The following is a 55,358-nucleotide window of genomic DNA, read 5'->3' on the forward strand; positions in this document are numbered from 1 at the left end:
GGCCACGAACAGCAGCGCCGCCCAGTGGTGCATCTGGCGCACGAGGAGGCCACCGCGGATATCGAACGAGATGTTCAGCGTCGAGTTCATCGCCGCGGACATCTGGATGCCCTTCAGCGGGACCCAGGAGCCGTGATAGATCACGTCGGCCTGCGAGGCCTGGAAGAAGAACGTCAGGAACGTTCCGGTGATGAGGATGACGATGAAGCTGTAGAGCGCGATCTCACCGAGCAGGAACGACCAGTGATCGGGGAAGATCTTGCGGCCGAACTCCTTGACGACGGCCGAGATGCTCGTGCGCTCGTCGATGTAGTTCGATGCGGCGGCGGTGAAGCTCTGCTTCTTCGCCGTTGTCTCGGTGGCAGTCGTGGCGGTCAATGACGCTCCCAGAAACTCGGGCCCACAGGCTCATGGAAATCACTCTGCGCGACGAGGTAGCCGTCGGCATCAACCTCGATGGGCAGCTGCGGCAGCGGGCGGCTCGCGGGCCCGAAGATGACGCGCGCTTCGTGAGTGATGTCGAACTGCGACTGGTGGCAGGGGCAGAGAAGGTGGTGGGTCTGTTGCTCGTAGAGCGCCACCGGGCAACCGACGTGGGTGCAGATCTTCGAATACGCGACGATTCCGTCGTATGCCCAGTCCTTCTTGGCGGGGGAAGGGTGCAGGTCCTTCGGGTCGAGACGCATGAGGAGCACCGCGGCCTTGGCCTTCTGGTTCAGAGCGTCTTCCTTGTCGTTCAGACCCTCCGGGATCACGTGGAACACGGAGCCGATGGTGACATCGGATGCCTTGATCGGAGTTCCAGACGGATCGCGCGTCAACCGCATCCCCTTGCGCCACATGGTGTGCGAAAGGAGCTTGACCGGGTCTTCGTTCATCGGGCCGAGACCACGGAACAGCACGATGGCGGGGAGCGGGAATGCGACCAGCGCACCGATCAGCGAGTTGCGGATCAGAGTGCGGCGGCCGAAGCCGGATTCCTGGTCGGCCTGTTGGAAGATCTCGACCGAACGCTCGCGGGTCTCTTCGGAACCCTGGACGGGGTGACGGAGATCGATGCCCTCCTTGTCGTGCATGAGCGCCTTGGCCCAGTGCACCGCACCGAATCCGATCGCGAGGAGTGCGAGAGCCATCCCGAGGCCGATCGCAAGTGTGCTGACGCGCACATCGGAGATCTTGCCGGACTCGATCGGGAACGCGATGTACGCGGCGATCGCCCAGATGCTTCCGACGATGGACACGTAGAAGAGCGTGTAGACCGTGCGCTCAGCGCGGCGTTCCTTGCGGGGGTCTTTGTCGGTGATCCTCGGCCGGTGCGGCGGGAAACCGGGGTTCTCCGGGGCATTCTGAACCATCACCGCCGTTCCCGGGTCGCCGGGACGGTGGTCGACGGCCGACGAGGCGGCGGGCGTGATCTCCGTGCCGCCGTTATCGTCCTGTGCCATTGCTCTCCTTCTTGCTGCGCTCGTCTTCGATTCGCACGTCGCGCATCAGTTCGATTTGGCCGTGATCCAGACCGTCAGAGCGACGATCGAACCCAGTCCGAAGATCCAGATGAAAAGGCCCTCAGCCACCGGGCCGAGCGAACCGAGCTCAAAGCCGCCGGGGGACGGATTCTTCTGGATGTATTGCAAGTACGTGATGATGTCGCGCTTGCCCTCGGGCGTGATGTTCCTGTCGTTGAACACCGGCATGTTCTGCGGACCCGTGATCATGGCCTCGTAGATGTGTCGCGCGGTGACGCCGTGGAGCGACGGGGCGAACTTGCCCTGCGTGAGGGCACCGCCCGCGCCGGCCACGTTGTGGCACATGGCGCAGTTCACGCGGAACAGCTCAGCACCCTTGGCGGCGTCACCGTTCCCGTCGAGGTACCTTTCGTCGGGGATAGCCGCTCCAGGTGCGAGCGACGCGACGTACGCGGCGAGCTGGTCGATCTCTTTCTGGGTGAACTGGACCGGCTTCTGCTCGGCCTGCGGACCCTGCATGGCCATCGGCATGCGGCCGGTGCCCACCTGGAAGTCCACGGCCGCAGCGCCGACACCGATGAGGCTCGGTGCCTCGTCGGTGCCCTGGGCCTCCAGGCCGTGGCACGTGGCGCAGTTCGCCTGGAAAAGCTTCTTGCCCGACGCCACATCGCTGGAACTGGATGTGGCGGCATCCGCGCTCGAGCCCGTCGCGTTGAACGCGGCGTACGCTCCGCCGGTCAAGCCGAGTCCGATCGCGATGAGTGCGACGGTGGCCAGCGGATGCCGGCGTCCTGTCTTGCGCTTGCGAGCGTTCTTGTGCGTTGTCTCCCGCATTGAGGTAGCCCTGCTCCTGATTTATCTATTTGAGGACGTAGATGACCAGGAAAAGCCCGATCCACACGACGTCGACGAAGTGCCAGTAGTACGAGACGACGATGGCTGTCGTCGCCTCCTTGTCGCCGAACCTGCGCACGGCGAAAGCGCGACCGATGACAAAAAGCATCGCGATGAGTCCGCCGGTGACGTGGAGCGCGTGGAACCCGGTGGTGAGGTAGAAGACGGAGCCGTACGCGTTCGAGTTGATCGCGACGCCCTCTCCGACGAGGGTGGCGTACTCGACTACCTGGCCCGCCACGAAGATGGCGCCCAGTGCGTAACTCAAGGTGAACCACTCGACCATGCCCCACTGACGTGGGCTCCAGCCGGTGGATCGCGATTGGAATCGTTCGGCGGCGAACACGCCGAACTGGCACGTGAAGGAGCTGGCGACCAGGATGAGCGTGTTCGTCAGCGCGTAGGGAACGTTGAGATGAGCCGTCTCGGATGCCCAGAGCTGGGGTGAGGTGGAACGGATGGTGAAGTAGATCGCGAAGAGGCCCGCGAAGAACATCACCTCACTGCCCAGCCACACGATGGTGCCGACCGCCACCACGTTGGGGCGGTTGATCGCCGGCGCCGAAGCCGATGGAGATATCGAGGTGCTCGTCACGTGTCCCATTATGGCCGATTTCGGCCCTTCGTTTTCGCATTCGGGCCCCGATCGGGCCCGATCAGGCGTTTGTCCGACCACAGACAGGGCGGTGCGCTGCACATGGGCCCGGGGCAGACACCCGACCTCTAAGATCGCAGACATGGCGGAATCCCGAACCTGGCCGACGATCATCTCCACCGTGCTCGAAGGAGAGCACCTCAGCGTGGCCGAAGCGGCCTGGGCGATGGAGCACGTCATGACGGGGCAGGCGAGCGACGCGCAGTTGGCGGGCTTCCTGGTGGCCTTGCGCTCGAAGGGGGAGACGGTCGACGAGATCGTCGGATTCCGGGACGCGATCCTCGAGCATGCGGTGCCGCTGCCGCTCGACCCCATGGCGCTCGACATCGTGGGGACAGGCGGTGACCGTTTCGGGACGGTGAACGTGTCGACCACGGCGTCTATCGTCATCGCCGCGGCGGGAGTTCCCGTGATCAAGCATGGAAATAGGGCGGCGAGCTCGAAGTCCGGCTCCTCGGATGTGCTGGGGGCTCTCGGCCTGGACCTCACGATGTCCGCGGATCGCGTCGCAGAGGTGTTCGGCCAGGTCGGCATCACGTTCGCCTTCGCTTCGATGTTCCATCCGGGATACGCGAACGCGGCGGCCGTGCGCCGGGAACTGGGCATACCGACCGTGTTCAACATTCTCGGTCCGCTGATCAATCCAGCGCGGCCCGAGGCATCGGCCGTCGGTGTGGCCCAACTGGACAGAGTTCCCCTGATCGTCGGAGTGTTCCAGACGCGCGGAGCGACGGCACTGGTGTTCCGTGGTGACGACGGGCTCGACGAATTGTCGACGACGGGCCACAGCCACGTCTGGGAGGTCTCACGCGGCCTGGTGACCGAGCACGACATCGACCCGCGCGATCTCGGCCTGCCGCGTGCCGACATCAATGACTTGCGCGGAGGCGACGCCGCCCACAATGCGCAGGTGCTGCGCAGCGTTTTGGCGGGAGAGAAGGGACCGGTGCGCGACATCGTTCTGCTGAACGCCGCCGCGGGTCTCGTGTCGTACGAATTGGCGACCGATCCTGCCAGCGGGCAGCGCAGCATCCTGGAGAGATTCTCAGACAAGTTGGGTGTGGCAGCGCAGGCCATCGACGCTGGTGCGGCCGCGTCCAAGCTCGATGAATGGATCGCCGCAGCCGGGTGAGCCGACCCGAGGAAGCGGGAGAGGGTTGAAGAAGCTTCTGAACGATCCGCGACGGTTCGTCGCGGACGCCCTGGCGGGATTCGCGGAGGCGCACGCCGACATCGTGCGCGTGCAGTCGTCGCCGGTATTCGTGACCCGCCTGCGGATGAGCGCCGGAAAGGTGGGGGTCGTCTCCGGCGGTGGCAGCGGCCACGAGCCGTTGCACGTCGGCTTCGTCGGCCACGGGATGCTGGATGCCGCGGCACCCGGCGAGATCTTCACCTCGCCCACGCCGGATCCGATTCTGGCCGCCACGCGCGAAGCCCACCAGGGTGCCGGCGTGTTGTATCTCGTGAAGAACTACACCGGCGACGTGCTGAACTTCGAGACGGCCGCGGAACTGGCCGCCATGGAGGGGATCGCGGTGCGCACCGTGGTCATCGACGACGACGTCGCCGTGCAGAATTCGGAGTTCACGGCCGGTCGCCGAGGGGTGGCGGGCACGGTGCTGATCGAGAAGATCGTGGGCGCGGCCGCGGAGCGCGGCGACGGTCTGGATGCTCTGGCCGACCTCGCGACGCGGCTGACGGCATCCGTGCGATCGATCGGCGTGGCGATCGGTGCGCCGACCGTGCCGCACTCCGGGAAGCAGAGCTTCGAACTCGCGCCGGACGAGATCGAGTTCGGCATCGGAATCCACGGTGAGCGCGGACGAGCCCGGGTCGGCATGGCGCCGGCTGACGAGCTCGCGGACCGGGCTCTCGAGGCGGTGCTGGACGACATTCCTCGGGAGGGCGAGCGGACGATCGTGCTCGTCAACGGCATGGGCGCGACACCGCCCGCCGAACTGTACGTGGTGTATCGACGGATCGCGGAACGGCTACGTGGAATCGGAGCGCACATCGAGCGCTCGCTCGTGGGCTCCTACGTGACCTCGCTCGACATGGCGGGGTTCTCGGTTTCGCTGCTGTCGGTGGACGACGAACTGCTGTCGCTGTGGGATGCCCCGGTGCGCACGGCCGCGCTGCGCTGGGGAATGTGAACGGCTCCGCCGAGGGAGACGACGTGGAGGAGAAGAGGACGAGATGATACTGGACACCGCCTGGGCTGTGGCCTGGATGACGCGCGCCGCCTCCGACATCGCCGAGCAGGCAGGCGAACTCGGTGAGCTGGATCGCGCGATCGGCGACGGGGACCATGGCGAGAACATGAACCGCGGGTTCACCGCGGTGCGGGCCTCGCTCACGGACGTCGCCGAGGACGCGCTGCCCGCCGATGTGCTCAAGACCACCGCCATGCGCCTGATCTCGTCCGTCGGGGGAGCGGCCGGCCCGCTCTACGGCACGGCGTTCCTGAGAGCGGCCGACGCGGTCTCCGGTCGTGCCCATCTCGACGGCGATGACGTTCTCGCCTTGCTCGACGCGGGCTTGGGTGGCATCGAGGAACGAGGCAAGGCATCGCCCGGAGACAAGACGATGGTGGATGCCTGGGCCGCCGCCGTCGATGCTGCTCGCGGCGCCGCCGAACGCGATGCGGACGCGCTCGAGGTGCTCCGTGCGGCGGCGCGTGGCGCACAGCACGGAGCCGAGTCAACGGATCGGCTGTTGGCGCACAAGGGCCGGGCGAGCTATCTCGGCGAGCGCGCGGTGGGACATCGCGATCCCGGCGCGGCCTCGACGGCGATACTGCTGCGCGCCGCGGCCCAGGCGGCGGAAGCATGACCGGAACGGTGCCCGGAGGCGACCGCGTGGGCCTGGTGATCGTCTCGCACAGCGACTTGCTCGCGCGCGGCGTCGTGGAGCTGGTCACGCCGATGGCAGCGGATGTCGCCGTGATCGCGGCGGGCGGAGACGGCTCGGGCGGGCTGGGGACGGACGTGGAACGCGTGATGCGCGCGGTCGAGGGAGCGGATGCAGGTGCCGGCGTGCTCGTGCTGGCCGACCTCGGCTCCGCGGTGATGAGCGCGGAGACCGCGATCGAGCTGCTCGGCCCGACCTGGTCGGGGCGAGCGGTGGTGTCCGACGGCGCCCTGGCCGAGGGCGCCGTCGCCGCGAGCGTGCGCGCGCAGACCGGCGGAACGCTCGCGCAGGTGGCCGAGGCGGCTCACTCGACTAGTCCGGGGGCGGTCGCGGCGCAGGCGGAGGCATCCGCGGGGGAGAGCGGCACCGGCTACTCGCGTCGGGCAACTCTCGTGAACCCGGACGGGCTGCATGCACGGCCGGCGGCCGAGTTCGTGAAACTGGCGACGGGTCTCGGAGTCAAGGTCACGGTGAACGGCAAAGACGCGCGCAGTCTGCTGAGCATCCTGTCGCTAGGACTCACGCAGGGTTCCGAAGTCGAGATCGCGAGCGTGGATGCAAGTGGCGCGGATGCCGTCGATCGCCTGATCGCGCTCGTCGAGTCGGGCTTCACCGCGGGGGAGTGAGGCGTCGCCGGCCCACGCGCGACGGGTGGTCACTCGTCGCGGCCGAAGAGTCGGACAATCTCCTCGACGCGTTCCTCGTGAAGCACGGCCGGCAGCCGTCCGGAGCGCATGAGTTCGCTCGCGCCGTGCAGCAGGCTCCAGAGGAGCTCGGCTCGCAGGTCGGAACGGTGGGGATCATCCACGGCGACTGCACGCCGGATGGCAGCGAACCCTCTCAGCAACTCCGGCGGCGTCTCTGAGGATGCGAAGCGCAAGTTGGTCAGACCGGTGAACATCGCCTCGACCACAGCGGGATGCGCGTTCGCGTAGTCGAAGTATGCGGTCACGACGTGGCGCAGGATGCCGTCGTCTTGCGCATTGGCGCTCAGGGCGGCGGCGATCTCGGCGGATCCGTCGAGCACAACCTGTTCGACCACCTGTTCTCGTCCGCCGGGGAAGTGCTTGTAGAGGATCGGCTGGCTGACGCCGACCGACTCGGCTAGACGGCGGACGGTGACAGCGCTCCACCCGTCGCTCTCGGCAATCGCTCGAGCGGCGGCGACGATGGCGACGCCGCGAGCGGAGAAACGCTCCGCTGCTTGCGTTGATCGTGGCATGGCGCTACGTTAGCATCACTAACCGTTAGCAGTGCTAACCAAACGGAGGGCAAGAGTTGGACATCATCATCGGCATCAGCGCCACGATCGCGATTCTCAGTGTCGCGGTCATCTTCGGCACCGACGTGCTCGCCGCCGTCGTGCTCCGATCTGTCTACGCCACAGTGGATGACCGCACGCTCGTTCAGGCGGTGGGGAGGGGGCACCATTTCGGTGACCGACGGTTGCCGGTCGTCGGTGTGCTCGGAGTCGTCTTCACGGTGATCACAGCGGGGCTGGGATTCATCGGGGGAGTGCCGGTGGCCGGTGCCCTCGCGTCCGCTGCTCTTCTGCTGCTCGTGGTCTGGCTCGTGCTGTTCGCGCGGATCGCTAAGCCGATCAATGCTCGCCTGAGCGCTGCGGCGCTGGCCGATGAGGTGCCGACGGATGCTCGGCGACTACAGGACCGTTGGGAATCCATCATCACGGTGAGAGCGGTTCTGCAGGGTGTCGCCGTGCTGCTGCTCTGCCTCGCGCTCGTCTTGGGATGAGCAGGTGCGCAGCGGGCTGTACGGGCGCGTCGAGACGATCAGGAGACGAATCACCGCCCTCGGGATTCGTTCGCGCGATCGTCACCTCGATCTCTTGCCGGCTCGACGCCGGGCAGCGCGGTTCGGCAAGGCGCTCGTGAATACCCATTCCGGACTCAGGTGAAAGAACAGGGTGTGGTACACGGGTGCCAGCGAATTGTTCGGCGCGAGGCGGCGCGCAGTGACGATCGTCGCGTCGGCCGCACTCGAAAGACCGCGCGCCCACTGCGTCCAGGCGAGAGCACACAGGAGCCACGACCGTTCGGGAAGCGGACAGTGCGCGATGGCGTGCGCGAGAACGACTGAACCGGCGCGCAGCCGTGCGGCCGAGGGCATCCTGTGCGTCTGCCCTGACAAGAGGTTCGACAGTTGCTCGTTCTGCCTGCTGACACCATCGCGCTCGACCTGATCCATCAGCAGGTCGCTCGGTTCGCGGCCGGAAGCCGCCGCAGCCGCACGCAGCGCCAGCGTGGCGGACCAGGACCGGGCGCCCATGGCTCGGCCGAACGCGATCTGCAGCACGGTCCGATCGACGGCGCCCTCGGAATCGATTTGAGCGATGAGCCGCGCCACGGTGAGCGCAGAGGCTTTCGACGGATCGCCCTGGAGCGTCGTCTCGAGGAATTCCACTGGATCATGTGGAGCAAGCGGTTGCGGGGGACCGGACGAATCACGTCCTCTGCCGGCGGTGGGCCGGCCCCGCAGAAGATCGAGCACCTGCCGAGCGACGACCGGATCGGTCTCGGGCGACCTGACTTCTTCGTCGGCGCGCAAATCGGCCGGAATCTGCTCTTTCGCCGCCTCGATCTCCGATATCGGACGCGGGGCCGCGAGGCCTCCCTCGAAATAGGGCATCCAACCGTCGATGGCGACGATGGCGGCATCTTTGATGTGGTAGCCGGATTGGTGCAGTCGCTCGAGGAGGACGCCGAAGGCGCCGTGCCAACGCGGGACGACATCGCGGAAGGGTTCATCCCGGTATATGACGACAGACACGCTGTCGCAGTCCTTGAGCTTCGAGAGGGTTGCGAGCACCGACGAGGCGAGCGTGCGTGCGGCGGCGGGTGACGGCGATGGCTCCGTGTCGATACGCATGGCCCGTGAGGCTTGCTTCCCCACGAACGGCGCGACGACGAGACTGTTTCTGACGGAGACGCCGGTCAGAGTGGGCAGAAACGCGAGCAGGGCGGCGGTGGATGAGAGCTTGACGACGGGAACCGTGCGGGTTGACATGCGTTCATCGTGCTGGTGACCGTCACACCGTGGAGCGCGGGACGACGATCTGGGGATAACTCGTCGGCTTGTGGGGAGAGCGTGCGCTGGGGACCGGGGAGTCGGAACTCACGTACGGCCGCCATGGCGGATCCCCTTGATTTGACATAATGTGCATTATCAGTCATTAAGTAGCGGGCGTTCGTGCGCTTCGTGATCAAGACCCGACAGGTCAACCGCGATCTCACCATGGCCAGACGGCACTGCACCCCGAATGAGCTACGGCGACCAAGACCATGCCACCCGCGGCATCACCGCTTCTGACAGTTCGAGCGCCACATCCGGGGTGGCTCGATCGGCTAGTTCTCGCTCATTCGAGCGGGTATAGTGCGCGGCCGCGTCTTCCGTTGACAGGCACCCCATCATGGATGTAAACCATCGTCTAGGACGGGAGTCATCCCAACCCGAGTCCTTACCAAGTGAAGGATCTCAAGGATATGAAGCGTCGAACAGTCACACTCCTGGCAACCGTGGTGGGTACTCTCGCTCTGACATTTGCTGGCACGGCCGGGGCTAATGCCGCGACGACGCCGAGCGCTCCGACGCCATCGGCCACCGGCGGAATCATTACTATCTGCCCCGGCACGACTCTGAACCTGGACGATGCGCACGGCGTTCCGTTGTCAATGGCCGCTCAACGGCAGCTGATCAATTCTTTGGTCTTCAAATGCGAGAACCCTGATGCACCCGCTTCCGGAGAGGTGACTTCCTCCGGAGTTCACTCCTTCGCGGTGACTCCGGACGCAACGACCATCCCCGGTGTCGGATATCTCGCAGCGCGCCTGTCGATCGCCCCGGGTTCGTACAAGGCACGGGCAGATGCTAGTTCCCTGGCCGCGGGGTCCAAGACGCTGACGTGTGATTATGAGATCGGCGGTGGAGCGTGGCAGATCTGTGGTGGACCGATCCTGATCCTAGGAAGCTCTGGTCAGACGTCACAGGTCGAGTTCTGCCCGGTGCCTGGCCAGCCGACGGAGGTGATGGCCTGGCTCGATTACAAGGGTGCCCAGTACTACGACTCGGTGTACGGAACGACCAAGTAGCGTGAAAACATGCAGCTCTACCGAGGGATTCTGACTTCCGCAACGGACCCCTCCGCGGATGTCGTGTTCGCGGACTCCACAGACGATCTTCTAGTCCTTCGGCTGAGAGGTGGTTCCCGAGAGACAGCTCTCGGGAACCACCACGTCTTCGCCAGCAGCACCTTGGCCCGCCCGGACTACGTCCTCACCGACGAGCACGGAACTACCCTTCACGCGCGCCAAACCAACGACTTCGGCTCCATCCTTCCGGGAACGGTTGATGTGGTCATTCCCATTTCGGACGCACTCGTCCTGACCGACGTCCTCACGCTCAGTGCAGAGGCAGAGCCCATCACGATTAAATTCTCGCTACAGCCCCTCTGAGGGCCTGATTGACCCCCGCTCTGCCGAATCCCGTTCTTGCCAGTTAATCATCCGTGGGACGAGGCCACGGCCGGGTGTTCTGCCGTGAGCAGAACGCCCGCTGCGACGGTCTTTCGCCGTCTTAACATGAGGCATGGCCGAGTCGAAGTCGCTGATGTACCTGGTGTCCGCTGAGACGTCACGTTCGCTTTCGAACGAACGCGCCGATCCGAAGGAACGCGCAGAACGTGAACCGCTCTGGCGCCACATGGTCGGCGCCCGTCTTCGCAGCCTCCGTCACGAGCGCGATGAGACCCTGACGGAGACGGCGAAACGGGCCGGCGTCTCGTGGCAATACCTTTCCGAGATCGAACGCGGAACGAAGGAGCCGTCCAGCGAAGTGATCGCCGCAGTGGCGAACGCGCTGGACCTCACGCTGCTGGACCTCACCCAGGCCGTCGCGGACGATCTGCGTGCCGTGCGTCCCGCTTCGACGACGGCGGTGTGTTCCGCCGCCTTCGCACTCGCGGCGTGATTCGAACTCATCTTTGTTCGATGACGTTGTCGATCAGCCCGTAGTCCTTCGCGCCGCGCGCCGTGAAGATCCTGTCGTGGTCGGTGTCGGCACGCAGCGTCTCGACGGTCTGGCCCGTGTGCCGACTGAGGATGTCCTCGAGGTCGGAGCGGATGCGAACCACCTCATCCGCCTGGAGAATCAGATCGGGAATGGCACCTCTCCCCTGCGCCGCCGGCTGATGGAGAATGACGCGGGTGTGCGGCAACGCCGCACGTTTTCCGGGGGTGCCCGCGGCGAGCAGCACGGCGCCGACAGCAACGGCCTGTCCGACGCAGGTCGTCGCCACCGGTGGGCGGATGTAGCGCAGGGTGTCGTACACCGCGAGCATCGCGCTCGGATCGCCGCCCTCGCAGTTGATGTAGAACTGGATGTCGCGCTCGGGATTGTCCGCTTCGAGATAGAGGAATTGGGCGATCAGCGCGTTCGCGACGCCGGAGTCGATCGCCGTGCCGAGGTAGACGATACGTTCGGCGAGAAGGTGCGAATACACATCCATGATCCGTTCCCCGCGCGAGTCCCGCGCGATGACGTTCGGGATCGTGTAGCCGCTCATCGTGCCTCTCCCCCGTTCTGCGCCCGGAACCCGGCGCGGTCGCGTGCGCGCGGAAGCAGCTCGTTGTAGCTCTGGACGATCGAGTCGATGAAGCCGTAGGCTCTGGCCTCCTCGGCCGTGTACCAGCGGTCGTGGAGAGAGTCCTCGAAGACCCGCTCGGCGCTCTGGCCCGTGTCCTCCGCGATGAGCCCGAGCACCGTGTCGCGTGTGTAACGCAGATCGTCGGCCTGCAGCTCGATGTCGACGGCCGTGCCGCCGATTCCCGCTGATCCCTGATGCATGAGGATGCGGGCGTGTGGCAGCGCGCGCCGTTTGCCCGGCGTTCCGGACGAGAGCAGGAACTGCCCGGCGCTGCATGCCAGGCCGAGGGCAAGCGTGGAGACGTCGCAGGGAACCAGCCGCATGACGTCGCGAATGGCGAGCATCGACGGAACGGAGCCGCCCGGAGAGTGGATCCACAGAGCGATGTCGGTGCCCGGGTCGATCGCGGCAAGACTCAGGATGGATGTCGTCAGAAGTGCGCCATTGTCGTCGTCCAGTGGGCCGTCGAGTACGAGAACGCGCTGTTCGTACAGTTCGCGTCTGGCGCGGCGGTCGAACGACGGTGGCGTCGGAGAATCGGTCATGACTGACACGATCGTCCGCTCGTGCGTGCTGCGCGGCCGATTCTGCTCACGGCAGCGCGGCCCTCAGCAGAATGGCCTCCTCTCCCCCGCATCGGATTGTTCGACGCCGGACGCGACGACCTCGCGACACGATCGGGGTGATTCCGGCCCAATCAACCGGGAGAACGTGCGTCGCGGCGATAGTCTGCCGCCAGTACCGTTCACAGGCACCACTCAGGAAAGGCTGGCCTTCATGTCCGCTGAAACATCCGCACGCTCCACCGCGGTCAATGGCATCCGCACGGCGCTCGGCGTCGGCGGCGTGATCGCGCTCATCGTCGGGATCATCATCCTCGTCTGGCCGGGGCACGCTGCCGTGGCGCTGACGGCCGTGATCGCCGCCTACGCGATCGTCGCCGGTCTCGTCTACGCCGGCCTCGGGATCTTCTCGAAGACGATGGGCGGATGGTCGCGGGTGGGCCACATCATCCTCGGCATCGTGTTCGTGATCGCGGGCATCATCGCGTTCACGGAACTGGCGATCGCGGCCGCGTGGCTTGCACTCTTCATCGGGGTCCTGGTCGGCATCATGTGGATCGTCGAGGGTGTCGTGGCGCTGACGACGCTTGGGTCGGCGACCTCGAAGGGATGGTCGCTGTTCTTCGCGATCCTCAGCATCATCGCCGGCATCATCCTGCTGTTCTCGCCGCTGTGGGGTGCAATCGTGCTCTGGTGGCTGATGGGCATCTCGCTGGTCGTGCTCGGCATCATCCAGATCGTGCGCGCCTTCACCTTCAAGACCGCGTAATCACCACACCCGACAAAGGCGCCGTCCGCAGGGCCGGCGCCTTTGTCGCGCTCATCGACGACAGCGCGTTGTCGAGGATGTCGTCACGCGCTACGCCGACGCGGCGTTGCGTTCGCTGGGCAGGTGCCGTGCCCACCAGTCGAGGATGATCTCGAACCTCTGCACCCGGTGCCGAGGGCGGCCCGCTCTGCTCAGCTCGTGGTCTTCGCCCGGAAAGACGACCAGCTCCGTCTCGACGCCGGCGCGCTTCAGCGACGCATAGTACCGCTCAGCCTGTCCGAGAGGACAGCGAAGATCCTGCTCCGAGTGCATGACGAGCGTCGGCGTGCGCACGTCGTTCACGTGCGCCTGCGGACTCTGCGCGGCGATCAGCTGCGGATCGGTGCCGTTGTACTCCTCACCGAAGAACGAGCCGATGTCGCTCGTGCCGAAGAAGTACTCGGGGTCGAGGAAGCCTCGCTCCACGATGGCGCCTGCGAAGCGGTGGTCGTGCGCGATCGTCCACGCCGTCAGATAGCCGCCGTACGACCCGCCCAGGATTCCGAGGCGGTGCGCATCGAGCTGTGGATGCGCGGCGATCGCGGCATCCAAGAAGTCGAGCACGTCGTTCAGGTCGACGGTGCCCATGCGCCCTTTGATCGCGCGCCCGTGCTCCTGGCCGTAGCCGGCCGATCCGCGTGGGTTGCAGTAGACGACCGCGTATCCCGCGTTCGCGTAGACCTGGGACTCGTCGAACAGGTGCACCGAGTACTGGGCGAACGGGCCGCCGTGGATGTTGAGCAGCACCGGATGCGGGCCTTCACCCTCGGGCAGTACGACCCAGCCGTGCACCGGATAGCCGTCACGGCCGGCCGTTTCCAACTCGACAGGGACGCGGATGCTGCACTCCCCTATCTCGGCGGAGAAGTCGGTGAGCACGTGCACGGCCTCGGCGCCGGCCTCCGCCGGCGCATCAGAGCCCTCCGCCGTCGACGAGGCGTCGACCACGCCGATGTCACCGAAGGAGGTCGGCGACTGGAACGCGATCACCACGCGATCTCCGGCGGCCGCTGTTCCGGTGACCTCGCGATCGGCGACGAGCACGGTGGCCTCGCCGTCGTCGGTCACGGACAGCAGAGTCACGCGGCCGCGGGTCGTGTTCTGTACGAGTGCACCCGAGGCGGTGAGCACCACGGTGCTGCCGGTGAGGTCGATGGACTCGGCGTCGGTCAGACGCCGCGGCTCCTCGCCGGGCGCGTCGATGCGGAACAGGCCGGAGTTGCGTGCGACGAAGTCGCGGCCGGACTCCCCCACCTCCTGCGCGATGAAGTAGATCGCGCCGTCGTGCCCGAACGCGACCGATCCGCTGCTGCTCAGCGACAGGTTGCGCTCCGGCGCGACCGCGATCGTCCGTTCACCGCCGTCGACCGGGACCAACGTGAGGATTTCGCGCAGGTCCTCGTCCGAGCCGAGATGTCCGTCGGAGACGACCGCGATCAACCTGCCGTCGGGCGAGAACTCGATGGCGCCGTGTTCCGCGTCGTCGCTCGTCAGCTGCCGCGCTTCGGGAGTCGCGGGCAACGGCTCTGCGGGGCCGCTGGAGCTCGCGGCCGGCTGGACCACCGGTTCTGCGCCGGGAGCGGGCACGTCGACGAGGTACACCTGGCTGCGGCGGTCACGCATCCAGCCGAGCCCATTCGCCGAGTAGCGGTACGTGGTGAAGCGACGTGGCGGCTCAGCGGAGGCGTCCACTCCCTCGACGGTTCCGTAGCGGCCCTGCTCGGGGTCGCGGGAGACGAACGCCACCTTCGATCCGTCGGGCGCCCAGGCGAACTCGGTGACGCCGAGGGTGCGGTCGGTGAGGCGCACGGGTTCGCCGCCCGTGGCCGCCATGATGTGCAGCTGCGCGGGCTTGCCGGGCTCGGCGCGGAGGAAGGCGATCGCGGATCCGTCAGGCGAGAACTGCGGGGCGCTGTCGCGGAACCCTCGCGTGAGGCGCCGCGGCGTTCCGTCGCGCGTCACCTCCACCGACCAGAGCTGCCCGACGTAGGCGTCAGCACCCAGGTCGGGGCGCGAAGTCGCGAAGACGGCCGTGACGCCGTCGGGGCTCAGCGTGGGACGGGAGACGGAGACGAGCCGAGTGATGTCTGCGGGCTTCATGCGATCACTCCGCTGCGCCGAAGTCGCTGACGTCGCCGATGAGATGCGTGTGATCGGCCGGAATCGGCTCGACCGCGGCGCGCGCCACCTCTGCCGCGAATTCTCCGACATTGTAGAGCCTGCCCGCCGATTCCCGGCGTTCGGCGATGGCGCCCGGGTTCGCACGCTCGAGCAGCGTGGCGGTGATGGTGCCCTCGATCATGTCGCCGGAGACGACGACGAAACCGATGCCACGGGCATCCAGTTCGGGGATGATCTCGCGAAGGGCGTCTTCGCCGGCGCGTTTGCTGAGTGCCACCGGCTCGTACTCGGGCATGGTCGGTGTGGTGCGGATGAAGTGCGCCTGGTGGCTCGTGACGAAGACGACGCGGGCGCCGTCGGCCAGCACCGGCAGCGCGCTGCGGAGCACGTTGACCTGTGCGTCGCGGTTGAGCTTCATGGCGTAGTCGGCCTCCATGCCCGACTCCATGCCGCCGGAGGCGTTCAGCACCAGGATGTCCAGACCGCCGAACTCGTTCCTCACGGTCTCGAACATGGCCGAGATCGACTCCGGGTCGGTCAGGTCCGCTCCGACGACGAGCGCTGTGCCCCCGGATGCCTCGATCGAGCTCGCGAGCTTGCGCGCCCTGGCCTCCTTGTTGCGGTAATTGATGACCACGCTTGCACCGGCCTCGGCGAAATAGCCGACGGTGTCGGCGCCGATGCCGCGGGACGAGCCGGTGACCAGGGCACGCTTGCCGGTCAGCGACGAGGGGGCGAGAGGGTTGCTCACGATGGGGACTCCTAGCATTCGGTGGGCACATTCGACAGCGCCCGGAAGGCACCAGGACAGTATCTCAGGCGCCACGTCGTCAGCGCGGCTCGCGTGGCAGGTGCCCTTCGCGGTGCAGACACGGCATGCTGGTAGCGTCGGAGCCGATCCGAGGGGAGCCAGCGATGGACGTCGTGTCGTCATACGCGTGGATCGCGTGGCTGGTGCTGATCCTCGTGTTCGTGATCGTCGAGATGCTCTCGCTCGACTTCGTTTTCCTGATGCTCGCCTTCGGGTCGCTCGGCGGTCTGATCAGCGGCCTGTTCGGCCTCCCGTGGTGGGGCCAGCTCGCCGTCGCGGCGGTGCTTTCGATCCTGCTGCTGTTCCTGTTGCGGCCACCGCTGCTGCGTGCGCTGCATCGCGGTGGTGATCCTGCACGGAGCAACGTGGCCGCGCTGATCGGCCAGGCGGGCCAGGTGGTGCAGACATTCGGCGCCGACGGCAAGGGACTGGTGAAGCTCGCCAACGGCGAAGTGTGGACGTCGCGGCTGGCGCCGGTCGACGTGACAGGGACATCCGTACCCATCGAACCGGGCGAGCGCGTGCTCGTCACCGCGATCGAGGGGGCGACGGCGATCGTCGTTCCCACAGGAAGGACCGCGGCATGAACTCCACAGAAGGGCTCGTCGTGCAGATCGTCGTCGGGATCATCGTTCTGATCGTTGTGATCTTCGTGCTCGTCACGCTGTTCCGCGCGATCCGCATCGTGCCACAGGCCACCGCGGGCGTCGTGGAACGCCTCGGCAGATATCACAAGACGCTCTCCCCCGGACTCAACCTCCTGGTGCCGTTCGTCGACCGGCTTCGCCCGCTTCTGGACATGCGCGAACAGGTCGTGAGCTTTCCGCCGCAGCCGGTGATCACCGAGGACAACCTCGTGGTCTCGATCGATACCGTCGTCTACTTCCAGGTGACGGATGCCCGCGCCGCCACCTATGAGATCGCCAACTATCTCGGCGCGGTCGAGCAGCTCACGACGACCACGCTGCGCAACGTGGTCGGCGGCATGAACCTCGAGGAAGCGCTGACAAGCCGCGACAACATCAACAACCAGCTGCGCAGCGTTCTCGACGAGGCGACGGGCAAGTGGGGCATCCGGGTCAGCCGTGTGGAGCTCAAGGCGATCGATCCGCCGGTGTCGATCCAGGACTCGATGGAGAAGCAGATGCGCGCCGAGCGTGACCGCCGCGCGCTGATCCTCACCGCCGAGGGCACCAAGCAGTCCGCGATCCTCACGGCCGAGGGCACCAAGCAAGCCGCGATCCTGAACGCGGAGGGATCCGCCCGTGCCGCGGTGCTCGAAGCCGAGGGGCAGGCGAAGGCGATCGACACGGTCTTCACCGCGATCCACCGCGGGCAACCGGACAATCTGCTGCTGGCGTACCAGTATCTGCAGACGCTGCCGAAGATCGCCGACGGCGCCTCGAACAAGCTGTGGTTCATTCCGAGCGAGTTCACCGAAGCTCTTCGCGGCATCGGCGAAGGGTTCGCGACACGCGGGAGCGGAAATCCCTTCGCGGCGTTCTCCTCGCCGTCCGAAGCGGAGGACGCTGGTGGGTCGTCCCACGCGCCGGACCCCTCGATCGACGCCGTGCTCTCGGACGACTCCGCCGAGCAGGCTGTGCGCGAGGCGGAGAACGAGGCGCGCAAGGCCGAGGCGGGACGCGTCGGTGACCTGACTGCGGCGGCCGCGCCGGTCATCCCCGACCCGCCGAGTGCCGACCCGCCGAGTGCCGACCTGCCGAGTGCCGACCTGCCGAGTGCGACGGCACCGAACGACGGCGCCGAACCTTCCCACGACGCGGAGTCCCCGGACGACACAAGGACGGACGACGCGACACCGCGGTCGGATGCCTGAGCCGGTCCGCTTCTTCGACGGCACTCCTCCGCGCGTCATCGCGCACCGTGGCCTCGCCCGCGGTGCGGCCGAGAACACGATCGGTGCGTTCCGGGCGGCGCTCGACGCGGGCGCGGACATCCTGGAAACGGATGTGCACGGCAGCGCCGATGGCGTGGCCGTGATCTGTCACGACGACGACCTGAGCCGCATTGCGGGTGTGGCCGACCCGGTCGAGGCGTTGCCGATGCGTGAGCTTCTCGCCCTGGAGCTGGTGCACGGTGGACGCCTCGCCACGCTCGCCGAGGCGCTGAGCGAATTCCCGGATGCGCGCTTCAACATCGACATCAAGACCGATGCGGCACTGTCGCCGACGATCGACGCGATCCGGGATGCCGGTGCCGAGCCGCGCGTGCTCGTCACCTCGTTCGGTCAGCGTCGTCGGCGCCGGGCCCTGCGGGCACTGACGGGTGCGGCCACCTCGGCGTCGACGCCCGGTGCGTTCCTTGCCGTGATCGGCACGAGACTGCGTCTGCCCGCGCTCGTACGACTGGGGCTGCGCGCGGTGGACGCCGTTCAGATTCCTCGCCGCCATCGCGGTGTGACGGTGCTCACCCCCTCGTTCGTCCGTGCCGTGCACGACGCAGGACGCGAAGTGCACGTGTGGACTGTCAACGACCCCGACGAGATGCGCGAGGTGCTGTCGATGGGCGTCGACGGCATCGTCTCGGATCGGTGCGATCTGCTGGCTGCGGTGCTCGCCGAGAGTTCGCGGCGGGACGCCCCCGCGACCGACGGGCGAGAAAATCACCTGAAAGGAGACTGAATCTCTGCGCGGGGCGGGCAGAGAATGCCCAGCTTGACGGTTTATAAGTGTGGATGCGACGCGAGAAGGAGACCACACAATGGCAGACCGCAGCTTGCGCGGCATGAGGCTAGGCGCCCAGAGCTTACAGAGCGAAGAGGGCGTCACGTTTTCGGCCCGCACCACCTACACCTACAAGTGCCCGAACTGCGACCGCGAGACGGATGTCGTGTTCGCCGCTGACGCTGAGGCCCCCGAAGCCTGGGAGTGCAAATACTGCGGCCACGAGGCGACGCTCCTCGTGAACGACGCGCCGGTCGAGATCGACCGTTCCGACGTGAAGGCGCCCCGCAGCCACTGGGACATGCTGCTCGAACGCCGCACCCGCGACGAGCTCGAGGAGCTTCTCGAAGAGCGACTCGCCTACCTGAGGGCCCGCCGAGGCGAGCACAAGATCGGCGCCTGAGCTCTCATCACCTGACGCAGCCTGCCGCGAGGCGGGCTGCGTTTTTGTGTGACTCAGCTGGTGGCACGGCGTGGGTCGCGACGAGCCGTGACGCCGGCGATCACGAGGCCGCCGAGTCCGAGACCGGCGACCAGCACTTCGAACGCCCGGCTGAGCAGGGTGGCGGGAGTCGTGGAGGTGCCGAGCGGGACATCCGCCACCATGGCGCCCGCCTTGTAGGCACGTAATCCGACGATCGTGCGACCGTCGGGATCGATGATCTGGCTGGTGCCGACCGTGGAGATGTTCACCAGGCTGCGAGCGGTTTCGATGGCGCGCAGCCGCGCGATGGCGAGTTGCTGCACGTTCTCTTTCGTGGTGCCGAAGTCGGCGTTGTTCGTCTGCGCGATGATGATCTGGGCACCGCCGGTCATCATGTCGGTCGTCAACTGGTCGTCGACGATGTCGAAGCAGATCGAGATGCCGGCTTTGACTCCGTTCACGTCGAACACGTTCGGACGTGTTCCCGGCGTGTAGTCGCGCTGGATGAGGCCCAGCAGGTCGGGCGCGAACGGCGTCCAGAACGCACGGTCGGGCACGTACTCCCCGAACGGCACCGGATGCCTCTTGTCGTAGTAGGCGACGGCGCCCTTGCCCGCCTTCCACAGCAGCGACGTATTGAAGTACTTGCCGTGCCGGTGCGTGATGGTACCGACGATCATGGGCGAGCCGAGCCGCTCGCTGAGGTTATCCAGCACCTGCGCTGAGGTGCGGTCGCGCGTCGGATCGATGTCGGCGCTGCCCTCGGGCCAGACGACGACGTCGGGCTTCTCGTCGAGGATGGGCAGAGTCGCCTTGATCTGCGCGTTCATCACGTCACCGACCTGATGAGGCTCGAAGTAGCCTGCCGGTCCGTTCCCCTGCACGGCGCCCACTCGCCACGTGCCGGCGGTCGTGGCCGGCCACACCGGCACCGCGAGCACGAGGGCGATCGCGATCAGAGCGATGGCCGCGCGGATCTCGGGGCGGCGCGCAGCGGCATCCAGGCGGCCCGTCGACGGCCGGATCGTGCTGCCCGAGAACGACTCCTCCGAGAACGGCGTCGTCGTCGACGTCGACGTCTTCATGAAGAACGCGCCCACCGCTGTCTTCCACGTGCGCGACGGCGAATTCAGCACGGCGGAGCGTCGTCGGTATCGCACGCACTCGAGAGCGAGCGCGACCAGCCACACCATGAGAAAAGTGACGCCCGCGATTCCGAACCAGGCGACCAGATGCGCGAGCGGACTCTCGGACTGCGAGAGCGCAGCGCGTCCCCAGGCGAAACCGCCGTAGGGCCAGTTGCCGGTCAGCCACTCGCGGCCGGTCCACAGGCCGGCGACCACGACCGGGAGGACGCCAAGGCGGCCGAGTGCGGTGGGGAACGACCGCGGGAGCCATCGGTAGGCGAGCGCGATCGCCACCGCGCACAGCGCGAAGAACAACGACTCGAAGACCGACAGCGCGAGCCAGGGAATCGGGCCGAGGTAGAGCGCCGTCCACGACACCTGCGTGAGATAGAACGCGAGGCCCGAGCAGAACCCGACGAGTACGGCACCGCCGACAGAGCGTCCGATCACGGCGATGAGCATCAGGGCGAGGCCGAGGAACGCGAGCGGCCAGAGGCCGAGTGCGGGGAACGCGCCGTCGTAGACCACTCCCCCTCCGGCACCCAGGATCACCGCCAGCCACGACGGGATCGGCGGTCGGGCGGGCGGGGTCACGATGCGAGCATAGGGGACGTCACCCTGGTGCTCGCCGAAGAACCGTACTCAGCCGACGGCCGAGTACGCGACGATGCCGCGCCGCACCCCGTTCAGGGCGTCCCGTGCCGTCGCGGACAGCGCACGGTCGCCGACGCCGACCAGCTGGTCGAGCAGATCGATCACCTGCTTCGCCCAGCGTACGAAGTCTCCGGCCGGCAGGTCGGCTTCGGTGAGGACCGCTGCCAGCGATCGCCCGGATGCCCACTGATGCATCGCGATGCACAGCGCCGTGGACAACGGCTCGCTTCCGGCGAGCCGATGCTCACGCTCCAGGTCGTCGAGCCGCGCCCACATCGTCTCGGTCTTGCGCAGCGCGTCGACGAACTCGCCACGTGGGAGGAAGCGCTCGGCGGGGTTCTGCTCGTCGCGGCGAGGCTCGAAGACGATGGCGCAGGCCATCGCCGCGAGTCCGGGCGCATCGAGCTTCGACCACACGTTGCGGCGTACGCACTCCGACACGAGCAGGTCGCGCTCACCGTAGATGCGGGCGAGGATCCTGCCGTGCACGGTCGGCGCCAGCGTGCCGTCGCGTTCGCCGAGGTAGCCGAGTTCGACCAGCACGTCGCTCACGCGATCGAACACGACGGCGACGGCGCCGGTGCGCGAGCGGATCTGGCGAGTGAGGGCATCCGTCTCCCGCTTCAGGCGCCACCATCGCTCCGCCCAGCGGGCGTGCTTCTCGCGCTCCGCGCAGCCGTGACACGGATGCTGCTTCATGCGCCGGCGCAGATCGGCCAGCTCGCGGGCGCGTGCCTCGCGGGCGGCGGCGCTCTGCGGGCCGGACTTCGCGCCCTTGCGCTCGAGGTCGCTGAGCTCACGTCGCAGCGCCGAGTACTCGGCGAAGTCGCCGAGGTGGCACTGCATCGCGCGGGCGTATCCGGCGAGGGACTCCTCCTGCTTGCGCACGGTGCGCGCGAGATCGACCACGGCACGGTCCGCCTGGAACTGCGCGAACGACGACTCGAGGATCTCGCGGGTGCGTTCACGTCCGAACTGCGTGACAAGGTTGACAGCCATGTTGTACGTGGGTCGGAAGCTCGAGTTGAGCGGGTAACTGCGCCGGGACGCGAGGGCTGCGACCGCCTGCGGGTCGAGCCCGTCGCGCCACTGAATGACGCAGTGCCCCTCCACGTCGATGCCGCGACGGCCAGCACGGCCGGTGAGCTGCGTGTACTCCCCCGGGGTGATCGGCACGCGCGCTTCGCCGTTGAACTTCTCCAGGCGTTCCAGCACCACGGTGCGGGCCGGCATGTTGATGCCGAGCGCGAGCGTTTCGGTGGCGAAGACGACCTTGACGAGCTTGCGCCGGAACAGCTCTTCGACGACCTCCTTGAAGGCGGGAAGAAGGCCGGCGTGGTGGGCGGCGACGCCGCGCTGCAGTCCTTCGAGCCAGTCCCAGTAGCCGAGCACGGCGAGGTCGTCATCGGCGATCGTGCGGCAGCGCTCTTCCGCGACGCGCCTGATCTCCTCGCGCTCGTGCGCCTCTGTGAGCCGGATTCCCGACCGCAGCACCTGCGAAACGGCCTGGTCGCAACCCGCGCGGCTGAACACGAAGAAGATGGCGGGCAACAGCCCCCGATTGCCGAGCAGTCGCACCACGTCGGGGCGGTCGACGCGTTCCGTGTCGCCTCTCCCGTACGAGCGACGGCGGCCTCGGTCGGACCTACCGCGAGAGCCGGAGGGGCGTCCGCCGACGCGCGCCAGCTGCACGAGTTCCGGATTGACCCGGTTCGCCGCGCCGCGCGCCCCGGATTCGAACAGGTCGACCATGCGCTGCCGCACGAGAACGTGCTGTTCCAGCGGTACCGGCCGGTTCTCGGAGACGATGACGTCGGTGTCGCCGCGAACGGTCTGCAGCCAGTCGCCGAATTCCTCGGCGTTGGATACCGTCGCCGACAACGACACGAGCCGCACGTGCGCCGGAAGGTGGATGATGACCTCTTCCCAGACGGCACCGCGGAATCGGTCGGCGAGGTAATGCACCTCGTCCATGACGACGTACGCGAGGTCGGTCAGCAGATCCGATTCGGCGTACAGCATGTTGCGCAGCACCTCGGTGGTCATGACGACGACACGCGCGCCGGCGTTCACGTTGGTGTCCCCGGTGAGCAGGCCGACGGCATCCGAGCCGTACTCTTCGACGAACTCCTGATACTTCTGGTTCGACAGCGCCTTCATCGGGGTGGTGTAGAACACCTTCGCGGAGCGCTCGCGCATGGCCAGAGCAACGGCGAATGCGGCGACGATCGTCTTGCCCGCACCGGTGGGCGCGGCGACGAGCACGCTGCGCCCGTCTTCCAGTGAGGCGCACGCCTCGCGCTGGAACGGGTCGGGGTCGAAGCGCTGCCGCAGCTGGAACTCCTGGAGCCGGGGATGCCCGGCCCTGCCCCGCGACGCCGCGTAACGCTCCGAGGGCGACAGCTGGTCGGTCATCCGATCAGCCTACGCACCGTGTGCACGCGCCGGATTCAGGACGCGAGTTCGGCCTCGATGTCGAGCTCGCGCTTCGCCAGCCGGCGATCGTGCAGCGTGGCGATCAGCCATGACAGCAGGTAGAGGACCACGAGCGGCAGGGCGAGAAGGAACATCGAGATGACGTCGGCCGACGGCGTGGCGATCGCGGTGAACACCATGATCGTCAGGATCGCCCAGCGCCACGCCTTGATGATCGCCTTCGCGCTGATCACCCGCATGAAGTTGAGCAGCACGACGAACACCGGCAGGACGAACGCGATGCCGATGACGATGATGAGCTTCAACACGAAGTTGAAGTAGTCGGATGCCACCAGCAGCGTCGTTTCGCCGCTCGGCACGAAGCTCGTCAAGACGCCCACGATGTGCGGAACGACCCACCAGCCGGCCGCGCAACCGGCGAGGAAAAGCGGAACTGCCGTGAAGAAGAACCCGAACGTGTAGCCCTTCTCTTTGCGGGTGAGCCCGGGCGTGAGAAACGCGAAGATCTCGTACAGCCACAGCGGTGACGAGGCGATGATGCCGATGTACACGCTCAGCTGCAGCTTCAGGTCGAACGCGGCGGTGACGTTCGGCCAGTTGATGCTCGCGTTCTGAGACTTCGCTATCTCATGCACGGGCAGGCTGATCGCGTCCCAGACGAACGGCTCGAGGAACCATCCCGCGATGGCGCCGGCGGCGATGCCGGCGGCCACCCAGAAGAAGCGGTTCTTGAGTTCCCTGAGGTGGGACCCCAGGGACATCCGGCCTTCGGGATTCCTGCCGCGCTTGGTTCGAGCGGCGGTGCTCACGACAGGCTAGATCTTGTCGGCGGGCTTGTCGGCCGCGGCAGACTCGGACTTGATCTCGGCTTCGGTCTTCGCCGACTTGGCCGCCTCGGCGGCCTCGTCCTCTTCTTGGCTCTCACGGATCTCCTTCTTGAAGATACGCGTGGACTGGCCGATGCTGCGAGCGAGCGCGGGAAGACGCGTCGCGCCGAACAGGAGCACGATGATGAGCAGGATGATCCAGATGTGCCATCCGCTGAAGAGATCGCCAAGCATTTTCAGTGTCGCTTTCGGAGTAGGTGGGAGAACCGACTCGGGTCGGCTCTCACTAGGAGTTTACCGCGTCGGATCCGGGCTTCCCGCCGAGTATGCCTGATCGTTGCATTGCGCGCACGCCGTTCCTCCCGAACCGCAGCGTATTCACGGGCTGGACCGAGTGCGGCGGGGTGGAAGGGCGGTTCGGGCTCGGCGTCGGTGAGATCGGAGAGCCTCTCGGTCTTCTCCATAAGCTCGCCGAGAGCGTGCATCGTCGCCATGCCCTTGCGGAAGAGTCGATAGCCGAGCGCGACGAGCATCGCGAGCAGGCCGAGCACGAGCACGGCCCAGATCACCATCCACGACCACCACGGCATCGCGTTACCCCTCTGTCTCGTATCGAGCTGCGCCGGCACTCGCCCATTCGGCGACGGCGTCGCGCGCCTCCTGCGGTGCGGTGACGGTCACCTGGCCGGCGAAACGCGCCACCATGCGCTTGAGGCCGTGATAGTGAGCGACTCGCACCTTCGTGTGCACGACGTCGCCCTCGGCGATTCGCTCGGCGTCGTCGGGGATGAAATCGGCGATGAGCGGCAGCGTGCCCGCCTGAACATCGACCGACACCGTCAGGTCGTCGTCGGCGCCCTGGAACAAGCGTTCGGGCAATACCACGCTCGCGGCGTGCTCACTGATCGGCTCCCCCGTCGAGGCCAGGTGGTCGATGCGGTCGAGCCGAAAGGTGCGCACGGCCTCGCGAAGATGGCACCATCCGCGCACGTACCAGTCGTCGTTGACCGACTCGATGCGCAGCGGATCGACAGTGCGCCGTTCGGTCTCTCCGCGGGCGTTCACGTAGTCGAAGTCGAGCTGTGTACGGCGAGTGACGGCATCCTGGATCAACGCGACGGTGTTCCGCAGCGCGGCTGGTGCAACGGCGACCTGCGCGGCCCCGGAGGCGGTGCCCCGTTCGAGCTTCGCCATGAGCGACGCCATCGCGTCACGATCGGCGTGCTCGGGAAGCGAGCTCAGGTACTGCAGGCCTGCGATGAGTGCCGCGGCCTCGCGGGCGGACAGGCGCGGGGTGTCGTCGATCGCCACGGTGTGGGTGAGCGAGATGCGGTCCTGCGTCTCGAGCTCGTCCCAGTCGATGTCGAACAGATCGCCCGGCAGGTAGGCGTGCGACTCGCCGGGCAGCCCGGAGACGGCGATGAGCATCACGGCGTCGCGGATCTGCTTCGAGCCGACCTCGAACGCGGCAGCGACCTCCGCGACCGGCACGCTGGAGTGATCGAGCAGGTACGGAATGAGAGAGAGCAGCAGGGCGAGCTTGTCGCGGGCGTCTCGGGGCGTGGCGGACTCAGGCACGGGCATCCGTCCCTTCGTGTTCGGAACGAGGGCCCGTGTGCGTACTCAACGTGAGTCCCAGACGGTCGCGCACGGCCTGCACCAGTCGCGGCGGTGACACGACGCGCACCTCTGGGCCGTACGCGGCGAGCTCGTCGGCGAGGAGAGCGGTGTCGGAGTAGTGGATCAGCAGGTTGCCGTCGGACGTGCGCGAGGTGTCTTCGCGCTTGCCGAGCCGCACCCAGGCATCCGTCGCCGGCAGGACGTCGAGCTCGGCGCGGTTGCGTTCCCAGATCTTCTGCAGCTCGTCGAGCGCGTGCGAGGCGAAGTCGGAACCGCGTGGCACGAACGTGGTCGCCGTCACGCGAGGCGTGCCGATGACGCGGGAGAGCAGGAAGGTGCGCGGGGCATCCGCACCCCTGTCGTGCGCGTGCAGCAGCCACCTGCCGTGGAACTGCACGAGCGCGAGCGGCTCCGCCACGCGCTTCGTCGGAGCGGACTCCCCCGGCTTGAGGTACTCGAAGTTCACGACCGCGTTGCGCTCCAGCGCCACCTCGAACGGTTCGAACGCGGACTCGCGGGTGCGCACTCGCGGCGCCAGGCCGACCACGGGATCGTCCGCCTCGAGGCCGAGCGCCCGGAGCTTCATGATCGCCCGGCGGGACTCCGCCGACAGCGACCCCTCGCGCCAGACGGTCGCCGCGAGCAGCAGGAGCGCCATCTCTTCCGGGGAGAACGTGATGTCGGCCGGCAGGTCGTAGGCGGCCTTCGGGATGCGATAGCGCATGCTCTGGTTGTTGCCCGGGTCTCCCGGGTCGTCCACTGTCTCCAGCGGGATGCCGAGCTCGCGGATGTCGTCTTTGTCGCGCTCGAACTGACGTTCCAGTGCACTGTTGTCGCCCCGCTCACGGTAGCGCGAGCTGTAGCCCTGCACGCTGGAGAGTATCTCCGCCTTGGTCAGGCCGGCCTCGGTCGCGACGAGCGTGAGCACGAGCGAGAAGAGTCGCTCCTCGACCGGAACCTTCTGTGGAGACACGCAGGCAATCCTAGGGTGTGACTGACGAATCGGCGGCCGAGAAGGATGCCCGTGGCGCGGCGAGCGGAGAACCGCGCGACCCGACGCCCGACGGTTACTTCCAGATGCCGAGGATGTCGATCACGTACGCCGTCGCGTTGCTGCCGGGCGTGACGACGATGATCTGGCTGCCGACCTTGTGTCCGATGAGCTGCTTGACCACGTCGGCGGGGACGGAGGAGCCGCTGGTGCTCGACCACACGACGGGCGAACCGTCGCTCCAGCTGGACGCCGCGACCGTGTCGGGGTCGTTCCAGGCCACCGAGGTGAAGTTGACAAGCACGCCGTGCGAGCCCGTCACCTTCGTGATCGTGGCGCCCGAGCCCTGCTTGAGCACGGCGGTGCGCAGCTTCGTCGGGGCGTCGTTCGAGGGGATCTTGATGCCCGGCCGGCCGTTCGGCGCCAGCACGACGGTCGGCATGCCCGGCTGAGACGGACGGGGCTCGCCGGTGGCCCGCGACGGATAGACCTTCTTCAGGTCGAGCACGAAGACGGCCGTCGTCGAGTTCTTCAGGCCGGTGTTGGACCCGGCTCCGAACAGCTCTTTCACGGTTCCCGTGACTGCCACCCGCGACCCCGCCGTGCTGCAGGCGAGCGCTTTGCCGAGCCCGGTCGCCGACGATCCGCCGATGACGAGGTTGAACGTGCCGGAGGCGCCGAGGGCCCTACCAGTCTTGCCGTTCGAGTACGCGAGTTTGCCGACGACGACGTCGCCGTCCGAAATCGTCGCGCCGCTGCCCTTCTTGAGCGTGCTCTTCTGCACCGTCGCCGACTCGAGCGGAGTCGGAAACGACACCGACGGGGACCCGAAGTCGCCGGATGCCCGTACCAGGTGCGACGCATCACCGGGCTGGACGCACGAGGCGCCGCTACCGGACGCCGAGCATCCGGTCAGGCCGAGCGTGACCAGTGCTGCTGCGGCGAGCAGTGCGGGTGCCGTGCGCGCGACGGTGCGTCGCGCGTGCGTGGATGCGAGGGCTCTGCGCACGATTCCTCTTTCGGTGGCGAGATGTCGGTGTTCGCCGATGGTCGGCGCTCCGGCATCCCATGCTAGTGGACGCTCTGATGGCCCTCCGCCTCGCCCCCACCGCTCTGATCGCCATCCGTCTGCGCACCGCCGCTCTGATCGGCGGCCGTCTCGCCGTGCAGGGCGTCGCGCTCGCGGGCGAGGTGCGCGGATTCGGACGCCTCGCGCACCCGCTTGCGCAGGCTCTTCGGACTGACCACGCGTTCGCCGAGGGCGCCGGGTGTCCACGCCTCGACGTCGTCGTCGCTGTATTCGCTCTTGGAAGCGCGGCGCTTGAGCTCGGGCAGGACGGTGCCGGGAGCGAGCCGGCGGGCGGTGATGAGGAAGCCGGTGTGCGCGATCATGCGGTGGTCGGGGCGCACCGCCAGGCCCTCCACGTGCCAGCCGCGCACCATCGTCTCGCTCGAGAGCGGGTGCGTGAACGCTGCGCTGTCGCGGATGGCTTCGGCCACACGGGACAGCTGTGTGACGGTGGCGACGTAGCACAGCAGCACGCCACCGGGCTTGAGGGCGGTGGCAGCGGCATCCACGCACTCCCACGGTGCCAGCATGTCGAGCACGATGCGGTCGACCGTTCCGGCGGCGAACGTCTTCGGGAGTTCCTCGGCGAGGTCGCCCACCGTCAGCGACCACGTCTCGGGCAGCACGCCGTAGAACGTCTCGACGTTGCCGCGGGCGACGTCGGCGAACTCGTCGCGGCGTTCGAACGAGGCCAGGCGGCCCGACTGGCCGATCGCACGCAGCAGCCACAGGGAGAGTGCCCCTGAACCGACGCCCGCTTCCACCACGGTGGCTCCGGGGAACACGTCGGCCTGCGCGAGGATCTGCGCGGAGTCCTTGGGGTAGACGATGGCGGCGCCTCGGGGCATGGACATCACGAAGTCGGTGAGCAGGGGTCGCAGCGCGAGGTGCTCGACGCCCGCCTCGTTCACGACGACGGAGCCGTCGGGCCGACCGATGATCGCGTCGTGCGCCAGCGGGCCCTTGTGCGAGTGGAAGACCTTGCCGGGCACCAGGGTGATGGTGTGCAGATGGCCGCGCGGTCCGGTCAGCTGCACGCGGTCGCCCGCACGGAACGGGCCGGAGGCGGCGGGGAGTTCGTGCGTCATGCGGTGCGCTCCTGGAACACCGACACGAGGTCGGCGAAATGGATGCCGTCGAGCGTCGGCCACAGGGTGTGCTCGTCGCTGGTGGGCAGCGGGATCATGTGCGGAACGCCGATGGCGACGGTACCGGCGGCGACGGCAGAGGCGAGACCGTTCATCGAGTCCTCGATGGCGATGCAGCGCGTTGCGGGCACCTCGAGACGTTGCGCCGCCTCGAGGTAGGGCTCCGGGTACGGCTTCGGTCGCGCGACCTCGTCTCCCGTGACCAGCGTGTCGAACGCCTGGAACGGGATGTGCGAGACGACCTGCTCGGCCATGCCGCGAACCGACATGGTCACCAGCGCCGTCTTCAGGCCGTGCTCACGGATGTCGAGCAGCAGCTCCTTCGCGCCCGGTCGCCACGGCACGCCGTCGGTCTCCAGCTGCTCTCTCACCCGTGTGGTGAGGGTGTCGACGATCGTGTCGGCGTCGAGGTCGACGCCGTGCTGCTGGAACACCTTGGCAGACTCCCAGAGACCGGAGCCGACGAGCACGAGAGCGTCGTCATGCGTCCACGTGCCCCCGAACCGCCGCACCAGCTCGCCCTCGGCCTTCATCCAGTACGGCTCGGTGTCGACGAGGGTGCCGTCCATGTCGAACAGGACGGCGGAGGGGATGGCGGTCACGGGCATCCAGTCTATGGGCCGCAGCCGGAGCGGCGCCGCGCCGAGAAGCCGTGCAGGTTCGGGCGGCGACGCCGCGCCCTATCCTGGAAGGACGTGCCGGAACCGGCACGCACCCGAACGAAAGCGGCTGCACAGCGTGACGAACGAAAGCGGGATCTTCGACGGGCACATCCTCGTCGTGGCGTTCGAGGGCTGGAACGATGCCGGCGAGGCCGCCAGCGGCGCCGTACGCACCCTCAAAGACGCCCTCGACGTCGTTCCCGTGGCGGGCGTCGACCCCGAGCTGTACTACGACTTCCAGTTCAACCGGCCGACCATCGCCTCCGACGACGAGGGGCAGCGGCGTCTGGAGTGGCCGGGAGCGGTCCTGTATGCACCGGTCTCCCCCGGAATCCAGGTCGACCCGCTCGAAGAGGATGCCGAATTCCACGCGAGCGGCGCCGGCGTCGGCAATCTCCACCTGCTCCTGGGCACGGAGCCGTCGCGCAGCTGGAAGGCGTTCACGACCGAGCTCATCGACGCCGCGCTGTCGGCGGGCATCGACGGCGTCGTGCTTCTCGGCTCGATGCTGGCCGACGTGCCGCACACCCGACCGATCTCCGTGTTCACCTCGAGCGAGAACCCGCAGGTGAGGACGGACCTCGGAGTCGAGAGGCCGACGTACGAGGGTCCCGTGGGCATCCTCAGCGTGTTCGCGGACGCGGCCGAGACCGTAGGGATTCCGACGCTGACACTGTGGGCGTCGGTGCCGCACTACGTGCACAACTCCCCCAGCCCGAAGGCGATGCTCGCCCTCATCGAGAAGCTCGAGCAGATGCTCGACGTGACCATCCCCCGCGGTGACCTCGTGGCCGACTCCGCAGCCTGGGAGAGCGGGATCGATGCGCTCGCCGCCGACGACGAAGACATGGCGGCGTACATCGAACAGCTCGAGCAGGCCCGCGACACGGTGGACTCGCCGGAAGCGAGCGGCGAGGCTATCGCGCAGGAGTTCGAGCGCTACCTGCGTCGTCGCGGCGACGGCCGAGGAGACAAGGGCGACGGCCGTGGCGACTCTCGGGGGCCCGACGAGCCCTGGCGACGCGACTGACTCACCGGTTGTGCCGTCGCCTGTCTGGTGGGCGGCGGCGAGAACCGTGCGCTACTCGACGAGGTTGTCGCTGATCGCATCGAGCGCGAGCGCTTTGGCGCGCTCGGCGCGCTCCCCCAGGGCGCTCGTGAGTGCCGCGACGATGCCCTGCACGAGGATGGCCTGTGGCAGCCGGGAGGTCAACGTGATCTCCTCGCGGAACGTGAGGTCGGGCATCGTGACGACGAGCGCGATGTCGGCGCTCTGAGTGAGCGGGCTGCGCGCGAACGACGTGACCAGGATCACGCTCGCACCAGCGGTGGAGGCCGCCATGGCGACTCGCTGCGTGCTCGCGTTCGCGCCGCTTCCGCTGAACAGCAGTACAGCGTCACCCGGACCGAGGAGCCGTGCGCTGATCTGCTGGCCGATCACGTCGGTGGGCGCCTCGGCAGGGCGGCCGATGCTGGTGAAGCGCGCCGCGGCATCCACTGCCGTCGGCGCCGACAGGCCGTTGCCGACTACGAGCACCCTGTTCGCCGAGGCGAGGGTGTCGACCGCGCGAGCGACCTCGTCGTCGTCGAGGAGGGCGAGCATGCCCGGGACGCTCGCGGCGACGTGCCGGAATGTCTCGGTGACGATGCCGACGGCGTCGTCCGGCGCGGATGCCGGGGGTGCGGGTTCGGGGTCCTGGTACCCGGCGTCGCGCGCGAGCAGGACGCGCAGCTGCTGGTAGCCGCTGAAGCCCAGGCTCTGGCAGGTGCGCACGACGGTGGCCCGCGAGGCGCCGGCGAGATCGGCGATCTGCTGCGAGCTGAGCTCGACGATGTCGTTCGATCTGCTGAGCAGCACCTGGGCGACGGTCTGTTCCGTGGGCAGCAGCGAGGGCAGCAGCGATCGGATCGTCGCCAGGACCTCTCCCGGCTTCGACGGCGTCATCGTGCAGGCCCCGCGATCTCGGCGATGCGGTCGACCTCGTCGGGCGAGAGGTCGAAGAGCTCGGCTCCGTCCGCGGGGGCGCCGTCGCCTCCCGCCGATGGAGCGGTGACAAAGGCAACCCGGGGCATCCCGTGCTCCGGCACGTCGACGACGGCGAACCCGGAGCCGGTCACGGCGCGCTCACGGCCGGCGGGGACGAGCGGATCGGTCGTGTTGGCGATGCCGGGAGCCACGATCACCGGGATGCCTTGCTCGATGGCGACGAACGCGTGGTGGTAGTGGCCGGCGAGGATCGCGCGCACATCCCCGGCGGCGCAGACCTCGAGCAGGCGCTCGGGGTGCTGCAGCTCGAGCGCGCGCAGCAGTGCGCTCGATGCCGGCGTCGGCGGGTGGTGCAGCACGACGACGGTGCCGCGCGGAGCGCGCTGCGCGAGGATGCCGCGGAGCCGCTCGAGCTGGACATCGCCGAGCTCTCCGTGCCCATGCCCCGGCACCGAGGAGTCGAGCACCACGATGCGCGTGCCGTTCGCCTCCAGCACGCGCCACGGGTCGCCGAGCACCGCACGGTAGCCGTGCGCTCCGTCGTGATTTCCCATCGCATAGACGACCCGGGCGCCTCGCGCGGCGGCCCAGGGCTCCAGAAGCTCACGCAGGGTGCGGTACGACGCCTCGCTCCCGTCGTCGGAGAGATCGCCGGAGGCGACCACCAGGTCGACCGCCTGCAGCTCCCCCGCCACCCGCAGCACGCGGCGCAGCGCGGCGGTCGTGTCGACGACGCCGTAGTGCACGGTGCGATCGCCGAACAGGTGGGTGTCGGAGAGGTGAAGGATGCGCAGCCCGCCGCTCGCGTCAGTCATGCGACGCCGCCTTGAGCTCGATCGACTCCTCGCGCGCCCTGCGTGCGGAACGTCGGCGCAGCGCGGTCACGACCGGAAGCTCCCAGCGTCCCTCGATGATGCGATGCCGAACCATGCCCGAGAGCTGATCGATGATCATCGTCACGACGACGACCACGATCATCAGCATGCCCACGACATCCCACACCCGGAACTGAATGTTGTCGACCAGCATCTTGCCGATGCCACCCGCGCCGATGAGGCCGAGGATCGCGGAGGCACGCACGCTGATCTCGAACCGGTAGAGCCAGAACGCGAGCACATCGGGCTTGGCGTTGGTCCACACGCCCCAGCGCATGACCTGCGTGCGTGAGGCGCCGGCCGCGGTCGTCGCCTCGATGGCGCCGCGCTCGACCGCTTCGAAGCTCTCGTAGCCCCACTTGCCGAGCGTGCCGATCGATCCGATCGCGATCGCGAGCGCACCCGTGAACGCCGTCAGGCCGGTGACCGAGAGCATCAGCACGGCGATGACGACCTCGGGCACGGCGCGAAGAACGGCGAAGAGACCGCGGAGCGGCCAGCGCACCACGGCGGGCATGAGGCCACGGGTGGCGAGCAGGCTGAGGGGGAACGAGATCACGATGCCGATCAGCGTGCCGAACCAGGCCATCGCGACCGACAGCATGGTCGCGCCCAGGGCGTCCGGGAGCTTCGACCACGCTGGTGGCAGGAACATCAGCCCGAGGTAGTGCACGAGCTTCTGCGGGAGGGTGAGCAGGGCATCCCAGGAGATGTCGACGCTCCAGAACGCGGCGACGACGACCAGCGTGACGAGAAGCCAGATCAGCTTGCTGCTGAGACGGGACGGCTTGACCGGACGCTCGGAGGGACCGGGGTGTCGTGTCGGCGACGGCGTGCGCGTGGTGGTGGACGGGCTGACGGCGGTCACTTGATCAGCCTCTTCCTGGCGAACGAGCTCAGCAGTTCCAGCAGCACGATGATCACCAGGATCTCGAAGATGATCAGGCTCAGGTAGTGGTACTGGTAGAACGTGCGCACCTTGTCGATGAGCATACCGAGGCCGCCGGCGCCGACGAGACCGATGACCGTCGACGCACGGATGTTCAGCTCGAGCACGTAGATCGTCTGCGAGATGTAGGTCGGGGCCACCTCCGGCAGCATCGCCTGCCGGTTCGCCTTGAACCAGGTTGCTCCTGTGGCGAGTGACGCCTCCTGCCCTCCCCGGTCGAGACCGTCGAGAGCCTCGGAGATCAGCTTGACCATGATGCCGAGGTTGAAGAGCACGAGCGCGAAGACGCCGGAGAGTGCACCGGTGCCGATGACCGTGACGAAGAGGGATGCGTAGAGCAGGTCGGGCACGCTGCGCACCACGTTCATCACGAAGCGCACGATGCCGAGTGCCACGCTGTTCGGGTTCGTGGCGCGGGATGCCCAGAACGAGATGGGCAGCGCGATGATCACGCTGACGGCCGTGCCGATGATCGCCATCTGGACCGTCTCCACCAGCGCGGGGACGGTCTGCGGGAAGAACGAGTAGTCCGGCTGCACGAGCTGGATGAGCGTGTTCGACGCGTTGTTCGCGTTCTCGATCAGCGCCCCGAAGTCGACCCCGACGGCGATGGCCGACCAGACGGTGATGCCGGCCACGACGAGAAGGGCGACGAGCGACTTCCACCCCGTGCGCGGCTTCGTCGGTCGCGCCGATCCGCCCGCGGTCCCGGGTCCGCCGGCGCTCGGGCGGCGAAGGGTCCCGGCCCGGCTCGCGCCGAGTCCGGCCACGCTCACGACAGCTCCGCTGTCGTCTCGGGCAGCACATCCTCGGCCGTCAGCGACCGGCCGTAGATGGACTCGAAGACGCTCTCGTCGGCATCCGCTCCCTGCCCGTCGTAGACGATCTCGCCGGAGCGCAGTCCGACGAGACGCTGACCGTAGCGTCGCGCCAGGTCGAGGAAGTGCAGGTTGACGACCACGGTGATGCCGAGTTCCGTGTTGATGCGCTGCAGGTCCCGCATCACCACGTGCGAGGTGGGCGGGTCGAGGGATGCCGTCGGCTCGTCCGCGAGGATCACCTTCGGCTTCTGCGCCAGCGCCCGGGCGATCGCCACACGCTGCTGCTGGCCGCCGGAGAGCTCGGAGGCGTTGGCGTACGCCTTCTGTACGATCTCGACGCGTTCGAGTGCCTGCATGGCGAGCTCGACGTCATCCTTCTTCCACGCCGCGAGCAACGTGCGCCACGCCGACGTGTGGTGCAGCCTGCCCATCAGCACGTTGTTCAGCACCGTGGTGCGCTTGGCGAGGTTGAAGCTCTGGAACACCATGCCGACCTCGCTGCGCAGCTGTCGCAGCCTCGCGCCGCGCAGACCGTGCAGGCCGAACTCGCCGACGGTGATCTGTCCCGACGTGATCGGGACGAGCCCGTTGATCGTGCGCACGAGCGTGGACTTGCCTGCGCCGGAGAGCCCGACGACGGCGACCATCTCGCCCGGCGCGATCTGAAGGTTCACATTCTTCAGACCGCGGTAGCCGTTCGGGTAGGTGACGTCGACGTGCTCGAACCGGATGCCGGCGCCGCTCGTTTCCGGTGTGGAGTGCGGGTCGTTCATGGTGTTCCGTCCGTTGTGGTCGTGCCCGATCAGCCGAGGCCGATCGAGGCCGCGGCCTTCTGGGTCTTCTGCAGGCTGGCGGGGTCGGCATCCACCAGTCCGGAGATCTGGTAGATGGCCTCGAGCGTCTTCACGCCGTCCTTGGTCTTCGAGTACGACTTCATCGCGTCGGCGATCTTGGACTGCCACTTCTTGCTCAGGCCGGCGCTGATCGAGACGCCGTCATTCGGGATCTCGTCGGTGAGGGCGAACACGACGACCTTATTGCCCACGTCGGGGGTGTCGGGCTGCACGACGGTGCGCGCGTCCCAGTAGCTGGTGCCGACCTCGGCGTCGCCGTTGTAGACCGCGAGCACGCTGGCGTCGTTCGCGGTGACCTGCGTCACCTTGATGTCGTCGATCGAGATGCCCTGCTTCTTCATCGCCGCGACCGGGAAGATGTAGCCGGCCGGCGACGCCGCCTGCAGGAGGGAGACCGTGGCACCCTTGATCTTCTTGATCGACGAGAGTCCGGCGGGGCCCGTGCCCGACTGCGTGCCGTTGCAGTACAGCATGCCGTCGTCGCCCTTCACCGGCTTGTCGGCGCAGTACTTGTCGGGATCGTTCGTGAAGAACTGGGCGGCGTAGGTGCTCTTGCCGTTGCGCTGCGTCTGCAGCGCGGGGACCGCGCCGTACTTGTCGCAGGCCTGGCTCATCTGAAGGCTCGGCAGCATGCCGATCTGGGCCTGGTTGCTGCCGATCGCCTCGACGGCGGCCTGGTAGTCCTGCGTGATGACGCCCTTGACCGGGATGCCCAGACGCTTGGTCAGCGCGTCTTCGAGCGGCTTCACCGTCTCGACGAGCTTGCTCGCGTCGCCGGACGGCACCAGCGCGAGAGTCAGCTTCGTCGGAGCCTTCGCCGAGCTGTCGGCCTTGCCGGTGCACGGGCCGGACGCGGCAGCGGTCGAGTCGCCCGTCGTGTCCTGCTGCTGGACGCCGCAGCCGCTGAGGGCGAGCGTGACCGCGACGGCCAGGGCAGCCGTGGTGGCGATGCTCATCTTTGCGATCTTCATCGTGTTCCTTACATGTAGGAGGTGCGTGGACTTGCGGTATCGAGGAGTTGCGGTATTCGGACTTGCCGTCGTGGAGAGTCGCTGTTCAGGAAGGGACGTTCATCGGGGTTCAGTCGGCGGCCGCGATCGGGGCGGGAGCGTGTTCGCGGCGGAACGCCGCGGGGTCCGCGGCCCAGGTTCGGATCCCGTCGTAGAGCGACTCGAACTTGTCTCCGACGAGGTCGGCAGGTGCGCTCTCCCGGCCGAACCGGTCGATGAGCGCGGTGGCGCAGCCGGCGGCCGCGGGCGCTGCGAGATCGTTGCTCCAGATGTCGCCGACCGCCATGAGGTTCTCGGCGGGGCGGCCGCCGAGCAGGGAAGGCAGGATGCCCGCCCATCCGTCGGGCTTGCCCGCGCCGGTGATGACCTGGTCGAGCTCGCCGGTGAGCCCGAGCGCCTCGAGGGTCTGCACGACGCCCTCCCCCGGCGCGTTCGTCACGAGGACCCGTCGCGTGGTGGCCCCGAGCTCGTGCAGGAACGACGCGAGGTCCTCGGGGGCGGTGACATCGAGCATCCCCTGCGCCAGGGCTCGGCGACTGGCCGCGTACGCGGCGTCGCGGTGCTCACCGCTCACCGCCTCGGCGGAGAGGGCGGCCACGGCGGCGTAGCCGTCGATGTAGGACGGCGAGGCGGGATCTCCCTCGAGGAACGCTTTCAGCCCGCCGCGGATCTGCTCGCCGCTGTCGCCGTCGATCATGGCGAGCACGGCATCCGCGTAGGCCCAGACGGGGGCGTCGCCGATGGAGACGGTTCCGTCGAAGTCGAGGACGAGCACGGTGTCGTTCGATGTCACGCCTGCGAGCCTACGACGGAATGAACGAACCGTTCATAAAAATCGTGATCACGAAACGAGTGTTCACGGATCGTTAACTCAGCGTGCGCGCCGTACATTGGCGGCCCACGGCGCCACGCGGGCCGCGGTGCTGCGACCGCCGTTCCGGCGTCGAGACTTGGCGGCCGACCGTAGTCTCGACGGCGAATCCGTAGCCTCGACGGCGAACCGCGCCGGACGTCAGCGCAGGTCGATGCCCAGCAGGGCATCGGCCAGCGAACGTACGAGGTCAGGATCGTCGACGCCCGAGGCCGCGGCTCGATCGATCTCGGAGAGCGCGCCGGGGGTGTCGAGGTCGTCGGCGAGACGTTCGCGCACGGCGGTGAGCACGTCGAGGGCACGCAGACCGGCGGGGTTCTCGCGGATGCCGCGCCAGGCATCCAGCCGCGCCAGCGCGTCGTCGAGTCCTTGCTCGGTCCACTCCCACTCGTCGCGGTACCGGTGGGCGAGGAGCGCGAGACGGATGCCCGCGGCCGGCACGCCCTGCTCCCGCAGCTGCGACACGAGCACGAGGTTGCCGAGCGACTTGCTCATCTTCTCGCCCTGGTAGGCGATGAGCCCGGCGTGGCTGTACAGCCCGGCGAGTGGCCGGCCGCTGAGCGCGGCAGCATGGCCGGCGCTGAGATCGTGGTGCGGGAAGGCGAGGTCCGCTCCCCCGCCCTGCACGGTGAAGTCGGCGCCGAGGCGGTCGAGGGCGATCACGGAGCACTCGATGTGCCAGCCGGGACGGCCGCGGCCGACGACAGAGTCCCAGGCGGGTTCGCCTGCGCGTTCCGCGCGCCAGAGCAGTGGGTCGAGCGGGTCGTGCTTGCCGGCACGATCCGGGTCGCCGCCGTGCTCCGCTGAGAGCGTGAGCAGCTGTCCGTGGTCGAATTGCGTCGTGCTGCCGACGAGCCACGTCGTCGCCCGCTCGGCGGCAGCGATGTCGAAGTAGAGGTCGTCGCCCGCGGAGTCGGCGGTGGGGACTGCATAGGCGAGCCCGCGGTCTTTCAGCGTTCCGACGGCTTCTGCGATCTCGTCGACCACCTCGGTCACTGCCACATAGTCGTGGGGCGGAAGCAGCCGGAGTGCCGCCATGTCCGCGCGGAAGAGCGCGACCTGGCTGTCGGCCAGCGCCCGCCAGTCGACGCCTGTCGCGTTCGCACGCTCGAGGAGAGGATCGTCGACGTCGGTGATGTTCTGTGCGTAGCGCACGTCGAGCCCGGCATCGAGCCAGACCCGCTGCAGGGTGTCGAACGCGAGATAGGTGTTCGCGTGCCCGATGTGCGTCGCATCGTAAGGCGTGATCCCGCAGACGTAGAGGCGCGCGAGGTCGCCTTCGGGAGCGGCGGGACGCAGCCGCCCGGTCGTGGTGTCGAACAGGGACGGGACGGAGCCCGAGCCCGGCAGGGACGGGACGGACGGACGCGGCCAGGAATCAGGCATCCAGCACCCCGGTTCCGAGCAGGATGAAGAGCACAACGCCGATGGCGATGCGGTAGATCACGAACGGGGTGAAGCTGCGGCGCGAGATGTACCGCATGAAGAAAGCGATGACGAGCAGGCCGACGGCGAACGCCACGATCGTGGCGCCGAGCGTGTCGAAACCGTTGAAGACCTCGGGCGTGCAGGCGTGCGCCAGGGCGTCCCTCGAGCCGGCGACGCACGGGTGCTTGATCGACTTGTAGAGCTCGTACAGTCCGCTGCCGAACACCGCGGGCATGGCGAGCAGGAACGAGTACCGGGCGGCAGCACTGCGCTGGTAACCCATGAGCAGACCGGCCGAGATGGTGCCCCCGGAGCGGGAGACGCCGGGGACCAGGGCGAGCGACTGCGCTAGCCCGTAGTAGACGGCGTGGCGCCAGGTGAGTTCGGAGACGCGGCGGGTCTTCGTTCCGACGCGGTCGGCGATCCAGAGGATGACGCCGAACAGGATGAGCATGGTCGCCACGATCCACAGCGAGCGGAACGTCGTCTCGATGGCGTCCTGGAAGAGGAGGCCGAGCACGACGATCGGAATGCTGCCGACGATGATCATCCAGCCGAGGCGGGCATCCGGGTTGTTGCGCGGGATCCTGCCGAACAGGGCGAGGAACCAGCGCCCGATGATCGTGGTCACGTCGCGCCAGAAATAGACGAGCACGGCGAGCTCGGTGCCGAGCTGGATGATCGCGGTGAACGCCGCACCCGGGTCGGCGCCGGTGCCGATCAGCTCGCCGACGATGCGCACGTGCGCGCTCGAGGAGACGGGCAGGAACTCGGTCAGACCCTGGACGAGGCCGAGGATCAGGGCGTTGACGAAGTCCATCACGCTCTTTCGTTCAGGGGGTGGACGGGGTCAGTACGTGGAAAGAAGGTGGCGCAGCACGGTGCGCCCGAACACGAGCGAGTCGAGCGGCACGCGCTCGTCCACGCCGTGGAACATGGCAGGGAAATCCATGTCGGCCGGCAGCTTGAGCGGAGCGAATCCGTAGCCGGTGATGCCGAGGCGGCTGAGTGCCTTGTTGTCGGTGCCGCCCGAGAGCAGATACGGGAGCACCGTCGCGTCGGCGTCATGTTGCAGGAGCGCGCCGGTCATGGCGTCCACCAGCGGGCCGGCGAACGGCGCCTCGAGGCCGATGTCTCGGTGCACGATCTCGATGTCGACGTCGTCGCCGACGATCTCGCGCACCTGCGCCAACACGTCGTCCTCTTCGCCGGCCAGCGTGCGGATGTCGACCAGCGCCTCGGCGCGCTCGGGCACCACGTTGTGCTTGTAGCCGGCTTTCAGCAGTGTGGGGTTGCTCGTGGTGCGCAGCGTGGCGCGGATGAATCCGGATGCCGTCCCGCTGCGCAGCACGACCTCGTCCGGTCCCAGCGCGACCGGATCGACGTCGAGCAGCCGGGCCAGCTCGCCGACGAGCTGCGTCGTGGTGTCGGTGAGGCGGAGCGGCCACTCGTGCCTGCCGATCGCGACGACGGCCTCGGCGAGCTTCGTCACGGCGTTGTCGGCCACCATGCGCGAGCCGTGAGCGGCGCGGCCCCGGGCGACCAGCCGGATCCAGACGAGCGACTTCTCCCCCGTCTGCAACAGGTAGGCGCGCCGGCCGGCGATGTCGACCGAGTAGCCGCCGACCTCGCTGATGGCCTCCGTGGCGCCCTCGAAGACATCCGGGTGCTCGTCCACCATGAAGTGCGACCCGAACAGCCCGCCGTCTTCCTCATCGGCGAAGAACGCGATGACGAGGTCGCGCTCCGGTGACTCCCCCGCACGCAGGATGTCTCCCACCGCGGTGAGGATCATGGCATCCATGTTCTTCATGTCCACGGCGCCGCGACCCCAGAGCAGGCCGTCGTGGATCTCGCCGGCGAACGGGTCGAAAGTCCAATCGGCAGGGTCGGCGGGGACGACGTCGAGGTGGCCGTGCACTACCAGCGCCGGCTTGCTCCTGTCGCGGCCCGGGATGCGCGCGACGACGCTGGTGCGGCCGGGCTGCGACTCGTAGATGCTCGGCTTCAGCCCGATGGACTCCAAGTGCGCGTTGACGTATTCGGCGGCCTCGGTCTCTCCCTCGGCGCGACCCTCGCCCCAGTTGGTGGTGTCCATGCGGATCAGATCCCGAGCGATGCGCGCCGTCTCGTCGAGGTTCTGCGTCTCAGGCGATGCAGGGTGTGACGCGGGGCCCGAGGCGGCGCTCTTCTCGTTCGGGATGGTCATGCGCTAACGCTACCCGGCCGATGCGACGGGCGACCAATCGCCGGCCGGCGGCCGCTGAGCAGGACGACGATGGGCAGGACTGGCGGCGTCGGCGGGCGGCTCGATCCGGGCCGAACCGGGGCCGCGCAGGGCGTCGGACGAGGGCCCGGATCCGTGCTAATGTCTTACGTCGGCAGCTGATTCGTCAGGCTGTCGAGAAGTGCGCGCGGGTGGCGGAATAGGCAGACGCGCTAGCTTGAGGTGCTAGTGCCCGATTAAGGGCGTGGGGGTTCAAGTCCCCCCTCGCGCACAAAACGAAGAGGACCGGCCCGAAAGGGCCGGCCTTCTTCGTTTTGCCCGTGAGGTGGTCCCCTGGAACCGCCCCGGGGTGGGCCCCCATCGGTGGGGGTCCCCGTGCGCCGCGGAGCGGCGGATGGGGGAAACGATAGGGACAAGTCCCCCCTCGCGCACAAAACGAAGAGGGCCGGTCCTCTTCCTTTTTCCCGTGAGGTGGTCCCCGTGAATCGCCCCTTGGTTTCGAAGTCGAATAATGCACAAGACCGTTGGCCTGTTCGCATCTTTTGACTTCGAGACGACGTTCCTCACTCCCGCGGCGTCCACCCCGACGGAAGCGGCCCATCGAAGACGGCGCGCTCACGATCGGCGGCGGCCGACCATCCCTGCGCCTCGTCCACGGCGTCGAAGCCGCCGCGTGCGACGCGGAAGCCGACATCTTCGTGGTGCATGCGCGGGCCGCCGCCGCGGCGAGTCGACGCGCGAACGCTCCACGCGTCATCCGCAAAACCACCGCCTCGGAACACGCGATACTCGCCGTAGCGGGCGGGGTCGAGCAGGTCCCAGCACCACTCCCACACGTTGCCGAGCGTGTCGAACAGGCCGTACGCGTTCGGATGCTTGCCGCCCACGTTCTGCGGGGAGCTCACGCCGTCCGCACTGGTCCACGCGATCTCGGTCAGCGGGCCGTACTGCGGGCCCACGGAGCCGGCACGGCAGGCGAACTCCCACTCCGCCTCCGTGGGCAGACGATAGCCGTCGGCGTCGACGTGCCACGTGACATCCTCGCCGTCGACGCCGTAAGCCGGATCGAGCCCTTCCCACTCCGACGCGGCGTTGCAGAAGCGCACGGCGCGCAGCCAGCTGACGTCGGAAGCTGGGCGGCGCGGATGCGGTGCCGGCTCCCCGATCAGCTCCGCCAGCTCACGCTGCGTGACCGCGAAGACGCCGAGTTCGAACGGCTCGAGCTCGATGCTCCAGCGATCCTTGCGGCGCGCGTCGTGGAGTGTGACGGTGCCGCCAGGAATGCCGGTCAGCTCGATGTCGGCCATCGCGGCAGTATGCCACGTCTCATCCTGGTCTCCGGCAGCCTCGCTCGTCGCCGGCTCCGCTTTCGCGGGCCCGGCTCCGTCACCAGCCGAGCTCGCCGGCATCCTCCTGGAACGTGCCCGTCGGGCCGTCGGGACCGATCGCCGCCCACGCCGCCACCAGGCGCGCGCTCTCGGCGGCGGGACGTCCCGGATGGCTTCCCGGGTCGCCGCCACCGAGCTCGGTGGCCGTGATCCCCGGCTCGACCGCGTTGAACTTCACCTCGGGCACGGCCATCGCGTATTGGACCGTGATCATCGAGACGGCGGCCTTGCTCGATCCGTACACGATCGACGAAAAGTGCGAGGCCGGACGCGACGGCTCATGCGTCGCCCAGAACGAGCCGAGTGCGCTCGAGACGTTCACGACGACGGGGTTGTCAGACTGGCGGAGCAACGGGAGTGCGGCCTCGGTCACGCGGATGATCCCTGCCGCATTGGTGTCGAACACCTCGAGGACGCTCGGTCCGTCGAGCGACTCGTGGCGGGCATCCGTGGAGCGCTTGGCGATGCCGGCGTTGTTGACGAGAACGTCCAGACCGCCCGCCTCGGCGATCCGCGCGAGTGCGGCGGCGACGGATGCGTCGTCGGTGACGTCGAGTTGCACGAAGTGAGCGCCGAGCTCCTCGGCCGCGGCGCGGCCGCGCTCCGCGTCTCGCGCGCCGAGGTACACGGTGTGTCCAAGTGCGAGGAGTCTGCGGGCGGTCTCTTTGCCGAGGCCCTTGTTGGCCCCGGTGATCAGTGTGGTTGTCATGCCAGAAGGTTCGCTCCCCGGTCGTTCGGCAGGCAGTCGTCTGTCTGTCGTGGGACTGGCAGGGCCAGGCACAGTGCGTCGCATCGGGAGAGACTGAAGGCATGGGCGATCAGGGTTTCGGACGGGCCGTGCGCGGATGGCGTGATCGCCTCGACCCGCGCTCCGTCGGGCTTCCCGCCGGTGGGCGTCGTCGCGCGGCAGGACTGCGCCGGGAGGAGCTCGCCTCGCTCGCCGGAGTCTCGGTCGACTACCTGACGCGTCTCGAACAGGGCCGCGCGACCTCGCCTTCAGTGCAGGTGATCGAGGCGTTGGCGCGGGCGCTTCGCCTGGCCGATGCCGAGCGCGAACTGCTGTTCGCCCTCGGCGGCCAAGCGGTGCCGGGACGGGAACTGGTGTCATCGCGCATTCCGCCGAGCGTGCAGCGCCTCGTTGACAGGCTCGCGGGCAATCCGATCGCCGTCTACGACGCGATGTGGAACCTCATCCTCACCAACGCCGCGTACGAGGCGTTGACGGGCGCGGCAGCATGGGAAGGCATCCAGCGCAACGGCGTCTGGCGCAACATCATGGGCCCCGGTCCGGTCGCAGCGCTCTCACCGGAGGAGCTCGCGGAGCAGCAGGCGGGAATCGTGGCGGACCTGAGGCTGACCGCAACGAAGTATCCGGGCGACCCGAGGGTGCAGAGGCTGATCGCGCAGCTGCACAGCGGCAGCGGTCTGTTCCGCTCTCTCTGGGCATCGAACGACCTGCGACAGAACGAGAGCCGTTCACGGCACAAGTTCGTCGAGCATCCTCAGGTGGGACGCATCGGGCTCGACTGCGACACCTTCATCGACGCCGGTGACGATCTGCGGATCATGGTCTATTCCGCCGAACCCGGTACTGAGGACGCCGAGAAGCTGGCTCTGGCCGTCGTGCTCGGACGGCAGGACGTCGCACGCGCAGGGTGAGGCGACGGGCGTGGGCCGCGTGGCACGGGCATGCGCCGCGCTGCGCTGCGCCGCCGTGGTCGATCGACGCCGGTGCCCCTGGCGGGAATGTGAGGAGCGAGAAGAGCGAGAAGAGATGCCGGCCTGCTGGCTGCGGAGCGACGGCTCGCGTCACTCGTCGAGCGGCCGGATGAGCGTCGGATCGTCCGGATCGACGGCGCGCGAGTTGTTCACGCGGGGATCCACCTCGTAGCTCGTGATCGTGCCCGAGACCTTCTCGGATTCCGCGGTGAGAAGCTGCACCATGTCTTGCTTGGCCGCCTCGTCGAGTCTTTCGGGACTGAGGAACTCGTCCCAGACGTCGCGCTGCAGGAACACGGGCATGCGGTCGTGAAGCTCGCCAGAGGCATCCCGGGACTCACGGGTGATGACGGCGGTGGAGACCTGCCACTCCTCGCCGATCCTGCGCGCGGTGTAGATACCGGCAGCCGCGAGCAGTGAGCCGTCGGCGGAGTGCAGGAAGTGCGCCCGCTTGTGGCCGGGTTCGCCGGTCCACTCGTAGTAGCCGCGCATCGGCACGATGGCCCGAGCTGAGGCGAACGCACCCTTCCAGAGCCCGTTCGAGGCGACGGTCTCGATGCGGGCGTTGAAGTTCGGGCGCTTGGCCTCGCGCATGAAGGCGGGATGGAAGTTCCACACGGCGGCGTCGACCGTGCGGCGCACCTCCCCCGTCGACCCGTCGACACGTTCGCGCACGATCGGCACCGGGTCTGTCGGAGCGATCGAGTAGCTCGGTCGCCAGTCCCGGTAGTCGCCGCCGGCGGCCACGAACTCCTGGATGAGGTCGTCGACGTGGTCGTCGAGAGCGAAACGTCCGCACATGCCGCCAGTGTCGCATCGAGGTCCGACACTCGTCCATCGAGCACGGACTGCGGTTCACGAGCGGGAGTTCGAACACGACTGTACTTATAGGATATGCTCAGTAGGTGCAGATCGTGGTGTCGCAGACGTCTCCGGTGCCGTTGTACGAGCAGATCAAGGATCAGATTCGTGCGGCGATCTTCACGGGTGCGTTGGCGGCGGGTGAGAACCTGCCGTCCCTCAGAGAACTGGCACGCGACCTGCAAGTGAGCCTCATCACCGTCACGCGCGCGTACAACGATCTCGCTGTCGAAGGGATGGTCGGCACCCACCAAGGCAAGGGAACGGTCGTCATGGCGGTCGAACCCGCGCTGCTCCGTGCACACGTCGACAACCGCATCCGGCGCGGCCTGGCCGAGGCGGTCGAGGCGGCGCGCCTGGGCGGTGTGGGGCTGGACGCTCTGCAGTGCGAACTGGACCGCGTCTGGGATGCCGCGACGCAGAAGAACGACGAGGAGGATCGGAAGTGAGCACAGAACTCGCGATCGAAGGCCGCGGAGTGGTGCGGGACCGAGGCCGATTTCGGCTCGGCCCTGTGGACCTCACTCTGCCGCGTGGCCAGGTGATGGGCCTGGTCGGGCCGAATGGTTCGGGGAAGACGACGCTGATCAAGGCCATCCTCGGCATGACGGCTCTCGATGCAGGCACCCTGTCGGTGCTGGGTACCGCTCCTGAGCGTGCGAAGGGATCCGTCTGCGCTGTGCTCGACGCGAAGTTCTTCGTTCCGGGATGGAGCGTGGCCCAGGCGGTCCGCGCGATTCGTCCGTTCTATCCGAACTGGGACCAGAACTACGCGGAGTCCCTGCTCGCGCGATTCACGCTCGATCCGGATGCCAAGGTGAAGGAGCTCTCCCACGGCGAAGGCAACAAGCTCGCCCTGGTGCTCGCGCTGGCTCCGCTCCCCGAGCTCGCGGTGCTGGACGAGCCGACAAGCGGCCTCGATCCCCTCACGCGTGAAGAAGTCATGCAGGTGATCCGCGACTACATGGCCCGGCGAGACAGCAGCGTTCTGTTCTCGACGCACATCCCCGCGGATCTCGGCGGAATCGCCGATCAACTGGTCGCCGTACGTGCCGGCCGGGTGGTCTATTCGGGGCACATGGACGCTCTCACGGAGGTGTTCTTCGCCGTGCGCGGCACGAATGACGATCTTCTTCCGCTCCGCGATCGCCTCATCGGGGCGCGGTCCACCACCACGAACTTCGAAGCGATAGTGCGAGCCGTCGACTCCGGTGGCTTGCCGTCTTCGGTGCTCGTCGAAGAAGCCAGCATCGACGACGTGGTCAAAGCACTCGCCGTTCCCGTCACGGAAGGAATCGCCCGATGAGCAGCCACCTCGCCCTGCGCCGGACGCACACACCCGCACCCCTGGCCGGCTGGTCCCGATTCGTGATGCTCGATCTGCATTCGCTCCTCCCCTTCGTGAAGACGATCGTGATCACGTTCGCGGTCATGATCCTCCTCGGGGTGACCACGGCTCCGAACCTCCAGATCGCACAGACGATCGTGGCTCTCGGCGTCATCATGGCCGTTCCGCTGAACCTCTTCGCCGCAGACGAGCAGGCCGGACTCGAGTTGCTGTACCAGATCCTGCCGATCCGCAAGCGCACGCGCGTCGTCGGGCGCTACGCCACGGTCTTGCTGACCACCCTGGCCGCCGTTGTCGTGGGAACCGGATCCACGCTCATTGAGGCAGCGGTCACGAACGTCCCGTCCGGCGGCCTGCTCGTCGGCGTCGGCACGCTGATCGCGGCGGCCCTGATCGTGCAAGCGGTCCAGCTTCCGCTCTACTTCGCGCTCGGCTACCAGAGGGCGCGCCTGCTCAATTTCGCTCTGCTCGCCGTGGCTGCTCTGCTCATCATCCTGGCGATCAAGCAGATATCACCGGCGGGGGTCGCTGAGATTCCGCAGGCAGTCGTGCTCGGTGGAAGCGTGCTGGTCGCGGTGATCTGCTATGCGCTGTCGGCGTGGCTCTCGTACAGCTGGTACCGCCGCCGTGAGTTCTGAGGAACCGCGCTGTGCGATGAGCGCGTGCAGCCGGTGGGGCGCGCCGGATGAACCGCGGCGGGCGCGCATTCCGACGCGCGCTCAGCGCGGCTGCTTCGATTCTTGGTGAATTCTGAGCGTCGGATTCCTAGCGTCGGAGCCTTGCTGTTGAGAAAGGCCGACCATGCCCATCCTGCAGAAGAGTGGCCGGAGTGTTCTCTTCATCCACGTGCCGAAGGCGGGAGGTTCCGCCGTCGAGGCCGCGTTCAAAGCATCCGGGTACACAGTGCCGTCGAGCACCCTCGACGGGCGGAACGAACCCGGAAGCCTCAACACATTGCGGCGGTGCAGCCCCCAGCACATGCATGCCCCGATGCTGCGGATGAACTTCCGGCTGCACCGATTCGACGCGATCTTCATGGTGGTGCGCGACCCGATCGAGCGATTCCGGTCGGAGTACCTGTGGAGGCATCGGGGAACGAGCCCGGCCATCGAGGCCGACGAGGTGGAGTCGTGGGGCCTGAGCCGATTGCGTGCGTACCGTCGCGACAACTTCGTCGATGACAACCACGTTCGGCCCCAGTGGCAGTTCGTTGTGCCGAAGGCCGTCGTCTATCGGCTCGAGGACGGGCTCGAGAGCGCTTTCGCCGACCTGAACCACCGTTTCGGGCTGCAGATCGTTCCGGAAGCACGCCAGGTGCGCACGGCGCAGAGCGCGACAGGAAGACCGAGCGCAGACGTCGAGATCTCGTCCCGACTGCAGACGGCATTGCGGCGCTTCTACCGCCGCGACTACGAGCAGTTCGGCTACGGACGCGTGTGCTTCCCCCGAGTGCGCCGCTGGGGAGCAGGCCTTTCGGCCGCCAGCCGCCGCGCGGCGACGGAACTGCGCTCCCGATGAAGGGCGGTGTCCGGCTTCCGGACCCGGGATGCGGTCAGTCGCGGAGCCTGCGTCGTCGCGTGATTCCTTAGCGAAGTCTTTGATCGACGCGTGAAGACTCGACGGTCCACCCACCGCTCGGGAGTCCGCACGTGAAGTCACCCCTCGCACGTCTCCGTCGCTTCGCGACACAAGTCCGCCGCGGCGCGCGATTCGACCACCACGCCTACTGGCGTCGTCGGCCACTCCGCGCTGACACCGTGATGTACGAGTCGTTCTCGGGCAATGGCGCGCTGTGCAATCCGGAGGCCATTTTCCGCGGGCTGAAGGCGAACCCGGAATTCGCCGGCCTCAAACACGTCTGGGTGCTCGCCCAGCGGGACTCCGCTCCGGAGCTCGTGCGGGAGTTCTCCGGCGATCGCCGCGTGAGCTTCGTGCGCTACCGCAGCACCGCCTACTTCAAGGCGCTGGCGACGAGCCGATTCCTGATCAACAACGCCACCTTTCCCGCCGAGTTCGGCAAGCGCGACGGGCAGATCTATCTCAACACGTGGCACGGGACCCCGCTCAAGCGCATGGGGTTCGACATGCCGGACGGCGCGCTCGAATCGGCGAACACCGTACGCAACCTGCTCTGTGCCGACTACATCCTGGCCGCCAACGACTTCATGGCGGAGCGCATGTACGAGGACGCCTATCGCTTGCGCAATGTGTACACGGGCAGGATCATCACCGAGGGTTATCCCCGGATCGACCGGCAGAGGCTCGATCCCCGCGCAAAGGCCGCTGTGCGGGACCTGCTCGAGCACGACGGCCTGGAGATCGGCGATCGCGACATCGTCCTCTACGCACCTACCTGGCACGGCGACAGCTTCCGCAACCCCGAGGACGACATCGACGAGCTCGTGGACGCCGTCGACCGGATGCAGCGGACGCTCGGCACCGAGCACGTCGTGCTGCTCAAGACGCACCAGGTCGTACACCGGTTCGCCGAGTCGAGGCCGCGGCTGCGTCGCATCCTGGTGCCGAACTCGGTGCCGACGAACGTGGTTCTCGGAATCACCTCGGGTGTCGTCACCGATTTCTCGTCGATCTTCTTCGACTACCTGGCCACGGGCGGACCTGTCGTGTTCTACAGCCCCGACCCGCTCGACTATTCGACGAGCCGCGGAACCTACTTCTCTGCCGAGGAGCTGCCCGGACCCGTGGTGACGGAGCCCGAGTCCGCTGGCCGGCGCATGCGTGAGCTGCTCGGCGGGAGCGACCGCGGCCCGGCCTATGCGACATGGCGGCAGCGATTCACACCTCGAGATGACGGCCAAGCGACCGAGCGGATCATCGACATCGTCTTCCGCGGCCGAACGGCGGGGTATGACGTGCGTCCGGCGGCGTCCGATGGCCGCGAGAGGCTGCTCTTGTTCCTCGGCGGGATGCGGTCGAACGGCATCACCACGGCGGCGATGAACCTGCTCGACGAGATCGACCACGCCCGTTACGACGTGACAGTGCTCATGGCGTACTCGCGCCGACGATGGCACCGGGCGAACCAGAACCGCATCCCCGACACGGTGCGTCGGCTCTATCGGGTCGGTGGCATGAACGGCAGCAAGTGGGAGCACGGGCGGCGCAAGCTGGACGAACGCCGTGGGAGGGTTGCGTGGCATGCAGACCCCGCGCGTCACGCGCACCTCTGGGACGACGAATGGAGGCGGGTGTTCGGCGACGCGAGGTTCGACTGGGTCGCCGACTTCAGCGGATACAGCCCGTTCTGGGCCACCCTGCTCCTGCACTCCCCCGCCGCTCCGCGGGCCATCTGGCTGCACAACGAAATGGTCGCGGATCGACAGCGCGAGGTACGCGGCAGAAAGCGCATGCTGCGCAGCCTCGGCCACGTGTTCGACCTGTATGGGTCGTACGATCGCCTCGTCTCGGTATCGCCTCGGCTCACCGAGCTGAACCGGAACGAGTTGGCGCGGTACGCCCCCGCGGACCGCTTCGTCACCGTGCGCAACCTGCCCAACGTTCGACAGGTCCGCTCGGGAGCGCGACAGGCGCTGGAAGAGCTCGATGGGCATCCGGTCGATCCCGACTCCGGACAGGTGCTGGTTCCCGAGTGGGTCGAGCGGCTCCGGGAGCACCGCGGCCGGTGGTTCGTCACGGTTGGTCGCCTCTCGCCGGAGAAGAACCACGCGCGGCTGATCCGGGCGTTCTCGGCGGTACGGGCACGGAACCCGGATGTGCGCCTGCTCGTCGTCGGGACCGGCCCGCTCCGGGAGAAACTGCAGTCTCAGATCGACACCCTCGGTCTGAGTGACGTCGTGACGATGACGGGTGCGTACCAGAATCCGTTCGCGATCATGGCGGCGGCGGACTGCTTCGTGATGTCCAGCCACTATGAAGGTCAGCCGATGGTGCTCTTGGAAGCGGCCGTCTGCCGCTTGCCGATCGTCTCCACGGCGTTCGCCTCTGTTCTCGACGCGCTGCCGGACGACAGCATCCACATCGTCGAGCAGAGCGACAAAGCGTTGCGGGACGGCATGCTCGCCTTCCTGGACGGCCGTGTGCCGCCGAGCCGGCTCGACGTCCCCGCGTATCGGGCCGAGGCTCTGCGCGAGTTCACCGACATCGTCTCGTCTGCCCGGAGCGTGTCCGCTCGGAGCGCGATCGGAGAGGAACCCGCGATCGGAGAGGAACCTGGGACGCATGCGGGCGCTTCTGCGCGGTTGAGCGCGAATCCACCGGAGAATCGAGGTGGTTCGACAACGCACGACCGAGCACGAGAGGACGCACCGAATGATGGCAGTGGACGACATCGAGGCATCCCGATCGTATCTGCTCCTGATCGAGGATGATGCGAAGCTCGGCCCGCTCATGGCGAAGGCGCTCGCTGCGTCGTTCGAGGTGGAACTCGTGCCCGACGGGCGAGACGGATACGACCGCGCCGTCACCGGCGACCACGACGTCATGGTCATCGACCGCCGACTGCCACGGCTCGACGGGCTGAGCATCGTGCAGATGCTGCGCCGTGCCCGCGTAACGACACCGATCCTGCTGCTGACGGCCCTGGGCACGACGGGAGACAAGGTGGACGGGCTCGACGCGGGGGCGAACGACTACCTGGTCAAGCCGTTCGAGTACGACGAGCTGTTCGCGAGGCTCCGTGCGCTGACCCGGCGTTTCGATCCGCAGGGCGCGGCGCTCCCGATCGGCGAATGGACCTTCTACCCCGACGACGGATGCATCTACTCGCCGCACATCGGACGCATCCTTCTGACACCGCGCGAGACCGATCTGCTGCGACTGTTCGCGGAGAACCCCGACCGCACATACTCGCGCGAGCAGATCCTGCGCGCCGTGTTCAGCACGGAGGACCAGCCGGGGACCGTGGACACGTACGTTCACTACTTGCGACGCAAAACCGATCGCGACGTGGTCCTCACCGTGCGCCGCCGCGGGTACCGGCTGGGGCAGCTGTGAGCCGGCGGCTTCCTCGCGGCGCGGACGCCACAGCGATCGCCCGTGCCTCGCGACGCGTCACCGTGCAGATCACGGTCGCCGCCGCTGCGATCGTCGTGCTGGTGGTCGTGGCGTCGGTGGCGTTCATCATCGACCAGTCACAGCCGAGCGAGCTGCTCGAGAAGCCGGCACCCGGACAGACGAAGATCTACGTCGATGCGAACGACACGCTGATCGCCCTCGTCGTTGTGGGCGTGATCGCCATCGTGCTCGCAGGGCTCCTCAGCTGGGTTATCGCGAGACGTGCGGTCCGACCGCTCGGCGAGGCGCTGCGCATGCAGCGCACCTTCGTGGCGGATGCCAGCCACGAGCTGCGTACGCCCGTCGCGGTCGTCGCGGCGCGGGCCGAGCTGCTGCGGCAGGAGAACGAGCAGGGCGTGACGAGCGCGCGCACTGTGGCGGAGCTGCAGGACGACGTGCGCGTGCTCGGAGACGTCATCACCGATCTGCTGCTGGCGGTGTCCCCGCCGTCGGAGGCGGAGCCCGTGCGCCGGATCGACGTCGGAGAGCTCGTCGGACACACAGTGAACGACCTGCGGATCCTGGCGGACGAGAGGGGCGTCACGCTCGCCTTCGACGTGCACGAGCAGTTGTCGACGACCGTGCCTCAGAGCACTCTGCGTCGCTGCGTCGTCGCTCTCGTGGACAACGCGGTCGGCCACTCGCCTTCAGGCGGCATCGTGGATGTGGCGGTCGGGGCGGGGCGGGACCGCTCGCGGTTCGAGTTGTCCGTGACCGACCACGGCACGGGCATCCTCGGCATCGAGCTCGACCGGGTGTTCGACCGGTTCGCACGCGGGCACGGCACGACGGAGGGGGCGGGGCGCGTCGGGTTCGGCATCGGGCTCGCCCTGGTGCGCGACATCGCCGACCGTTACGGCGGAAGCGTCGCAGTCAGCGACACGTCGACGCAAGGCACAACGCTCACACTCTCACTGCCGCGCGCGTGAGCCGACGTGCGGTGGTCGTCCTGGAGGAGAAACCTCTCAGGGGTGCCCATCCCTGAGTCGGTTCTGGGAATACGGCGCCTTGACTGCCGAATGTGCTGCAGTTCGCCGTTCCTCTCGCGGCGCCGAGCGTACCCCGTGCCGACCGGCGCTCGTTGCCCGTCGTTGCACTCGTCTCCGGGGTCGTCGCCGCGCTGATCGCCCTCCTGGGGTCGTGGGTCCCGTCACTGTGGGGCGACGAGGCGGCCAGCCTTCTGTCCGCGAAGCGGCCGCTGAGCAGCCTCTTCATGATGCTCGGGCACGTGGATGCCGTGCACGGCACCTACTACGTGCTCCTGCACCTCTGGATCGGGCTGGTCGGCACGAGCCCGTTCGCGATCAGACTGCCCAGCGCGATCGCCATCGGCATCGGGGCCGCCGCGGTCGTCTGGATGTGCGGCCGCCTCGGGACGATGCGCCTCGCGATCGTTGCCGGGGCCGTCGCGGCCGTGCTTCCGCGTCTCACCTATGCGGGTGAGGAGACCCGAGCGTACGCATTCGACGCCGCGATAGCCGCGGTACTCTGCGCCGTCGTGGCCGAGATCGCGCTTCGGCGCAGGCGCACCCGCCGGCTGTGGGTCGTCTACGCCGTGGTTCTCGCAGTCGGCACCTACATGTTCCTCTACGTCGCGCTGATGGCCGTCGCGATCGGGGTCTTCCTGCTGCTCATCCCCGATCTGAGAGCGCAGTTGCGGGCCTGGGCGGTCGGCACGGCGGCCGCCGCAGTCGCAGCGTCGCCGGTCATCGTCTTCGCGCTGGCGGAGCGGGGCCAGGTCGCCTATCTCGCGCATCGCACCGAGGTGACCACGCAGTCCGTGCTCGTGCAGATGTGGTTCTGGTCGTGGCCCTTCGCCGTGACCGCCTGGGCACTCATCGTCGTCGCGATCATCGCTGCGGTGCTGGGACTGCGCCGCCGACGTGGGCGGACCGAGCCGGTCGAAGCCCGGGTTCTGCTCGTCGCGCTCTCCGCGTGTTGGCTGGTGATCCCGATCGGTCTGCTCGTGGCATCCAGCCCGATCATCGCCGGGTTCACCGCACGGTACGGCACGTTCGCAGCCCTCGCCGCTGCCGTGCTGATGGCCTGTGGAACCGACGCGCTGGGCCGCCGGGCCTGGTGGAACGTCGTCGCCACGGCCGTCGTCGTGGCACTCGCCGTGCCGGTGTGGATGGGCCAGCGCACTGCGTATGCGATGAACCAGTCCGACTGGGACGCGATCGCCGTCACTGTGGAAACGCACGCGCGGGCCCGCGACGGCATCGTGTTCGACGAGTCGAGCCGGCCGTCGCGGCGCACCCGCCTGGCGATGGACACCGATCCGGATGCCTTCACTTCGGTCGCCGATCTCACGCTGCGGTCGTCCTACCCGCACAATCCGACCTGGCACGACACCGCGTACACGGTCACGCGAGCCGCGGACCTGGGACGATTCGCAGGCGTGGACCGTGTGTGGATCGTCGAATACTCCATCGTGCACGGCTCGTCACGACACACTGATACCTGGGGAATCGGCTCACTCGAACGCCTCGGGTACCACGAGACCGCCCGCTATCCGAACCATCGCAGCGTGGTCTACCTCTTCACCCGATGACCCCATCCGATCGCGGCGCCGCACGCCGCGCCACCCGAAGGAACACATACTCCCATGACGGTCATGCCCGGTCGCACTCGGATGCTCACGACTCGAGCGCGCCGGGTACCCGACCCGTCGGTGTTGTTCTGGATCACCAAGGGTGTCTCCACCGCCATGGGCGAGGCAGTGTCGGACTTCTCCATCCGCGTGCTCCCGCCGGTGGCCGCCGTGCTCGCGGGCTTCGTACTTTTCGCCCTCGTGCTGTGCCTGCAGTTCTCGCGCCGGCGGTACACACCCTGGGTGTACTGGTCCACCGTGGGCATGGTCGGCGTCTTCGGCACGATGGCCGCCGATGTGATGCACGTCGTGCTCGGTGTTCCTTATCTCTACTCCACGCTGTTCTACGCCGCCGTGCTCGCCGCGGTGTTCCTGCTCTGGCACCGGGTCGAGCGCACCCTGTCGGTGCACGACATCGTCTCCTCCCGCCGCGAGGCGTTCTACTGGGCCGCGGTCGTCGCCACGTTCGCCATGGGGACCGCTCTCGGCGACCTCGCCGCGGTCGGGTTCGGGCTGGGCTATCTCGCCTCCATCGGCGTGTTCGCGCTCGTGATCCTCATTCCAGTCGTCGGCTTCCGGTTCGGCCGGTGGAACGCGGTCTTCTCATTCTGGTTCGCCTACGTGATCACGCGGCCGCTCGGGGCATCCATCGCTGACTGGCTCGGCAAGCCGCGTTCGAATGGCGGCGTCGGGTTCGGTGACGGATGGGTGTCGCTCGGGCTCGTCATCGTGATGGCCGCACTCGTGGCGGTCATGGCGGTGCGCACATGGCGGCGAGGACTCGTGTCGGCACTCGAGACGTAGTCGACGATACGGGATGCCGCGAGTGCGCAACCGGAGAGTCGGATCCGCGGCTGCACGGGCGCCCGCGGATCCGGCATCCGTGTTCTGGGCATTCGTGGGGCGGGCATCCGTAGGCGCAGCATCCGTAGGCGCAGCATCCGTAGGCTCGGGGCATGACGTCTGTGCTGCTGGACAGCCTCGTCGGGGTCGCGATCCTGATCGCGCTGGCCACCGGGGTACTCTGGTTCTACGGCGTGCCCCACCGATGGGCGCCAGCGCTCGCCGTGGCGCGCGGCGTCGTGCAACTGGCGGCGGTGAGCGTGATCCTCACCGGCGTGATCACGAACGGTGCCTGGGTAGCGCTTGCGCTGGTGGTGATGTTCGTCGTCGCCTCCACCACGTCGACGCGGCGCATCGGCTGGAGCAGGCAGCACGCCGCCATGATCTTCACCGCGATGGGCACGGGCATCGCGGTGACGCTCACGATCGTCTTCGTCACCGGCACCATCGAGTTCTCGCCGCGATACGTGCTCGCGATCGGCGGCATCGTGATCGGCAACTCGATGAGCATCGCCACGCTCGCGGGGCGCCGCTTCACCGAGATGGCGCGTGACCGGTGGGACGAGGTCGAGGCGTGGATGTCGCTGGGCGCGACACCGAGGCAGTCCACGCACGCACTCGCTCGCGACGCCGTCTACGCGGCGCTGATCCCTTCGACGGACCAGACCAAGACCACGGGGCTCGTCACACTGCCCGGAGCGTTCGTCGGCGCCATCTTCGGAGGGGTGTCGCCGCTGGAGGCGGGGCGGTTCCAGATCGTCGTGCTCGCCGCGATCATGGCCGCCGGGGCCATCACCGCGGTCATCGTCGCGGCGTGGATGGCCCCGGTGCGCGTCAAGCCCGTCGCGTTGAAGTGAGACGCGGCGTGCGGGGCCGCCGCGTGGTTCCGTTGCGCTGTCGCGGCGGAGTGCGGTAATGACGCGTCGGCACGGTCGTCTCCCCGCTCTCTTCGTCTTCCATGAGATCGTCGACGGAGACGAGTTCGGCCGCCGAACCCAGCAGCGCCAGCAGATAGAGCCCG

59 protein-coding genes and 1 tRNA gene (2 of these 60 cut by a window edge) are annotated in these 55,358 nt (G+C 67.8%); 26 read left to right on the top strand and 34 right to left on the bottom strand.

What is annotated here, in order from left to right; genetic code table 11:
* The 4 genes in view from qcrB to ctaE are tightly spaced (at most 45 nt apart) and all read right to left on the bottom strand, a layout consistent with a single transcriptional unit that may run on beyond the window.
* Positions 1-378 carry the 5' portion of a cytochrome bc1 complex cytochrome b subunit gene (qcrB, locus tag H623_RS0101900; protein ID WP_022899253.1) on the bottom strand. The gene continues 1,230 nt to the left of window position 1, outside the view, so 378 of the gene's 1,608 nt are visible here — the first part of the coding sequence; the start codon lies at positions 376-378; its stop codon lies beyond the left edge, outside the window.
* Positions 375-1,445 carry a cytochrome bc1 complex Rieske iron-sulfur subunit gene (gene qcrA, locus H623_RS0101905; RefSeq protein ID WP_022899254.1) on the bottom strand — a complete coding sequence of 357 codons (1,071 nt, stop codon included), beginning with the start codon at positions 1,443-1,445 and terminating at the stop codon, positions 375-377. The genes qcrB and qcrA overlap by 4 nt, the downstream gene beginning before the upstream one ends.
* A gap of 45 nt (positions 1,446-1,490) precedes the next feature.
* A complete protein-coding gene (gene qcrC, locus H623_RS0101910) occupies positions 1,491-2,300 on the bottom strand; it encodes a cytochrome bc1 complex diheme cytochrome c subunit (protein WP_022899255.1) in 810 nt (269 codons plus the stop codon).
* 25 nt (positions 2,301-2,325) lie between these two features.
* Positions 2,326-2,964 carry an aa3-type cytochrome oxidase subunit III gene (gene ctaE / locus H623_RS0101915; protein ID WP_022899256.1) on the bottom strand — a complete coding sequence of 213 codons (639 nt, stop codon included), beginning with the start codon at positions 2,962-2,964 and terminating at the stop codon, positions 2,326-2,328.
* A 133-nt stretch (positions 2,965-3,097) separates the two neighbouring features.
* Between ctaE and trpD the strand changes: the two genes are divergently transcribed.
* The 4 genes from trpD to dhaM are packed head-to-tail and all read left to right on the top strand — an operon-like array spanning position 3,098 to position 6,551.
* The gene (trpD, locus tag H623_RS0101920; protein ID WP_022899257.1) at positions 3,098-4,147 is read left to right on the top strand and encodes an anthranilate phosphoribosyltransferase; all 1,050 of its coding nucleotides are present in this window, start codon (positions 3,098-3,100) and stop codon (positions 4,145-4,147) included.
* A gap of 25 nt (positions 4,148-4,172) precedes the next feature.
* Positions 4,173-5,168 carry a dihydroxyacetone kinase subunit DhaK gene (gene dhaK, locus H623_RS0101925; RefSeq protein WP_022899258.1) on the top strand — a complete coding sequence of 332 codons (996 nt, stop codon included), beginning with the start codon at positions 4,173-4,175 and terminating at the stop codon, positions 5,166-5,168.
* A 43-nt stretch (positions 5,169-5,211) separates the two neighbouring features.
* The gene (dhaL, locus tag H623_RS0101930) at positions 5,212-5,847 is read left to right on the top strand and encodes a dihydroxyacetone kinase subunit DhaL (RefSeq protein WP_022899259.1); all 636 of its coding nucleotides are present in this window, start codon (positions 5,212-5,214) and stop codon (positions 5,845-5,847) included.
* Entirely contained in the window at positions 5,844-6,551 is a 708-nt protein-coding gene (dhaM, locus tag H623_RS0101935; RefSeq protein ID WP_022899260.1) for a dihydroxyacetone kinase phosphoryl donor subunit DhaM, read from the top strand. Before dhaL ends, dhaM begins: the two co-directional genes overlap by 4 nt.
* Before the next feature lie 29 nt (positions 6,552-6,580).
* Here the strand turns inward: dhaM and H623_RS0101940 are convergent, their stop codons facing one another.
* Complete coding sequence (locus H623_RS0101940) at positions 6,581-7,147, bottom strand: TetR/AcrR family transcriptional regulator (RefSeq protein WP_022899261.1); 567 nt, start codon at positions 7,145-7,147, stop codon at positions 6,581-6,583.
* 56 nt (positions 7,148-7,203) lie between these two features.
* On the opposite strand from H623_RS0101940, the gene H623_RS0101945 reads away from it, so the two are divergent.
* Positions 7,204-7,677, top strand: a complete 474-nt coding sequence (locus H623_RS0101945) for a DUF1772 domain-containing protein (RefSeq protein ID WP_022899262.1) — start codon at positions 7,204-7,206, stop codon at positions 7,675-7,677.
* 81 nt (positions 7,678-7,758) lie between these two features.
* Here the strand turns inward: H623_RS0101945 and H623_RS0101950 are convergent, their stop codons facing one another.
* A complete protein-coding gene (locus H623_RS0101950; protein WP_022899263.1) occupies positions 7,759-8,949 on the bottom strand; it encodes a DUF4192 family protein in 1,191 nt (396 codons plus the stop codon).
* A gap of 458 nt (positions 8,950-9,407) precedes the next feature.
* Between H623_RS0101950 and H623_RS21640 the strand changes: the two genes are divergently transcribed.
* The 3 genes from H623_RS21640 (at position 9,408) to H623_RS0101965 (ending at position 10,908) form a co-directional block, all read left to right on the top strand.
* On the top strand, positions 9,408-10,031 hold the full coding sequence (locus H623_RS21640; protein ID WP_157560859.1) for a hypothetical protein: 624 nt from the start codon (positions 9,408-9,410) through the stop codon (positions 10,029-10,031).
* A 9-nt stretch (positions 10,032-10,040) separates the two neighbouring features.
* On the top strand, positions 10,041-10,394 hold the full coding sequence (locus tag H623_RS0101960) for a hypothetical protein (RefSeq protein WP_022899265.1): 354 nt from the start codon (positions 10,041-10,043) through the stop codon (positions 10,392-10,394).
* A gap of 133 nt (positions 10,395-10,527) precedes the next feature.
* Positions 10,528-10,908, top strand: coding sequence for a helix-turn-helix domain-containing protein (locus H623_RS0101965; protein ID WP_022899266.1), 381 nt, complete (start codon positions 10,528-10,530; stop codon positions 10,906-10,908).
* Positions 10,909-10,915: 7 nt separating this feature from the next.
* On the opposite strand, the gene H623_RS0101970 is transcribed toward H623_RS0101965, so the two are convergent.
* Entirely contained in the window at positions 10,916-11,503 is a 588-nt protein-coding gene (locus H623_RS0101970) for a ClpP family protease (protein ID WP_022899267.1), read from the bottom strand.
* Positions 11,500-12,129, bottom strand: coding sequence for a ClpP family protease (locus tag H623_RS0101975; protein ID WP_022899268.1), 630 nt, complete (start codon positions 12,127-12,129; stop codon positions 11,500-11,502). The genes H623_RS0101970 and H623_RS0101975 overlap by 4 nt, the downstream gene beginning before the upstream one ends.
* A gap of 232 nt (positions 12,130-12,361) precedes the next feature.
* Between H623_RS0101975 and H623_RS0101980 the strand changes: the two genes are divergently transcribed.
* On the top strand, positions 12,362-12,916 hold the full coding sequence (locus H623_RS0101980; RefSeq protein ID WP_022899269.1) for an HdeD family acid-resistance protein: 555 nt from the start codon (positions 12,362-12,364) through the stop codon (positions 12,914-12,916).
* Positions 12,917-13,006: 90 nt separating this feature from the next.
* Here H623_RS0101980 and H623_RS0101985 read toward each other — a convergent pair whose 3' ends face one another.
* Both H623_RS0101985 and H623_RS0101990 read right to left on the bottom strand, forming a co-directional pair.
* Positions 13,007-15,055, bottom strand: a complete 2,049-nt coding sequence (locus H623_RS0101985; protein WP_022899270.1) for a S9 family peptidase — start codon at positions 15,053-15,055, stop codon at positions 13,007-13,009.
* 4 nt (positions 15,056-15,059) lie between these two features.
* Positions 15,060-15,827 carry an SDR family oxidoreductase gene (locus H623_RS0101990; RefSeq protein ID WP_022899271.1) on the bottom strand — a complete coding sequence of 256 codons (768 nt, stop codon included), beginning with the start codon at positions 15,825-15,827 and terminating at the stop codon, positions 15,060-15,062.
* 164 nt (positions 15,828-15,991) lie between these two features.
* On the opposite strand from H623_RS0101990, the gene H623_RS0101995 reads away from it, so the two are divergent.
* From H623_RS0101995 to H623_RS0102010, 4 genes are all read left to right on the top strand, one after another.
* Positions 15,992-16,474, top strand: a complete 483-nt coding sequence (locus H623_RS0101995; protein WP_022899272.1) for an NfeD family protein — start codon at positions 15,992-15,994, stop codon at positions 16,472-16,474.
* Positions 16,471-17,724 (top strand): SPFH domain-containing protein, encoded by a 1,254-nt coding sequence (locus tag H623_RS17275; protein ID WP_022899273.1) that lies wholly within the window; start codon positions 16,471-16,473, stop codon positions 17,722-17,724. The genes H623_RS0101995 and H623_RS17275 overlap by 4 nt, the downstream gene beginning before the upstream one ends.
* Positions 17,717-18,529, top strand: a complete 813-nt coding sequence (locus tag H623_RS17280; protein ID WP_022899274.1) for a glycerophosphodiester phosphodiesterase family protein — start codon at positions 17,717-17,719, stop codon at positions 18,527-18,529. Before H623_RS17275 ends, H623_RS17280 begins: the two co-directional genes overlap by 8 nt.
* A gap of 79 nt (positions 18,530-18,608) precedes the next feature.
* Positions 18,609-18,974: an RNA polymerase-binding protein RbpA gene (locus tag H623_RS0102010; RefSeq protein WP_022899275.1), complete on the top strand. Its 366-nt coding sequence runs from the start codon at positions 18,609-18,611 to the stop codon at positions 18,972-18,974.
* 53 nt (positions 18,975-19,027) lie between these two features.
* Here H623_RS0102010 and lnt read toward each other — a convergent pair whose 3' ends face one another.
* The 10 genes from lnt to H623_RS0102060 all read right to left on the bottom strand — a co-directional run bounded on the left by lnt (position 19,028) and on the right by H623_RS0102060 (position 29,469).
* Positions 19,028-20,716, bottom strand: coding sequence for an apolipoprotein N-acyltransferase (gene lnt / locus H623_RS0102015; protein ID WP_022899276.1), 1,689 nt, complete (start codon positions 20,714-20,716; stop codon positions 19,028-19,030).
* A 48-nt stretch (positions 20,717-20,764) separates the two neighbouring features.
* Positions 20,765-23,191: a DEAD/DEAH box helicase gene (locus H623_RS0102020; protein ID WP_022899277.1), complete on the bottom strand. Its 2,427-nt coding sequence runs from the start codon at positions 23,189-23,191 to the stop codon at positions 20,765-20,767.
* Positions 23,192-23,226: 35 nt separating this feature from the next.
* Positions 23,227-24,021 (bottom strand): twin-arginine translocase subunit TatC, encoded by a 795-nt coding sequence (tatC, locus tag H623_RS0102025; RefSeq protein ID WP_245558857.1) that lies wholly within the window; start codon positions 24,019-24,021, stop codon positions 23,227-23,229.
* A gap of 6 nt (positions 24,022-24,027) precedes the next feature.
* Positions 24,028-24,273, bottom strand: coding sequence for a Sec-independent protein translocase subunit TatA (gene tatA, locus H623_RS0102030; protein WP_026939803.1), 246 nt, complete (start codon positions 24,271-24,273; stop codon positions 24,028-24,030).
* A gap of 2 nt (positions 24,274-24,275) precedes the next feature.
* Positions 24,276-24,611: a hypothetical protein gene (locus H623_RS0102035; protein ID WP_245558859.1), complete on the bottom strand. Its 336-nt coding sequence runs from the start codon at positions 24,609-24,611 to the stop codon at positions 24,276-24,278.
* Positions 24,612-24,633: 22 nt separating this feature from the next.
* On the bottom strand, positions 24,634-25,617 hold the full coding sequence (locus H623_RS0102040) for a helix-turn-helix transcriptional regulator (RefSeq protein WP_026939804.1): 984 nt from the start codon (positions 25,615-25,617) through the stop codon (positions 24,634-24,636).
* Complete coding sequence (locus tag H623_RS0102045; protein WP_022899281.1) at positions 25,610-26,632, bottom strand: helix-turn-helix transcriptional regulator; 1,023 nt, start codon at positions 26,630-26,632, stop codon at positions 25,610-25,612. The genes H623_RS0102040 and H623_RS0102045 overlap by 8 nt, the downstream gene beginning before the upstream one ends.
* Positions 26,633-26,726: 94 nt before the next feature.
* Complete coding sequence (locus H623_RS0102050; protein ID WP_022899282.1) at positions 26,727-27,659, bottom strand: hypothetical protein; 933 nt, start codon at positions 27,657-27,659, stop codon at positions 26,727-26,729.
* A 62-nt stretch (positions 27,660-27,721) separates the two neighbouring features.
* On the bottom strand, positions 27,722-28,807 hold the full coding sequence (locus tag H623_RS17285) for a tRNA (adenine-N1)-methyltransferase (RefSeq protein ID WP_022899283.1): 1,086 nt from the start codon (positions 28,805-28,807) through the stop codon (positions 27,722-27,724).
* Entirely contained in the window at positions 28,804-29,469 is a 666-nt protein-coding gene (locus H623_RS0102060; RefSeq protein WP_022899284.1) for an HAD family hydrolase, read from the bottom strand. Before H623_RS0102060 ends, H623_RS17285 begins: the two co-directional genes overlap by 4 nt.
* Before the next feature lie 136 nt (positions 29,470-29,605).
* Between H623_RS0102060 and H623_RS0102065 the strand changes: the two genes are divergently transcribed.
* Complete coding sequence (locus H623_RS0102065) at positions 29,606-30,559, top strand: PAC2 family protein (RefSeq protein WP_022899285.1); 954 nt, start codon at positions 29,606-29,608, stop codon at positions 30,557-30,559.
* A 51-nt stretch (positions 30,560-30,610) separates the two neighbouring features.
* Here H623_RS0102065 and H623_RS0102070 read toward each other — a convergent pair whose 3' ends face one another.
* The 10 genes from H623_RS0102070 to H623_RS0102115 form a co-directional block, all read right to left on the bottom strand.
* Positions 30,611-31,474, bottom strand: a complete 864-nt coding sequence (locus H623_RS0102070; protein ID WP_022899286.1) for a MurR/RpiR family transcriptional regulator — start codon at positions 31,472-31,474, stop codon at positions 30,611-30,613.
* On the bottom strand, positions 31,471-32,331 hold the full coding sequence (locus tag H623_RS0102075) for a metallophosphoesterase (RefSeq protein ID WP_022899287.1): 861 nt from the start codon (positions 32,329-32,331) through the stop codon (positions 31,471-31,473). Before H623_RS0102075 ends, H623_RS0102070 begins: the two co-directional genes overlap by 4 nt.
* Positions 32,324-33,259 (bottom strand): phosphonate ABC transporter, permease protein PhnE, encoded by a 936-nt coding sequence (gene phnE, locus H623_RS17290; RefSeq protein WP_022899288.1) that lies wholly within the window; start codon positions 33,257-33,259, stop codon positions 32,324-32,326. Before phnE (H623_RS17290) ends, H623_RS0102075 begins: the two co-directional genes overlap by 8 nt.
* Positions 33,256-34,116, bottom strand: coding sequence for a phosphonate ABC transporter, permease protein PhnE (gene phnE / locus H623_RS17295; protein ID WP_022899289.1), 861 nt, complete (start codon positions 34,114-34,116; stop codon positions 33,256-33,258). Before phnE (H623_RS17295) ends, phnE (H623_RS17290) begins: the two co-directional genes overlap by 4 nt.
* Complete coding sequence (gene phnC, locus H623_RS0102090; protein ID WP_022899290.1) at positions 34,113-34,934, bottom strand: phosphonate ABC transporter ATP-binding protein; 822 nt, start codon at positions 34,932-34,934, stop codon at positions 34,113-34,115. The genes phnE (H623_RS17295) and phnC overlap by 4 nt, the downstream gene beginning before the upstream one ends.
* Positions 34,935-34,963: 29 nt before the next feature.
* On the bottom strand, positions 34,964-35,986 hold the full coding sequence (gene phnD, locus H623_RS0102095) for a phosphate/phosphite/phosphonate ABC transporter substrate-binding protein (RefSeq protein WP_022899291.1): 1,023 nt from the start codon (positions 35,984-35,986) through the stop codon (positions 34,964-34,966).
* 109 nt (positions 35,987-36,095) lie between these two features.
* The gene (locus H623_RS17300) at positions 36,096-36,818 is read right to left on the bottom strand and encodes an HAD family hydrolase (RefSeq protein WP_022899292.1); all 723 of its coding nucleotides are present in this window, start codon (positions 36,816-36,818) and stop codon (positions 36,096-36,098) included.
* 219 nt (positions 36,819-37,037) lie between these two features.
* Positions 37,038-38,282, bottom strand: a complete 1,245-nt coding sequence (mshC, locus tag H623_RS0102105) for a cysteine--1-D-myo-inosityl 2-amino-2-deoxy-alpha-D-glucopyranoside ligase (protein ID WP_022899293.1) — start codon at positions 38,280-38,282, stop codon at positions 37,038-37,040.
* Complete coding sequence (locus tag H623_RS0102110; RefSeq protein WP_022899294.1) at positions 38,275-39,144, bottom strand: undecaprenyl-diphosphate phosphatase; 870 nt, start codon at positions 39,142-39,144, stop codon at positions 38,275-38,277. Before H623_RS0102110 ends, mshC begins: the two co-directional genes overlap by 8 nt.
* Positions 39,145-39,174: 30 nt before the next feature.
* Entirely contained in the window at positions 39,175-40,533 is a 1,359-nt protein-coding gene (locus H623_RS0102115; protein ID WP_022899295.1) for a M20/M25/M40 family metallo-hydrolase, read from the bottom strand.
* 203 nt (positions 40,534-40,736) lie between these two features.
* On the opposite strand from H623_RS0102115, the gene H623_RS0102120 reads away from it, so the two are divergent.
* Positions 40,737-40,822, top strand: a tRNA-Leu gene (locus H623_RS0102120).
* A gap of 292 nt (positions 40,823-41,114) precedes the next feature.
* Here H623_RS0102120 and H623_RS0102125 read toward each other — a convergent pair.
* Both H623_RS0102125 and H623_RS0102130 read right to left on the bottom strand, forming a co-directional pair.
* On the bottom strand, positions 41,115-41,858 hold the full coding sequence (locus H623_RS0102125; RefSeq protein WP_026939809.1) for a formylglycine-generating enzyme family protein: 744 nt from the start codon (positions 41,856-41,858) through the stop codon (positions 41,115-41,117).
* Positions 41,859-41,937: 79 nt separating this feature from the next.
* Positions 41,938-42,648, bottom strand: coding sequence for an SDR family NAD(P)-dependent oxidoreductase (locus H623_RS0102130; protein ID WP_022899297.1), 711 nt, complete (start codon positions 42,646-42,648; stop codon positions 41,938-41,940).
* A 101-nt stretch (positions 42,649-42,749) separates the two neighbouring features.
* Between H623_RS0102130 and H623_RS0102135 the strand changes: the two genes are divergently transcribed.
* Positions 42,750-43,598 (top strand): helix-turn-helix transcriptional regulator, encoded by an 849-nt coding sequence (locus tag H623_RS0102135; RefSeq protein ID WP_022899298.1) that lies wholly within the window; start codon positions 42,750-42,752, stop codon positions 43,596-43,598.
* 150 nt (positions 43,599-43,748) lie between these two features.
* Here H623_RS0102135 and H623_RS0102140 read toward each other — a convergent pair whose 3' ends face one another.
* Positions 43,749-44,459 (bottom strand): SOS response-associated peptidase, encoded by a 711-nt coding sequence (locus tag H623_RS0102140; protein ID WP_022899299.1) that lies wholly within the window; start codon positions 44,457-44,459, stop codon positions 43,749-43,751.
* A 104-nt stretch (positions 44,460-44,563) separates the two neighbouring features.
* Between H623_RS0102140 and H623_RS0102145 the strand changes: the two genes are divergently transcribed.
* The 10 genes from H623_RS0102145 (at position 44,564) to H623_RS0102190 (ending at position 55,194) form a co-directional block, all read left to right on the top strand.
* Entirely contained in the window at positions 44,564-44,968 is a 405-nt protein-coding gene (locus H623_RS0102145) for a GntR family transcriptional regulator (RefSeq protein ID WP_022899300.1), read from the top strand.
* Positions 44,965-45,825 carry an ATP-binding cassette domain-containing protein gene (locus H623_RS17305; RefSeq protein ID WP_022899301.1) on the top strand — a complete coding sequence of 287 codons (861 nt, stop codon included), beginning with the start codon at positions 44,965-44,967 and terminating at the stop codon, positions 45,823-45,825. Before H623_RS0102145 ends, H623_RS17305 begins: the two co-directional genes overlap by 4 nt.
* Positions 45,822-46,505: an ABC-2 transporter permease gene (locus H623_RS0102155; protein ID WP_022899302.1), complete on the top strand. Its 684-nt coding sequence runs from the start codon at positions 45,822-45,824 to the stop codon at positions 46,503-46,505. The genes H623_RS17305 and H623_RS0102155 overlap by 4 nt, the downstream gene beginning before the upstream one ends.
* A gap of 163 nt (positions 46,506-46,668) precedes the next feature.
* A complete protein-coding gene (locus H623_RS0102160) occupies positions 46,669-47,385 on the top strand; it encodes a sulfotransferase family 2 domain-containing protein (protein ID WP_022899303.1) in 717 nt (238 codons plus the stop codon).
* Positions 47,386-47,516: 131 nt separating this feature from the next.
* Positions 47,517-50,216 carry a glycosyltransferase gene (locus tag H623_RS17310; protein ID WP_084485506.1) on the top strand — a complete coding sequence of 900 codons (2,700 nt, stop codon included), beginning with the start codon at positions 47,517-47,519 and terminating at the stop codon, positions 50,214-50,216.
* Positions 50,167-50,841 (top strand): response regulator transcription factor, encoded by a 675-nt coding sequence (locus H623_RS0102170; protein WP_022899305.1) that lies wholly within the window; start codon positions 50,167-50,169, stop codon positions 50,839-50,841. Before H623_RS17310 ends, H623_RS0102170 begins: the two co-directional genes overlap by 50 nt.
* 62 nt (positions 50,842-50,903) lie before the next feature.
* Positions 50,904-51,830 (top strand): sensor histidine kinase, encoded by a 927-nt coding sequence (locus H623_RS0102175; RefSeq protein WP_157560860.1) that lies wholly within the window; start codon positions 50,904-50,906, stop codon positions 51,828-51,830.
* A gap of 92 nt (positions 51,831-51,922) precedes the next feature.
* Positions 51,923-53,455 carry a glycosyltransferase family 39 protein gene (locus H623_RS17315; protein WP_022899307.1) on the top strand — a complete coding sequence of 511 codons (1,533 nt, stop codon included), beginning with the start codon at positions 51,923-51,925 and terminating at the stop codon, positions 53,453-53,455.
* A 54-nt stretch (positions 53,456-53,509) separates the two neighbouring features.
* Entirely contained in the window at positions 53,510-54,298 is a 789-nt protein-coding gene (locus H623_RS0102185) for a COG4705 family protein (RefSeq protein ID WP_022899308.1), read from the top strand.
* Between the two features lie 152 nt (positions 54,299-54,450).
* Positions 54,451-55,194, top strand: coding sequence for an ABC transporter permease (locus H623_RS0102190; protein ID WP_022899309.1), 744 nt, complete (start codon positions 54,451-54,453; stop codon positions 55,192-55,194).
* Here the strand turns inward: H623_RS0102190 and H623_RS0102195 are convergent.
* A protein-coding gene (locus H623_RS0102195) for a hypothetical protein (RefSeq protein WP_022899310.1) crosses the window boundary here: on the bottom strand, positions 55,172-55,358 show its 3' portion. Its footprint extends 53 nt past the window's final position; 187 of the gene's 240 nt are visible here — the last part of the coding sequence; its start codon lies beyond the right edge, outside the window — the gene reads right to left on this strand; the stop codon is at positions 55,172-55,174. The two genes, H623_RS0102190 and H623_RS0102195, sit on opposite strands and share 23 nt — an antisense overlap.

The organism is Humibacter albus DSM 18994 (genome assembly GCF_000421825.1).
In the GTDB taxonomy this organism is placed as follows: Bacteria; Actinomycetota; Actinomycetes; order Actinomycetales; family Microbacteriaceae; genus Humibacter; species Humibacter albus.

Bases quoted from the DNA above. Each gene is read 5' to 3' on its own strand.
- qcrA (WP_022899254.1), bottom strand. From the start codon at position 1,445: ATGGCACAGGACGATAACGGCGGCACGGAGATCACGCCCGCCGCCTCG.
- qcrC (WP_022899255.1), bottom strand. From the start codon at position 2,300: ATGCGGGAGACAACGCACAAGAACGCTCGCAAGCGCAAGACAGGACGC.
- ctaE (WP_022899256.1), bottom strand. From the start codon at position 2,964: ATGGGACACGTGACGAGCACCTCGATATCTCCATCGGCTTCGGCGCCG.
- trpD (WP_022899257.1), top strand. From the start codon at position 3,098: ATGGCGGAATCCCGAACCTGGCCGACGATCATCTCCACCGTGCTCGAA.
- dhaL (WP_022899259.1), top strand. From the start codon at position 5,212: ATGATACTGGACACCGCCTGGGCTGTGGCCTGGATGACGCGCGCCGCC.
- dhaM (WP_022899260.1), top strand. From the start codon at position 5,844: ATGACCGGAACGGTGCCCGGAGGCGACCGCGTGGGCCTGGTGATCGTC.
- H623_RS0101940 (WP_022899261.1), bottom strand. From the start codon at position 7,147: ATGCCACGATCAACGCAAGCAGCGGAGCGTTTCTCCGCTCGCGGCGTC.
- H623_RS0101950 (WP_022899263.1), bottom strand. From the start codon at position 8,949: ATGTCAACCCGCACGGTTCCCGTCGTCAAGCTCTCATCCACCGCCGCC.
- H623_RS0101960 (WP_022899265.1), top strand. From the start codon at position 10,041: ATGCAGCTCTACCGAGGGATTCTGACTTCCGCAACGGACCCCTCCGCG.
- H623_RS0101965 (WP_022899266.1), top strand. From the start codon at position 10,528: ATGGCCGAGTCGAAGTCGCTGATGTACCTGGTGTCCGCTGAGACGTCA.
- H623_RS0101970 (WP_022899267.1), bottom strand. From the start codon at position 11,503: ATGAGCGGCTACACGATCCCGAACGTCATCGCGCGGGACTCGCGCGGG.
- H623_RS0101975 (WP_022899268.1), bottom strand. From the start codon at position 12,129: ATGACCGATTCTCCGACGCCACCGTCGTTCGACCGCCGCGCCAGACGC.
- H623_RS0101980 (WP_022899269.1), top strand. From the start codon at position 12,362: ATGTCCGCTGAAACATCCGCACGCTCCACCGCGGTCAATGGCATCCGC.
- H623_RS0101985 (WP_022899270.1), bottom strand. From the start codon at position 15,055: ATGAAGCCCGCAGACATCACTCGGCTCGTCTCCGTCTCCCGTCCCACG.
- H623_RS0101995 (WP_022899272.1), top strand. From the start codon at position 15,992: ATGGACGTCGTGTCGTCATACGCGTGGATCGCGTGGCTGGTGCTGATC.
- H623_RS17275 (WP_022899273.1), top strand. From the start codon at position 16,471: ATGAACTCCACAGAAGGGCTCGTCGTGCAGATCGTCGTCGGGATCATC.
- H623_RS17280 (WP_022899274.1), top strand. From the start codon at position 17,717: ATGCCTGAGCCGGTCCGCTTCTTCGACGGCACTCCTCCGCGCGTCATC.
- H623_RS0102010 (WP_022899275.1), top strand. From the start codon at position 18,609: ATGGCAGACCGCAGCTTGCGCGGCATGAGGCTAGGCGCCCAGAGCTTA.
- H623_RS0102020 (WP_022899277.1), bottom strand. From the start codon at position 23,191: ATGACCGACCAGCTGTCGCCCTCGGAGCGTTACGCGGCGTCGCGGGGC.
- tatA (WP_026939803.1), bottom strand. From the start codon at position 24,273: ATGCTTGGCGATCTCTTCAGCGGATGGCACATCTGGATCATCCTGCTC.
- H623_RS0102035 (WP_245558859.1), bottom strand. From the start codon at position 24,611: ATGGTGATCTGGGCCGTGCTCGTGCTCGGCCTGCTCGCGATGCTCGTC.
- H623_RS17285 (WP_022899283.1), bottom strand. From the start codon at position 28,807: ATGACGCACGAACTCCCCGCCGCCTCCGGCCCGTTCCGTGCGGGCGAC.
- H623_RS0102070 (WP_022899286.1), bottom strand. From the start codon at position 31,474: ATGACGCCGTCGAAGCCGGGAGAGGTCCTGGCGACGATCCGATCGCTG.
- H623_RS0102075 (WP_022899287.1), bottom strand. From the start codon at position 32,331: ATGACTGACGCGAGCGGCGGGCTGCGCATCCTTCACCTCTCCGACACC.
- phnC (WP_022899290.1), bottom strand. From the start codon at position 34,934: ATGAACGACCCGCACTCCACACCGGAAACGAGCGGCGCCGGCATCCGG.
- phnD (WP_022899291.1), bottom strand. From the start codon at position 35,986: ATGAAGATCGCAAAGATGAGCATCGCCACCACGGCTGCCCTGGCCGTC.
- mshC (WP_022899293.1), bottom strand. From the start codon at position 38,282: ATGCCTGATTCCTGGCCGCGTCCGTCCGTCCCGTCCCTGCCGGGCTCG.
- H623_RS0102110 (WP_022899294.1), bottom strand. From the start codon at position 39,144: ATGGACTTCGTCAACGCCCTGATCCTCGGCCTCGTCCAGGGTCTGACC.
- H623_RS0102115 (WP_022899295.1), bottom strand. From the start codon at position 40,533: ATGACCATCCCGAACGAGAAGAGCGCCGCCTCGGGCCCCGCGTCACAC.
- H623_RS0102125 (WP_026939809.1), bottom strand. From the start codon at position 41,858: ATGGCCGACATCGAGCTGACCGGCATTCCTGGCGGCACCGTCACACTC.
- H623_RS0102130 (WP_022899297.1), bottom strand. From the start codon at position 42,648: ATGACAACCACACTGATCACCGGGGCCAACAAGGGCCTCGGCAAAGAG.
- H623_RS0102135 (WP_022899298.1), top strand. From the start codon at position 42,750: ATGGGCGATCAGGGTTTCGGACGGGCCGTGCGCGGATGGCGTGATCGC.
- H623_RS0102140 (WP_022899299.1), bottom strand. From the start codon at position 44,459: ATGTGCGGACGTTTCGCTCTCGACGACCACGTCGACGACCTCATCCAG.
- H623_RS0102155 (WP_022899302.1), top strand. From the start codon at position 45,822: ATGAGCAGCCACCTCGCCCTGCGCCGGACGCACACACCCGCACCCCTG.
- H623_RS0102160 (WP_022899303.1), top strand. From the start codon at position 46,669: ATGCCCATCCTGCAGAAGAGTGGCCGGAGTGTTCTCTTCATCCACGTG.
- H623_RS0102185 (WP_022899308.1), top strand. From the start codon at position 53,510: ATGACGGTCATGCCCGGTCGCACTCGGATGCTCACGACTCGAGCGCGC.
- H623_RS0102190 (WP_022899309.1), top strand. From the start codon at position 54,451: ATGACGTCTGTGCTGCTGGACAGCCTCGTCGGGGTCGCGATCCTGATC.